50 protein-coding genes, 4 tRNA genes and 1 pseudogene are annotated in these 55,388 nt (G+C 44.0%); 34 read left to right on the top strand and 21 right to left on the bottom strand.

Annotated elements, in window-relative coordinates; genetic code table 11:
• Window positions 1–188 precede the first annotated feature (188 nt).
• Complete coding sequence (locus tag QTA56_RS10340; protein WP_004769952.1) at window positions 189–956, bottom strand: putative porin; 768 nt, start codon at window positions 954–956, stop codon at window positions 189–191.
• Between the two features lie 408 nt (window positions 957–1,364).
• Here QTA56_RS10340 and prfB point away from each other — a divergent pair.
• The 3 genes from prfB (at window position 1,365) to QTA56_RS10325 (ending at window position 4,040) form a co-directional block, all read left to right on the top strand.
• Window positions 1,365–2,460, top strand: a protein-coding gene (gene prfB / locus QTA56_RS10335) for a peptide chain release factor 2 (protein ID WP_267980866.1) whose coding sequence is annotated in 2 segments (ribosomal slippage) — window positions 1,365–1,436 and window positions 1,438–2,460 — 1,095 coding nt in all. Because the reading frame shifts where the segments join, the coding sequence is not laid out codon by codon here.
• A gap of 161 nt (window positions 2,461–2,621) precedes the next feature.
• A complete protein-coding gene (locus QTA56_RS10330) occupies window positions 2,622–2,924 on the top strand; it encodes an ArsR/SmtB family transcription factor (protein ID WP_038346460.1) in 303 nt (100 codons plus the stop codon).
• Between the two features lie 51 nt (window positions 2,925–2,975).
• The gene (locus QTA56_RS10325; protein ID WP_267980865.1) at window positions 2,976–4,040 is read left to right on the top strand and encodes an alkene reductase; all 1,065 of its coding nucleotides are present in this window, start codon (window positions 2,976–2,978) and stop codon (window positions 4,038–4,040) included.
• A gap of 100 nt (window positions 4,041–4,140) precedes the next feature.
• Here QTA56_RS10325 and QTA56_RS10320 read toward each other — a convergent pair whose 3' ends face one another.
• The gene (locus QTA56_RS10320; protein WP_267980864.1) at window positions 4,141–5,157 is read right to left on the bottom strand and encodes an SRPBCC family protein; all 1,017 of its coding nucleotides are present in this window, start codon (window positions 5,155–5,157) and stop codon (window positions 4,141–4,143) included.
• Between the two features lie 152 nt (window positions 5,158–5,309).
• Here QTA56_RS10320 and QTA56_RS10315 point away from each other — a divergent pair, with 152 nt between their 5' ends.
• Both QTA56_RS10315 and QTA56_RS10310 read left to right on the top strand, forming a co-directional pair.
• Window positions 5,310–6,626, top strand: coding sequence for a 3-deoxy-D-manno-octulosonic acid transferase (locus tag QTA56_RS10315; RefSeq protein WP_267980863.1), 1,317 nt, complete (start codon window positions 5,310–5,312; stop codon window positions 6,624–6,626).
• On the top strand, window positions 6,623–7,330 hold the full coding sequence (locus QTA56_RS10310; protein WP_267980862.1) for a 16S rRNA (uracil(1498)-N(3))-methyltransferase: 708 nt from the start codon (window positions 6,623–6,625) through the stop codon (window positions 7,328–7,330). Before QTA56_RS10315 ends, QTA56_RS10310 begins: the two co-directional genes overlap by 4 nt.
• On the opposite strand, the gene QTA56_RS10305 is transcribed toward QTA56_RS10310, so the two are convergent.
• Together QTA56_RS10305 and QTA56_RS10300 are read right to left on the bottom strand one after the other, a co-directional pair.
• Window positions 7,310–8,290 carry a mechanosensitive ion channel family protein gene (locus tag QTA56_RS10305; RefSeq protein ID WP_267980861.1) on the bottom strand — a complete coding sequence of 327 codons (981 nt, stop codon included), beginning with the start codon at window positions 8,288–8,290 and terminating at the stop codon, window positions 7,310–7,312. The two genes, QTA56_RS10310 and QTA56_RS10305, sit on opposite strands and share 21 nt — an antisense overlap.
• 117 nt (window positions 8,291–8,407) lie before the next feature.
• A complete protein-coding gene (locus QTA56_RS10300; RefSeq protein WP_267980860.1) occupies window positions 8,408–8,977 on the bottom strand; it encodes a DUF805 domain-containing protein in 570 nt (189 codons plus the stop codon).
• 274 nt (window positions 8,978–9,251) lie between these two features.
• On the opposite strand from QTA56_RS10300, the gene acs reads away from it, so the two are divergent.
• Window positions 9,252–11,195, top strand: a complete 1,944-nt coding sequence (gene acs, locus QTA56_RS10295; protein ID WP_267980859.1) for an acetate--CoA ligase — start codon at window positions 9,252–9,254, stop codon at window positions 11,193–11,195.
• 179 nt (window positions 11,196–11,374) lie between these two features.
• Here the strand turns inward: acs and msuE are convergent, their stop codons facing one another.
• The gene (gene msuE, locus QTA56_RS10290; protein ID WP_267980858.1) at window positions 11,375–12,115 is read right to left on the bottom strand and encodes an FMN reductase; all 741 of its coding nucleotides are present in this window, start codon (window positions 12,113–12,115) and stop codon (window positions 11,375–11,377) included.
• A 349-nt stretch (window positions 12,116–12,464) separates the two neighbouring features.
• On the opposite strand from msuE, the gene QTA56_RS10285 reads away from it, so the two are divergent.
• Window positions 12,465–13,115, top strand: coding sequence for a response regulator (locus QTA56_RS10285; protein WP_004678977.1), 651 nt, complete (start codon window positions 12,465–12,467; stop codon window positions 13,113–13,115).
• 119 nt (window positions 13,116–13,234) lie between these two features.
• On the opposite strand, the gene omp33-36 is transcribed toward QTA56_RS10285, so the two are convergent.
• Complete coding sequence (omp33-36, locus tag QTA56_RS10280) at window positions 13,235–14,104, bottom strand: porin Omp33-36 (protein WP_267980857.1); 870 nt, start codon at window positions 14,102–14,104, stop codon at window positions 13,235–13,237.
• Window positions 14,105–15,184: 1,080 nt separating this feature from the next.
• Between omp33-36 and QTA56_RS10275 the strand changes: the two genes are divergently transcribed.
• From QTA56_RS10275 to QTA56_RS18315, 3 genes are all read left to right on the top strand, one after another.
• Window positions 15,185–16,903 carry a GGDEF domain-containing protein gene (locus QTA56_RS10275; RefSeq protein WP_267980856.1) on the top strand — a complete coding sequence of 573 codons (1,719 nt, stop codon included), beginning with the start codon at window positions 15,185–15,187 and terminating at the stop codon, window positions 16,901–16,903.
• Window positions 16,904–17,007: 104 nt separating this feature from the next.
• Entirely contained in the window at window positions 17,008–17,376 is a 369-nt protein-coding gene (locus tag QTA56_RS18320; RefSeq protein WP_411956096.1) for a hypothetical protein, read from the top strand.
• Window positions 17,377–17,427: 51 nt separating this feature from the next.
• Window positions 17,428–17,715 carry a hypothetical protein gene (locus QTA56_RS18315; RefSeq protein WP_411956095.1) on the top strand — a complete coding sequence of 96 codons (288 nt, stop codon included), beginning with the start codon at window positions 17,428–17,430 and terminating at the stop codon, window positions 17,713–17,715.
• Here the strand turns inward: QTA56_RS18315 and uvrA are convergent.
• The gene (uvrA, locus tag QTA56_RS10265; RefSeq protein WP_267980855.1) at window positions 17,695–20,526 is read right to left on the bottom strand and encodes an excinuclease ABC subunit UvrA; all 2,832 of its coding nucleotides are present in this window, start codon (window positions 20,524–20,526) and stop codon (window positions 17,695–17,697) included. The two genes, QTA56_RS18315 and uvrA, sit on opposite strands and share 21 nt — an antisense overlap.
• Window positions 20,527–20,737: 211 nt before the next feature.
• Between uvrA and QTA56_RS10260 the strand changes: the two genes are divergently transcribed.
• Together QTA56_RS10260 and QTA56_RS10255 are read left to right on the top strand one after the other, a co-directional pair.
• Window positions 20,738–21,310: a DUF2939 domain-containing protein gene (locus tag QTA56_RS10260; RefSeq protein ID WP_267980854.1), complete on the top strand. Its 573-nt coding sequence runs from the start codon at window positions 20,738–20,740 to the stop codon at window positions 21,308–21,310.
• Window positions 21,311–21,364: 54 nt separating this feature from the next.
• Window positions 21,365–21,718 (top strand): DUF1304 domain-containing protein, encoded by a 354-nt coding sequence (locus QTA56_RS10255; RefSeq protein ID WP_267980853.1) that lies wholly within the window; start codon window positions 21,365–21,367, stop codon window positions 21,716–21,718.
• Between the two features lie 145 nt (window positions 21,719–21,863).
• Here the strand turns inward: QTA56_RS10255 and tenA are convergent, their stop codons facing one another.
• Window positions 21,864–22,538, bottom strand: a complete 675-nt coding sequence (gene tenA / locus QTA56_RS10250; protein ID WP_267980852.1) for a thiaminase II — start codon at window positions 22,536–22,538, stop codon at window positions 21,864–21,866.
• 175 nt (window positions 22,539–22,713) lie between these two features.
• On the opposite strand from tenA, the gene QTA56_RS10245 reads away from it, so the two are divergent.
• The 6 genes from QTA56_RS10245 (at window position 22,714) to QTA56_RS10220 (ending at window position 29,580) form a co-directional block, all read left to right on the top strand.
• Complete coding sequence (locus QTA56_RS10245; protein ID WP_267980851.1) at window positions 22,714–23,796, top strand: DUF475 domain-containing protein; 1,083 nt, start codon at window positions 22,714–22,716, stop codon at window positions 23,794–23,796.
• A gap of 152 nt (window positions 23,797–23,948) precedes the next feature.
• Window positions 23,949–25,310, top strand: a complete 1,362-nt coding sequence (locus tag QTA56_RS10240) for an MFS transporter (RefSeq protein ID WP_267980850.1) — start codon at window positions 23,949–23,951, stop codon at window positions 25,308–25,310.
• Window positions 25,311–25,361: 51 nt separating this feature from the next.
• A complete protein-coding gene (gene ssb / locus QTA56_RS10235) occupies window positions 25,362–25,958 on the top strand; it encodes a single-stranded DNA-binding protein (RefSeq protein ID WP_267980849.1) in 597 nt (198 codons plus the stop codon).
• Window positions 25,959–26,155: 197 nt separating this feature from the next.
• The gene (locus QTA56_RS10230) at window positions 26,156–27,022 is read left to right on the top strand and encodes a pirin family protein (RefSeq protein ID WP_267980848.1); all 867 of its coding nucleotides are present in this window, start codon (window positions 26,156–26,158) and stop codon (window positions 27,020–27,022) included.
• A gap of 429 nt (window positions 27,023–27,451) precedes the next feature.
• Entirely contained in the window at window positions 27,452–28,750 is a 1,299-nt protein-coding gene (locus QTA56_RS10225) for an FAD-dependent oxidoreductase (protein WP_267980847.1), read from the top strand.
• Between the two features lie 2 nt (window positions 28,751–28,752).
• Window positions 28,753–29,580: an SAM-dependent methyltransferase gene (locus tag QTA56_RS10220; protein ID WP_267980846.1), complete on the top strand. Its 828-nt coding sequence runs from the start codon at window positions 28,753–28,755 to the stop codon at window positions 29,578–29,580.
• Between the two features lie 51 nt (window positions 29,581–29,631).
• On the opposite strand, the gene QTA56_RS10215 is transcribed toward QTA56_RS10220, so the two are convergent.
• Window positions 29,632–29,707 (bottom strand) — tRNA-Thr (locus QTA56_RS10215).
• Window positions 29,708–29,794: 87 nt separating this feature from the next.
• Here QTA56_RS10215 and QTA56_RS10210 point away from each other — a divergent pair.
• From QTA56_RS10210 to QTA56_RS10200, 3 genes and pseudogenes are all read left to right on the top strand, one after another.
• Window positions 29,795–29,944: pseudogene (locus QTA56_RS10210) on the top strand (helix-turn-helix transcriptional regulator); the annotation flags it as partial.
• Window positions 29,945–30,034: 90 nt separating this feature from the next.
• A complete protein-coding gene (locus QTA56_RS10205) occupies window positions 30,035–33,061 on the top strand; it encodes a site-specific DNA-methyltransferase (RefSeq protein WP_267980845.1) in 3,027 nt (1,008 codons plus the stop codon).
• Window positions 33,062–33,070: 9 nt separating this feature from the next.
• On the top strand, window positions 33,071–35,947 hold the full coding sequence (locus QTA56_RS10200) for a BPTD_3080 family restriction endonuclease (RefSeq protein ID WP_267980844.1): 2,877 nt from the start codon (window positions 33,071–33,073) through the stop codon (window positions 35,945–35,947).
• Window positions 35,948–36,015: 68 nt separating this feature from the next.
• On the opposite strand, the gene QTA56_RS10195 is transcribed toward QTA56_RS10200, so the two are convergent.
• Window positions 36,016–37,188: a tyrosine-type recombinase/integrase gene (locus QTA56_RS10195; protein ID WP_267980843.1), complete on the bottom strand. Its 1,173-nt coding sequence runs from the start codon at window positions 37,186–37,188 to the stop codon at window positions 36,016–36,018.
• A 183-nt stretch (window positions 37,189–37,371) separates the two neighbouring features.
• A tRNA-Ser gene (locus QTA56_RS10190) sits at window positions 37,372–37,461 on the bottom strand.
• 120 nt (window positions 37,462–37,581) lie between these two features.
• Between QTA56_RS10190 and QTA56_RS10185 the strand changes: the two genes are divergently transcribed.
• The 3 genes from QTA56_RS10185 (at window position 37,582) to QTA56_RS10175 (ending at window position 41,008) form a co-directional block, all read left to right on the top strand.
• Window positions 37,582–39,462, top strand: coding sequence for a potassium transporter Kup (locus QTA56_RS10185; protein ID WP_267980842.1), 1,881 nt, complete (start codon window positions 37,582–37,584; stop codon window positions 39,460–39,462).
• A gap of 159 nt (window positions 39,463–39,621) precedes the next feature.
• Window positions 39,622–40,695 (top strand): DNA/RNA non-specific endonuclease, encoded by a 1,074-nt coding sequence (locus tag QTA56_RS10180; RefSeq protein WP_267980841.1) that lies wholly within the window; start codon window positions 39,622–39,624, stop codon window positions 40,693–40,695.
• 70 nt (window positions 40,696–40,765) lie between these two features.
• Complete coding sequence (locus tag QTA56_RS10175; RefSeq protein ID WP_267980840.1) at window positions 40,766–41,008, top strand: hypothetical protein; 243 nt, start codon at window positions 40,766–40,768, stop codon at window positions 41,006–41,008.
• A 39-nt stretch (window positions 41,009–41,047) separates the two neighbouring features.
• Here QTA56_RS10175 and QTA56_RS10170 read toward each other — a convergent pair whose 3' ends face one another.
• The gene (locus tag QTA56_RS10170; protein ID WP_267980839.1) at window positions 41,048–42,055 is read right to left on the bottom strand and encodes an AraC family transcriptional regulator; all 1,008 of its coding nucleotides are present in this window, start codon (window positions 42,053–42,055) and stop codon (window positions 41,048–41,050) included.
• Window positions 42,056–42,172: 117 nt separating this feature from the next.
• On the opposite strand from QTA56_RS10170, the gene QTA56_RS10165 reads away from it, so the two are divergent.
• The gene (locus QTA56_RS10165) at window positions 42,173–42,817 is read left to right on the top strand and encodes a sterol desaturase family protein (protein WP_267980838.1); all 645 of its coding nucleotides are present in this window, start codon (window positions 42,173–42,175) and stop codon (window positions 42,815–42,817) included.
• 247 nt (window positions 42,818–43,064) lie between these two features.
• Here QTA56_RS10165 and QTA56_RS10160 read toward each other — a convergent pair whose 3' ends face one another.
• Together QTA56_RS10160 and hisF are read right to left on the bottom strand one after the other, a co-directional pair.
• Window positions 43,065–43,511 (bottom strand): hypothetical protein, encoded by a 447-nt coding sequence (locus tag QTA56_RS10160; RefSeq protein ID WP_267980837.1) that lies wholly within the window; start codon window positions 43,509–43,511, stop codon window positions 43,065–43,067.
• Between the two features lie 60 nt (window positions 43,512–43,571).
• Window positions 43,572–44,330, bottom strand: a complete 759-nt coding sequence (gene hisF / locus QTA56_RS10155; RefSeq protein WP_267980836.1) for an imidazole glycerol phosphate synthase subunit HisF — start codon at window positions 44,328–44,330, stop codon at window positions 43,572–43,574.
• Between the two features lie 111 nt (window positions 44,331–44,441).
• Between hisF and QTA56_RS10150 the strand changes: the two genes are divergently transcribed.
• From QTA56_RS10150 to QTA56_RS10135, 4 genes are read left to right on the top strand one after another with little or no spacing between them, the layout of a single operon-like run.
• On the top strand, window positions 44,442–45,392 hold the full coding sequence (locus QTA56_RS10150) for a homoserine kinase (protein WP_267980835.1): 951 nt from the start codon (window positions 44,442–44,444) through the stop codon (window positions 45,390–45,392).
• Between the two features lie 9 nt (window positions 45,393–45,401).
• Window positions 45,402–46,019, top strand: a complete 618-nt coding sequence (locus QTA56_RS10145; RefSeq protein WP_267980834.1) for a DUF1294 domain-containing protein — start codon at window positions 45,402–45,404, stop codon at window positions 46,017–46,019.
• Window positions 46,020–46,043: 24 nt separating this feature from the next.
• Window positions 46,044–46,436, top strand: a complete 393-nt coding sequence (locus tag QTA56_RS10140) for a DUF4870 family protein (RefSeq protein WP_004683474.1) — start codon at window positions 46,044–46,046, stop codon at window positions 46,434–46,436.
• A gap of 13 nt (window positions 46,437–46,449) precedes the next feature.
• On the top strand, window positions 46,450–46,770 hold the full coding sequence (locus QTA56_RS10135) for an antibiotic biosynthesis monooxygenase family protein (RefSeq protein WP_267980833.1): 321 nt from the start codon (window positions 46,450–46,452) through the stop codon (window positions 46,768–46,770).
• Window positions 46,771–46,778: 8 nt separating this feature from the next.
• Here QTA56_RS10135 and QTA56_RS10130 read toward each other — a convergent pair whose 3' ends face one another.
• The 6 genes from QTA56_RS10130 to hisB all read right to left on the bottom strand — a co-directional run bounded on the left by QTA56_RS10130 (window position 46,779) and on the right by hisB (window position 51,286).
• A complete protein-coding gene (locus tag QTA56_RS10130; protein ID WP_267980832.1) occupies window positions 46,779–47,669 on the bottom strand; it encodes a DMT family transporter in 891 nt (296 codons plus the stop codon).
• A 146-nt stretch (window positions 47,670–47,815) separates the two neighbouring features.
• Complete coding sequence (hisA, locus tag QTA56_RS10125) at window positions 47,816–48,547, bottom strand: 1-(5-phosphoribosyl)-5-[(5-phosphoribosylamino)methylideneamino]imidazole-4-carboxamide isomerase (RefSeq protein ID WP_004760490.1); 732 nt, start codon at window positions 48,545–48,547, stop codon at window positions 47,816–47,818.
• A 65-nt stretch (window positions 48,548–48,612) separates the two neighbouring features.
• The gene (locus QTA56_RS10120) at window positions 48,613–49,275 is read right to left on the bottom strand and encodes a 3'-5' exonuclease (protein ID WP_411956094.1); all 663 of its coding nucleotides are present in this window, start codon (window positions 49,273–49,275) and stop codon (window positions 48,613–48,615) included.
• A 100-nt stretch (window positions 49,276–49,375) separates the two neighbouring features.
• Window positions 49,376–49,921 carry a DUF805 domain-containing protein gene (locus QTA56_RS10115; RefSeq protein WP_267980830.1) on the bottom strand — a complete coding sequence of 182 codons (546 nt, stop codon included), beginning with the start codon at window positions 49,919–49,921 and terminating at the stop codon, window positions 49,376–49,378.
• Between the two features lie 154 nt (window positions 49,922–50,075).
• Window positions 50,076–50,693, bottom strand: coding sequence for an imidazole glycerol phosphate synthase subunit HisH (gene hisH, locus QTA56_RS10110; RefSeq protein WP_267980829.1), 618 nt, complete (start codon window positions 50,691–50,693; stop codon window positions 50,076–50,078).
• Window positions 50,693–51,286 carry an imidazoleglycerol-phosphate dehydratase HisB gene (hisB, locus tag QTA56_RS10105; protein WP_267980828.1) on the bottom strand — a complete coding sequence of 198 codons (594 nt, stop codon included), beginning with the start codon at window positions 51,284–51,286 and terminating at the stop codon, window positions 50,693–50,695. Before hisB ends, hisH begins: the two co-directional genes overlap by 1 nt.
• 104 nt (window positions 51,287–51,390) lie before the next feature.
• Between hisB and QTA56_RS10100 the strand changes: the two genes are divergently transcribed.
• From QTA56_RS10100 to QTA56_RS10080, 5 genes are all read left to right on the top strand, one after another.
• Window positions 51,391–51,768, top strand: a complete 378-nt coding sequence (locus QTA56_RS10100; RefSeq protein ID WP_004760493.1) for a GNAT family N-acetyltransferase — start codon at window positions 51,391–51,393, stop codon at window positions 51,766–51,768.
• A 108-nt stretch (window positions 51,769–51,876) separates the two neighbouring features.
• A tRNA-Phe gene (locus QTA56_RS10095) sits at window positions 51,877–51,952 on the top strand.
• A gap of 138 nt (window positions 51,953–52,090) precedes the next feature.
• A tRNA-Phe gene (locus QTA56_RS10090) sits at window positions 52,091–52,166 on the top strand.
• A gap of 222 nt (window positions 52,167–52,388) precedes the next feature.
• The gene (locus tag QTA56_RS10085; RefSeq protein WP_267980827.1) at window positions 52,389–52,835 is read left to right on the top strand and encodes a hypothetical protein; all 447 of its coding nucleotides are present in this window, start codon (window positions 52,389–52,391) and stop codon (window positions 52,833–52,835) included.
• Window positions 52,836–52,892: 57 nt separating this feature from the next.
• Complete coding sequence (locus QTA56_RS10080; protein ID WP_267980826.1) at window positions 52,893–53,624, top strand: hypothetical protein; 732 nt, start codon at window positions 52,893–52,895, stop codon at window positions 53,622–53,624.
• 57 nt (window positions 53,625–53,681) lie between these two features.
• On the opposite strand, the gene scpC is transcribed toward QTA56_RS10080, so the two are convergent.
• A complete protein-coding gene (gene scpC / locus QTA56_RS10075) occupies window positions 53,682–55,202 on the bottom strand; it encodes a succinyl-CoA:acetate CoA-transferase ScpC (RefSeq protein ID WP_004760495.1) in 1,521 nt (506 codons plus the stop codon).
• Window positions 55,203–55,388: the final 186 nt, after the last annotated feature.

Genomic DNA, 55,388 nt, shown 5'->3' with positions numbered 1-55,388 from the left:
TGCTGAAAAGCTATAACCTGATAAGTAATGTTGAACAACTTTCAGTTTTAATGCTTTGCTGTATTTAGCCATTAAAAAGCACCCTTCAAATTAGACTAAGAGTGTCCAACTTTCGGGGTGCAGTTCACAGGGTGGATTCCTTAGCGTCTGTGAGAGTTCAGCAGACCCTATATTCTCTCTGGAGAGAATTAGAAGCGGTATGCACCACGGATACCATAGGTATTGTAGTCATCACCGAAGCCAATACGACCTTCAAGGCTGACCTGCTGGTTGAAGAATTTCTTCGCAGAAATACCCCACTCATCACGATCAGTTAAGTCGTTGTTGTAGTAGTCAGCGCCAACACTGAGGGTTTTGTCAAGATAGTAGTCACCCTTAACTCGGTATTCATCCAGGTCACCAAACGCACCGTAGGCTTCAAGGTTGACGTCATTGCCACCTACCTGAGTCACGTATTTGGCACGCACGGTTGGGTCTGCACCATCTTTACCGTCTTTCTCATCGTAGCCAGTCACACCCAATGCAAGCAACAAGCCTGGTGCTGGTAAATAACCCACTTCAGCGCCATAGGTCGTTACTTTTCGATCCACTGGGGTGTTGTCCACTTCAAGTTCGGTACGGCCCAAACGACCACTTAAGTAAAAGTCGCTGTTCGGTACGAAGTATTCAACCCCAGCGCCATATTCAGAGTTTTTCACACCGCTATTGCTGGCGTAGTCAATCTTTGCATTCACGTTGCTGGCACGGTTTAAGAACGCAGCCTCAGCAAGTGGTGCGTTACGGGTTTGCACAGGATTGAAATAATAAGTCCCATCCACACCAAAATTGTTTGTGCTATCAAAATCGTCCCAATCTGTATAGGTATATGAACCACCCACTTCAGCTTGATACGCATGAGCGGTTCCTGTCACTGCAAGTACAGATAAAAGTGCCGATGCAATTGCTAATTTTTTCATGGTTATGCCCCTTTTGAGATAATGAACCAAGTGAATATTGATTACACGTTTTGTTACAACTTTTAGTCTAGTGGAAAAAAAATGATCGTCAATCGCTGGAAGGTAATTTAACATTAAAAATGTAAATGACTTGTAAAATTGACATTTTATCTTTTTGATTATTATTAATAATTTTTAAATGTTTTGATTTATTAAAACTTAGGAGATATTGTGTATATTGGTGTTTTTCGTGTAATTTTTACTCATTTCTATGAAAAAAACAGATAAGCGTAAATATTAATCCATCAGAAAAAATGCTCTAAATATTTTTCATTATCAATAAAACTTGTCGAAATCAGGTGGCTGTGTCGTATAGGGCAGTTATGTTAAAATAGTAAATTGTGTGAAAAATATTGAGAGAAAAGACGCGTGGAAATTAATCCGTATCTAAACCAATTGAAAGATTTAACTGATCGTAGCCAGACACTACGGGGGTATCTTTGACTACGATCTAAAGGCTGAGCGTTTAGAAGAAGTTTTAAGAGAACTAGAAGACCCTGCAATCTGGAATGATCAAAATCGTGCCCAAGCGATTGCCAAGGAAAAGGGCAGTTTAGAAAATACTTTAGGTGTGTTTGACCGTCTTGCGGAACAGTTGGACGATGCCAAGGCCATGCTGGATCTTGCGGTTGAGGCCGATGATGAAAGTTTACTCACCGATGTGCAGGCCGAACTGGACAGTGCCGAACAGGCATTGGGAAATCTTGAATTCCGCCGTATGTTTAGCAATCCAATGGACCCAAACCCTTGCTTCCTTGAAATCCAGTCAGGTTCAGGTGGGACGGAGGCACAGGACTGGGCATCCATGTTATTGCGTATGTATCTGCGCTGGATTGAACGTCATGGCTTTAAGGCTGAATTGATGGAAGTCTCTGATGGTGATGTGGCGGGCATTAAGTCGGCAACCATCCGTGTTGATGGCGAGTTTGCCTATGGCTGGTTGCGAACTGAAAGTGGTGTACACCGTTTAGTGCGTAAGTCGCCATTTGACAGTAACAACAACCGTCATACCTCATTCTCGGCAGTGTTTGTATCGCCAGAGATTGATGACAACATCGAAATTGACATCAATCCATCCGATGTCCGTACCGATACCTACCGTGCGTCGGGTGCGGGTGGTCAGCACATTAACAAAACTGACTCCGCGGTACGTTTGACCCACGCCCCAACAGGTATTGTGGTGGCGTGCCAGAACCAGCGTTCACAGCATGCCAACCGTGACCATGCCTGGAAACAGTTACGTGCCAAACTCTATGAACTGGAAATGAGCAAACGTAATGAGGCGGCTCAGGCGCTGGAAGACTCCAAGTCGGACATTGGCTGGGGTAGCCAGATTCGTTCCTATGTTCTGGATGACTCACGGATTAAGGACTTGCGTACAGGTGTGGAGAACTCCAACACCAAGGCGGTGCTGGATGGTGATCTGGACAGGTTTATTGAAGCAAGTCTGAAACAGGGGCTATAAATTTAGTCAGCTTAAAACGGCAATCTCGTTCAGCACAGATTTGTTAATCGAAAAAATATGATATTAATATCGAAAAAAATGGATATTAATATTTAAAAAATTCGATATAATGAATTCAGGTGCTGAACAAAGCTTTGCCTGTTGAGAAACGTGGTGAGTCTATGGATATTGATGTAATCAGCAAGGCCTTAGCAAATCCATTACGTCGGCAGATTTTGCAATGGCTGAAACAGCCTGAGCAATTTTTGCCTGTGCAGGAATGTGGTGGCAGTTTTGAACGTGGCGTATGTGCAGGACACATCGAACGTTTAGGCAAGGTGGCGCAATCGACCATGTCGAATCATTTGTCTGTGTTACAGCAGGCGGGTTTGATCAAGGTTGAGAAATATGGACAATGGTCATATTTTACCCGCAATGAAGCTTTGATTCAGCAATACATCGAACATTTAAAACAAACACTTTAATACCGTGTTGCATAAGCCCAGCACGACTGAAAAAGTGAAGTTGAGGCGATCATGGCTGAACTAAATTCTACGCTGCAAGTGGGTGATTTCACGATTAAAAACCGTCTGGTTTTGGCACCCCTGACCAGAGCGCGCAGTGGTGTGGAGCGTATTCCAAATAACTTGATGGTGGAATATTACCAGCAACGTGCCAATGCAGGTTTAATCATTACGGAAGCAACGGTGATTAGCCCAAAAGCGGTGGGTTATGCCAACACACCTGGTCTGTGGTCACAGGAACAGGCGCAGGCATGGCATAAAATTGTGGATGCGGTGCATGCACAGGGTTCCAAAATTGTGGTTCAGCTCTGGCATGTGGGACGTATTTCACATCCAGACCTATTGGATGGTGATACACCTGTGGCTCCAAGTGCAATCCAGCCCGCAGGTGAGGTGAGCCTGCTTCGTCCAAAACGTCCTTTTGTCACGCCTCGTGCCTTGTCCCATGAAGAAATTCAGGATATTGTCGCGCAATATAAGAATGCTGCTGAACTTGCCAAAGCGTCTGGTTTTGACGGTGTTGAGCTACATGCGGCCAATGGCTACCTGATTGACCAGTTCCTGCAAAGTTCAACCAATATACGTGAAGATGAATACGGTGGTTCAATTGAAAACCGCGCCCGTTTACTTCTACAGGTGGTTGATGCCTTTATTGAAGTATGGGGTGCGGGTCGAGTTGGTGTGCATCTGGCACCGCGTGGTGATTCGCATGACATGGGTGATGACAATCCACTGGCTACGTTTGGTTATGTGGTTGAACAGCTTGATCAGCGCAATGTGGCCTTTATTTTCACCCGTGAATATGAGGCGAAAGATAGTCTACAGCCGCAACTTCGCCCAAAATTTAAAGGCGTGTGGATTGCCAATGAAAACTTAACTGCCGAATCAGCGAATCGTATTTTGGCTACTGGACAGGCGGATGCAGTTTCATTTGGTAAACCTTATATTGCCAATCCTGATTTATTGGAACGTCTGGAAAATGATTTGCCTTTAAATCAAATTCAGTTCGAAACTTTATATGGTGCAGGTGCAGAAGGTTATACCGATTATCCTGTTTTTGAACAACTGGAAGCATAGGCTGCGTTTTTATTCGGCATAGTTTCGATCATGCCCTGTATCATTCTCATAAAAATATGAATATCGGGTGGATAATCATCCGCCCGATATTCGTTTAATTTTAAGACTTACTTTGCTGCACTACCGCCTGTTCACTGCGATTCTTATAAAAATCCAGAATCACATTGGAAAAATCATGCACCATCAGTTGCGCAACGCGATTGGCGTAGAAATTCACTTCGGTACTGATGCGATAGTCTATTTTTAAGGTCACTCTGGTTTGTTGCGGATTGATCGGGGTCAGTTCAAAAGAAGTATATTTAAGATCAAAATATTTCCCCCCAATACTGACATGATCATCCAGCGCACCTTTGGGGATCGAATCTGGCGCAAAGCGATAGGTCCAGCTTAAATATTGGTTCGGTTTGGACTGTTGGATGATTTCATCAAAATGAATATCTTTTTGCCAGGTCGAATAACGAATCAGCCCCTCATCTGTGGTTTTGGTGATGCCTGAAACAGGATAGGGCACACCGATGGAATATAGCAGACTGGGTTTAAATTCCTCTGGTCGAATATCATGGGCATGGTTAAGCTGATACCAAATCACTTCAGCAGGTGCATCAACCACAATGCTTTTTGCCACCTGATCATAATGCAGTTGGGTTTTCTCTGGTAAGGTCAGCAGGATAAAAGGCAGCAAGGCAATGCTATAAATGGCTTTATTCGGTTTCCAGATAAAATGACACAGCCATTTCATCACGGCTGCGCCCAGCAACATGCCCACAAATAAAATTGGGGTCATGATCGCCACACAAATCGCACCCTCATGCAGCACGATGATGGCAAACAGCAGCAACACCACCAGAAAAATACAAATCACTTTAAAGGACTGCACAAAGGAAACTGCATGCTGATAGTTCTGGATATAGGCGATCAATGCCCCAATGATAAATGGAACACCGATCAGGAAACTGGCGGTCATCAGCGCTTCAAGATGACTGGCAAACAGCGCCCATAGGCAGCACAGTAGCGCCAACAACAAGAAAGGCAGCATAACTTTAATCGGGCTACGTGCTGGATAATGACTTTTTTCTGGTTGGGGTGGTCTAATCTGGTCGGACCAATCAGGCTGCATGGTTTTTCTCAAAGATATTTTTCTTGGTGTATTAGCCTATCATTTTTTGTTTCAGCCGATTGGGTCAATGGTCGTTTCCACAATTATAAATTGTCAAAACCCCATCAATTTCCGCATAATGAACGAAATCAAATTGTAAATCTTGGTCTCGGATGGCGCAGCACAACGCAGTACAGCAAACCCCGTTCTGGTATAACTTTTTACTGGTATGTCTCAAGCCGCTCTATCGCTGGAAAATAAGACAACGGGCGGAAAATGAGGTGCTGTTCCAGCAGGAATGTGTCGAGCGTTTCGGGCCTTTCCAGCCACCTAAAAATGTCAATGCAATCTGGTTTCATGTCGTGTCAGTGGGTGAGACCAATGCCGCACAGCCCTTGATTGAGCATTATTTAAAACAAGGTCATCCTGTGTTGGTGACCAATACCACAAAAACAGGACAGGCACGAGCCAAGTCATTATTTGCTGAAAAATATTCAAATTTATTTCAGGCAGTATATTTGCCAGTTGACCAGAAAACTTTGCTCAGACAATTTTTCGATCTCTACCGACCTCGACTGTTGGCCTTGGTTGAAACTGAAATCTGGCCAAATTTGATTGCGGAAGCACGGCAACGGCAGATTCCGTGTATCTTGCTGAATGCCCGACTTTCTGAAAAATCGGCCAAAGGTTATGGCAAGGTTCTCCGCCTTACCCAGCCGATGTTGCAGCAACTGACTTGGTTGTTGGCACAGGATGCAGCCACACAACAGCGTTATGTGGCTTTAGGCTTGGATCAGGCCAAAAGTCAGGTGGTGGGCAATATCAAGTTTGATATTGAAGCACCATCACACTATATCCAGCAGGCGGAACAATTGAAACAGCAGTGGCAATTGGCGGATCGTCAGGTGATCACATTGGCAAGTACCCATGCGCCTGAAGAAGAAAACCTGTTAAAAAAATTACAAGCCCATTTAAATACAAATCCGAATTTACTTTGTATCGTGGTGCCCCGCCATCCTGAACGTTTTGATGAGGTCTATAAAGTTTGCCAAAGTTTAAATTTAAATACTCAACGCCGTAGTCTTCAACAGATGATTCAGCCCGATACTCAAGTCTTTCTTGCCGATAGTATGGGCGAGATGTGGCTATGGTATAGCTTAAGTCAAGTTTGTTTTGTTGGTGGTTCACTGAATGAACCAGGCGGTGGACACAATATCTTGGAGCCGATGGTATTGAATGTCCCAACGGTGATTGGCCCTCGCTATTTTAACTTCCAAAGTATTGTCGATGAGTTTGTGGCAGAACAGGGCATCCTGATTGGGGAAAATGCCGAGCAAGTGGTACAACAGCTTTTAAGCTGTCTGGATGATTCAGCCCAGACCCAGCAACTGGTTGCTCATGCCCAGCAGGTGTTGCAGCGCAATAAGGGTTCTCTACAAAAACATATCCAGTTGCTTGACCACTATTTACAGCAAACCGCATCATCATGAATATTGTTTTACTTGAAGCTGAACAAACCCAATCCGAGTTCTGGAAAATTGAAAATCCAAGACAACTGCAACATTTAAGCCAGCATATTCAGTTAAATGCTGGAGATACCTTAAAGGTCGGTGTTCGCAATGGTCAACGCCATCTCACGGAAGTTGTAACGATTTCAGAGCAACATATTGTACTCAGGCCGATTCAGGCCGAAGCCTTACCTGCAAAGTTGCCTGTGCATTTGATTCTGGCATTGCCACGTCCCAAGGTGCTGCGCCGTGTCATCATGGACGCGGTGACGCTGGGTGTGCAACGTATCAGCCTGATTCATAGCTATCGGGTGGATAAGAGTTATTGGCAAACTCCATTTTTACAGCAACTGGATGATTATGTGACGCTGGGGCTGGAACAGGCAGGTGACACCATCGAACCAGAAATCCAGCTTTACAAAAGGTTTAAACCTTTTGTTGAGGATATATTGCCAAGCTTTATTTCAGGACAACGGCCCGCCTATGTGGCGCATCCCTATGCAGAACAGCAAATGCCTTATGCAATTAATCATGCGTGTAATTTGATTGTTGGGCCAGAAGGCGGCTTTATTCCCTATGAAGTCGATTTACTGCAAAAAAATGGTTGCCAGGCCATGAGCCTTGGCAACCGAATTTTGCGTACTGAAACAGCGGTATCATCTATTTTAGGTCGGTTGTTTGTCTGAGCGCTCGGCGTTGTCCGACTGATCGCCACGATCGACTTTTACTTCCTGTACAGGGTAGGGAATTGAGATACCCTGTTCATCAAAGGCTGCCACCACCAGTTCCTGAATCTCGCTGATTGAGGTTCCAGTTGAGGTTTCGGTGGTGTTGACCCACCAGCGTACCGTCAGGTTAATCGAGAAGTCGGCCAGTGCGGTAACATTCACTGAAAAAGCAGGCTGACTCAGCACGTTACGGTTATGGTCCAGAATCTTCAGGATAATGTCCTTGGCCTGCTGGATATTGTCTTCATAGCCAATGCCGACCATAAACTCACAACGGCGGCGCTGGTAGGCATTGTTCACTGTCACAGCACTGGTATAGACCGTCGCATTGGGAATGACGATACGGCGACCATCTGGAGAACGCAGGAATGTGGCACGAATCTGGATATCCTCAACATTGCCCTCCATGCCATTCACCACAATGTCATCACCAATGCGGAAAGGTTCCCCCAGTAAAATCAGTACGCCTGAAAGTAGATTCTGGAAGATGTCCTTAAATGCAAAACCAATGGCGACCGAACCAATCCCCAGCGCCCCAATCAGTTGGCTTGGGGTAAAGCCTGGAATGGCAATCACCAGCGCGATCAGGAAACCAAAGAACAGGATAAAGGTGCTGCCGACCCGATTCAGTACCAATACCAGGTTCTGGCGGGTGTAACTGCGATTTTCCAGTGTTTTGCGAATAAAGAACTTAAACAGCTTGGTTAGCAGCCAAAAAATGATAAACACCGCAATCGCGATGCAGATATAGGGAACCCGCTGCCAGAAACTGTCGATGATCTTGTCAATCGTGGTATAGGCATCATGGTATTTTTCAGTATGGGCCAATACAGTCTGCGTGGTTTTGGCACCTGCCTGCTGGATCAGTTCACCTGTGTCCTTGGCGACATTGGTCAGGGTTGTTTGTTCATTTGCCACAGAAAAATCTCTATTTCGCAAAGTGGGAATGGAAAGGGGGAAGCAATCATAATGAATTTATCGCAAATATGCATGTAAAGTTCAGTTGTTGTTTCACCCCACTTATGCTCTGGAAACCTAGAAGTATCCAGTGGTGTTCTGGATCATTTGTGTTGGCCCCTCCCATAAGTCTGGGCTGGCAAAGTAATAGAAAAACACGAAGATAAACAGCATCATCAAGATACTCAGGATGATCATGATCCATGCCAGCAATTTTTCCCAAGTGGTGGATGGACGGACATCGCCATAATCATTGCGATAGGGTGTACCTGGCGCAAGCAACACATAGAAAGTAAACAGCAACTGGATAAGGGGAACGAGCAGCAGCAGGCTCAGCCAGCCTGTTTTATTGAGGTCGTGTAGACGACGAATCAGGAAAACAATCTGGAAATAAACCGTTGCAAACCACAGTGCAATCATGGCGAATATCATAAGGCCTGGAAATGCGGAAAGCATTGGTGTGTCCAGATTGACATTGTGAATACTGACAATGCCAGTGAACAGCATAAGGAAGATCAAAACCGCCATGCAGGTCAGGCTGAGCAGGCCATACCAGCCCAGATAGCTGAGTCGGTTAAACCGCCCCTTGGCGGATAAGGGATGGTCATTGATGGGCTGTGTCTGGGAGGAGAGTGGGGGATTCAACATCATATTTTCCTATTTTTTGTTTATTAAATCTTTTAAGGTATGGGCAATGATCAAAATAATCACTTATTTTAAAAACAAAAAGCATAGACAAGCAGTTCAAATTTAAATTATTTTGAGTAAATTTTTGAAAATAAACTGATCGTAACATTCCTACGACCAAAGCCGCATTGTTTAGTCTTGTAAATGGTGTCCATACTGCAAGAGAGAACAAAACATACCAGAAGAATAGATGTGATCATCTAGGGTATGAAATAAAAAACCAAGGAAGTAAGCTATGAAAGACATCTACCCAGTGCCTGATAAATTCAAAGAAACGGCAAGAATCTCGGAAGCAGACTATTTCAAACGTTACCAGCATTCCATTGAGCAGCCTGAAGCATTTTGGGCGGAAGAAGCGCAAAAGATTGACTGGATTAAGCCCTTTACCCAGGTCAAGAATACCAGTTTTAGTCAGGATGACTTCAAGATTGAATGGTTTGCCGATGGTGAGCTGAATGTCTCCGCAAACTGTCTGGACCGTCATCTCAAGGATAATCCATTAAAACCTGCCATTATCTGGGAAGGTGACCATCCATCACGCCATAAAATCATCTCCTTTGCCGAGTTGCATGATGAGGTGTGCCGTTTTGCCAATGTGTTGAAGAAACAGGGTGTGGCGAAAGGTGACCGTGTGGTGCTGTACATGCCAATGGTACCTGAAGCGGCGATTGCCATGCTGGCATGTGCCCGCATTGGTGCGGTGCACTGTGTGGTGTTCGGGGGGTTCTCGCCTGATTCACTGGCCAGCCGTATTGAGGACAGTCAGGCCAAACTGGTGATTACCGCCGATGCGGGAATGCGTGGTGGCAAGCTGATCCCATTGAAGGAAAATGTTGACGCCGCCCTGGATATTCAGGGAACCGACAGTGTAGAGAACGTAATTGTGGTGCACCGTACAGGCAACCCGATTCAGTTCAATGAGGCGCGTGACATCTGGTATCACCTTGCCATTATGGAAGTGGATGAGCACTGTCCACCTGAGCCGATGAAGGCGGAAGACCCACTTTTCATCCTTTACACCTCTGGTTCAACAGGCAAGCCAAAAGGGGTGCTGCATACCACGGGTGGTTATCTGGTTTATGTCAACACTACCTTTAGGGAAGTGTTTGACCTTAAAGAGGATGATGTGTACTGGTGTACCGCAGATGTGGGCTGGATTACAGGCCATAGCTACCTGCTGTATGGCCCGCTCAGCAATGCCACCACAACGGTGATGTTTGAGGGGATTCCACAGTATCCAACATGGGCGCGTATCGGCCATGTGATTGACAAGCACAATGTCACCATCCTCTATACCGCACCAACCGCCATTCGCGCCATGATGCGTGAGGGTGATGCCTATGTGCGTGAAAGTGACCGCAGCAGTCTACGTCTGTTGGGTTCAGTTGGTGAGCCAATCAACCCAGAAGCGTGGAACTGGTACTATGAAGTCGTCGGTGAAAGCCGTTGCCCAATTGTGGATACATGGTGGCAGACTGAAACGGGTGGAATCCTGATCTCACCATTGCCAGGTGCAACCGCATTGAAACCAGGTTCGGCAACCCGACCATTCTTTGGGGTGCAGCCTGCCCTTGTTGATGGCGAGGGCAATGAATTGGAAGGTGCCAATGAGGGCAATCTGGTGATTAAAGACTCATGGCCAGGCCAGATGCGGACCATCTGGGGTGATCCAGAGCGCTTTATTGAGGCCTACTTCTCCACCTTTAAAAACTGCTATTTCACTGGCGATGGTGCGCGCCGTGATGAAGATGGCTATTACTGGATTACTGGCCGTGTGGATGATGTCCTCAACGTTTCAGGTCACCGTTTAGGCACAGCCGAAATTGAAAGTGCCCTGGTTGCACATGAGGCTGTTGCCGAGGCTGCGGTGGTTGGAATGCCGCATGACATCAAGGGACAGGGGATCTGTACTTTTGTCACCTTACAGGCTGATGTGGCCGAATCAGAGGAGTTGCGCAAGGAACTGGTCAACTGGGTGCGTAAGGTACTTGGACCAGTGGCAACGCCTGATGCCTTGCACTGGGCACCCGCCTTGCCAAAGACCCGCTCAGGCAAGATTATGCGCCGTATCCTGAGAAAGATCGCCGCCAATGAACTGGATACACTGGGTGATACCTCAACTCTTGCTGAACCAGCGGTGGTGGAGGCCCTCATTGCAACGGTTTATCCAGACAGATAAGACATATGTAAATCACAAGAGCGTTCACTTGAACGCTCTTTTTTTATGAGCAGCGTTTAATGGTCAGTAAGGAAAATAGAAACCTACCAAGAATAAAAAGCCCCAAGCCGAGTCTTGGGGCAATAATACTTGCCATTACATTATTTTTCTTCTTATCAAGGCTAAAACCGCGTTATTTTTTATGCAACGTGGTTTAGATTTTTTTGTGGTTTTGGATGGAGGCGGGATTCTGCTGCATCCAGATCAGGTACTGCCGCTGAGGGAAGCACATCCGCCTGTTCAATCTGTTTGTTAATACCGAGATTCTGGTTGGCCTGTTCGGTTTTTGCTCTGGTTGCCGCCGCACGCTGACCCTTGGCGGGTGCCCATTCCAGTATTGGCAGGGCACGTGCTACAGCTAGGGTCACACGGTCCGACAGTTGCTCACTTTTTACCGTGTATTCAGGTGTAAAGTCGCGATCGGTGGCATATACGCCAATCGGTAGGGTCTGTGCCTGAAAAAAGCTAAATAGCGGACGTAGCTGATGCTCCAGTACCAGTGCATGCCGATCACTGCCGCCTGAAGCCGCCAGCAATACAGGAACATCGACTAAAGCAGTCTGTTCAACAAAGTCGAAGAAGTGTTTAAATAAACCAGTGAATGATGCACGGTAAACGGGTGTGCCCACAATCAGGGCATCTGCCGCCTCAACTGCGGCAAGGTCATCCTGTACACGCTGTGGCAGTTGGTTACGGTAAATGGCGCCACCCAATAAAGGACCAATTTCACTGAGTTTAATGAAATGCACCTTAATGCTGATTGCTTCTGAAAGTTCATCAAGGATGGCCTGAATTAAACTTTCAGTTTTAGAGGGACTATTCAGTCCCCCTGAAACGGCAACAATGTTGAGGGGAGTGGTGATTGTCTGGTGATTTGGCATGGTTGGGCCTGGGCAGTTTTCCTGAATTGCCCCTATTTATCTACCTGAATATGCTGGCTGTAAAATAAGGAAATGCTGCAAGCTTATCTTTTTTATCGATATATCTAAAAATAACGATAGGCTTGAAGTTGGTTGATTTTAATTGCATGTTTCTATTCAATATTTCTTTAAGGGCTTTATTCTTGAATAAATAGGATATGGATTATATAAATATTCGATTTATTTTGCTGGAAAAGGAAATAAATCAGGTCTTGTGCTTGACCTGCGGTTTATTTAAAAATAGGCTAGGATAGATTGAATTTGAATAAACACAGTACATTGACGTACTTACAGATTGCGTAAAGCGCTTATGAATATTTTAATTGTAGATGATCATCCCTTATTTAGACATGCGTTGATTCAAGCGGTTCGTTATAGCCTGCCACAGGCACAGATTCAGGAAACGGCCGATGTTGACGAATTCTATGCGCGTCTGGAGCATGGGGCGGAACCCGATCTGGTGTTGCTGGACCTGAATCTACCAGGTGCCTCTGGATTTTCTGCGCTGGTATATGTACGGGCACAGTATCCAGCGATTCCAATCATTATTGTTTCTGCCCATGAGGAGGTGTCGATTATCCAGCGGGCAATTGCACATGGAGCAATGGGATACATTCCAAAATCCTCACACCCCAGCCATATTGGCGAGGCCATTAAGCAGGTGCTGGAGGGTGAGATTTGGCTGCCACCGAATTTACCGACTCATGCTGGATTTGACCCAAGGGCTGCGGATGAAACCGCACTGGCAGAGCGTTTACAGTCACTAACCCCGCAGCAGTTCCGCGTATTGATGATGGTGGCTGAGGGGTTGCTGAATAAACAGATTGCCTATGACCTGGAAGTGTCCGAGGCAACCATCAAGGCGCATGTAACCGCCATTTTCCGTAAACTTGGTGTACAAAACCGTACTCAGGCAGTGCTGGCAATCAGTGCCTTAAATATCGAAGACAAGAAGATGTAGTCGAGTGCAGGTGAGAACTGAATTACTTTTCCAATTTCTCCCTAAAATAAAAAAACCAGTTCAAAATGAACTGGTTTTTTATGATCAATCAGTGTTCTGGATAGAACTACAATTCAATCTTAGAAACGTAACTTCGCATTTACGCCAACAGTTTGCATATCTGCGTCAGAACCTACAGCATTTGCATTTACATAGCTTGCACCAACCGCAATTGCTGGAGTGATGAAGTAGTTTACATTCACACCCCAAGCTGAGTCTGGTGAACCAGCAAAGCTAGATTCAGCATAAGAAACGCCAGCACTAAGTTGTGAGTTTAGGTACAAATCAGTTTTTAACTCGTACGCAGTGTCTTGACCGTAAACGATACCTGTTTCGAAACCAATTGACATTGGAGTACCTGTGATTGCACCAACGTATTTAGTACGTGCAGTGATCGCATCCTGGTCATCGGCAATCGTTGCTGTCTCACCAACTGCTTTGGCAAAACCACTGTTTAGGATTGTGAACGTATCTAAAGATGTTTGTTCAACAACGTTGGTATAACCTACAGCCACAAGGAAATTTGGTGCGATAACAGAACCAAACTCAACTGCCCAGCGTTGACCACGGTCATCAGAAAGACCATATTTACCGTCATTGTCAGTTGCGCTGTAGCTTAAGCTTGCATATGCAGGCATATATGGAGTTGGCAGGTAAGCTTCCGCCTTAATACCCACGTTTTGGGATTTAACGTCGTCAAGGTTTGCAAAGTTATATCCAACAGCAACATTTGAAGCCTGGTTAAGGAAAGCAGCTTCTGCCAAAGGACCTTTAGATGCATCTACATTATTGAAATAGTAGGTTGCCTGTCCACCCACAGTAAAGTTGTTATAATCTCTGTTTTCATCATTTGAATCTAGGGCTTCAGACTGACCTTGAATTTCGAATTGGTAAGCGTGAGCACCGGTCATGGCTAATACTAAAGCAGTGGCTAAACCGAGTTTTTTCATACGAATTTCCAGCATTAATAAAAAAAAGATATACATCTAAAAACAGGATTCATTGTATTGTAACAAAATATGAAGTCAATGTAATAAATGGGTTACTCCGATAAACGAACAATCAAGGGCTAAGGATCGTTTAAAAAATAGACAAATGTATTTTATTTTGTCAACCTGACACGAAATATATAACTAACAATTAGATAGATGAAATTTTCATCTTTGAAATCGCTGTAATATAATGGTCATAATTCCATATTTTAATTGATTTATTCGATAGTATTGATCGTTTTTTACATTTAATGTGGGCAGAAAAATTACATAATTAAGCTTAAAAAGTGTGAATAAAATCTACTTTTCCTGTGTTTATGCGGTTTGTTTTTTATAATTTAAGCGGATTATCTGGATAAGATAGATAAAACCAGGTTAACAAAAGGCTGGATTTTTTAAAAAGGATTAACAAAAACGATGAAAAATGTAAATCTGATCTATTTAATCAACTTTACTTTTTGAGATGTGGTTCACATAATAGTGAGCAAGAGGTGTGGTATTTGCATTTTACCTCATAACATTTTCTCAAGTATTCGATGTGTCATACATCATTGTTTAGTAGCTCGGCTTTCCCCAAGGCTGAGCTTTTTTTTGCCTATTGTTTTAGTCATTCAATATGCAATTAAATGAGAGATAAAAGACAGGGATTCGAACAGGTTCATGCCCCAAGATTCTTTTTTATGATCTGGGAGAATCACGTATGGGCTGCTGAAAGAAGCATAATTTTCCCATAAAAAAAGACCCAACCTTAATTTGAAAGATTGGGTATTAGAAAAGGATGTTTCAATAGAGGGGAGAAAACATCCTTGAGGGTTTACGGATCAAAGGGATTCTCTGGAATTAGTTAAATTATTGCCTGTTTCAGCAGATATGTGAAATTGGTAATTTTCATCTTATGGATTTAGTTTCCCGATGAATTGGCATTTTACTTCCACTAAAGAAGCACCTAAATCATGACAGTACAAATTAAAATTCAGGTAGAATCATTGTCTGTTTAAAAAACATTCGAAATATTCCTGAGAAGCGTAAGGTGTATGCATGGAACGTAAGTTAAAGAATGAAAAATTACGTTCAGAGCAAATCAGCCTGCGCCTTTTTGCCTGTATGGTCGTGATTATCTTATCGATCCTCTATATTTCCATTCCGCTTATTATCCATAGTGATCAAGAATATATTAAGACCCAACAGGTACTGACTGAAATGACCAGTTTGCGTGCCTTGGTGAAAACCGCCAACAAAATTTCCAGGGAACGTGCCCCCAGCAACAAGCTGATGTCGAGCCAGCCAGATGAACTGGAAAACAACAGGAAAGAATTACAGGCATTCAGGCGGGTGGTGGATGCGCAAATCAATGAAACCATCCTCACACTACAAAAAAATGGCTTTGATTCAATCGCGCTACAATTGAGGGCGGATTTAAAACCAAAACTGGCACAGGGACGTAAAAAGGTCGATGCCTATGCCGAAATTCCACCTGATCAACGTACTTCTGCCCAGCTTGACCATGCGATTGTGTCAATGTTTAAGGTTTGGGATAGCAACCGTAAATTGCTCAATGTGTTAATGACCCAGTCGAAAACCAAAGATAGCAAGATGTCGAATTATTTTATTTCGATTCTCGTATTAACCGACATGCGTGATCAGGCAGGGCGGGTTGCTTCGAACATTATGGCACCTGTCACCTTTGGCGAGAAAATTTCTGACGAGAATCGGGCACGTTCACTACAAACCCAGCATCAGGCACAATATCTTTGGACAATGGTGGATGCCATTCAGCCACAAAATGCAAAAACCTCTGAATATCAATATTTATATCGACGTGTAAAAACTGAGTTTCTTGATCAGGGTCTGCCTCTCATCGCGAAACTGCTGGATGAAAGCAAGAATAATGAAGCCTACTTCTTAACGGGAACGCAACTGACGGAACGTATTGTTGATAAATTCATCACGGTGATGGACTTGCAAAATTATATTCTGGACTACAGCATTGAAGTTGCCACTGAACAGCATAAAAGGGCCAGACATCAACTGATCTTTACCCTGTGTATTTCCAGTCTTTGCCTGTTGATCGCGATTTTCACCATGATTTATGCAAGGCAAAGGGTTTTCAGCCCACTGATCAGGGCCAGAGACATGATTCTAGGCTTATCAAATATGCCTGATGAGCAGCAGCCGAGCAAACCTCAGCAAGAGTTTGTTTCCCTGTTTGAGGCGATAGGTAAGTTAAGAGATATGCTGCAACAGCGTGACATGATGGAATTGCAGCTTAAACAGATTGCGAATTCCGATGTTTTAACAGGTGTGTCCAACCGTTTGGCCCTGGATGAATATATTGGTGTCTTGGAATCACAGCCTGAGACTTTGTCGCAAACCTGTGTGATTGTGGTGGATATTGATAATTTTAAATTCGTAAATGACCAGTATGGACATATTGTCGGTGATCAGGTGATTGTCATGATTGCGGATCAGTTAAAGCAGCATGTACGTTCATCTGACCTGATTGTGCGTTATGGGGGTGATGAGTTTTTGGTGGTGATTGAAAATATCCAAATGGATGTGGCAAAGGCGATTGCTGAGAGTATTCGTTTGGGTATTTCAAAAGAGGGTATCGTAATTTCGAGTGTGGATGAGCTGATTTATGTTTCGGTCAGTATTGGCGTGGCGATTGGAGCAGGGAGTTGGCTGGAGCTTTTGGAAAAAGCCGATCAGTCGATGTTAAGGGCCAAAGCCAAAGGAAAAAATGTGGTGGAGGGGTAAAGTGGGTTTAATAATATGATTTTTATCGTTATTCTAAATAAGTCAGCGAATTTAAATCTGCTGTTGTTAGCATGCAAGATAATTAAAAAAATTGAGTTTTGCCTGTGCTGCCGAAAGACCAAGAAAAATTGTGTAAGATAATTTATTCACCCGACCATCATAAAGATTGGCAGAAGATAGCTCGATCCTCTAAACAATATGATGCTAATGATATTGCCCAAAATGCTTTTCTATTTGTTATAGACAAGTGGATGGATGAATTTGATTTATGCAATCCTAAACATTGGGTTGAACTAAAACAAAAGATGTGGAGTCTTTATGGTCATGGCGTTGATCGTGTGCTGAAAAAAGCATTGAGTATGGATCAAACTTCTCGAAATGATCCAGACGAGGCAATTAATCCAATTCTTTTGGGTATATCATCTCCAACATCAACTGAGTCATTACAGGGTATGATTGATGTCGAGGAATAGCAAATATTACGAAAGAAGCAAGTAAAGCAGATTCAAGAAAATAGTTTTTCGATGGCTTTAGCCTATGTTCAGCTATTTGAAAGTCTAAAACCTAAATTACTCAAATATACCTATTTAAATATCGCTGATTATATGAAAATGTCTTATTCATGGTTAAGGCAATGTTTAAAGCGTGCTGAGAAACTCCAGCAAACTCAGCATTCCTTGTTTGATAATATTGAGTATGCACCAGCTCAACATTTAGGGAGTTGGCGTAAATTCAAGCTAGAGAGACAAAATCAACCTAAATTTACGCCAGTATTTAAGAACCAGTTAAATTTATTTCAACATCGGCTTTAAGAAACGTCCAGTATGTGAAATCTCAACCTCAGCAACTTGCTCAGGTGTACCCTCGGCAATGATCTGACCACCACCAGAACCCCCTTCAGGGCCAAGGTCAATCACCCAGTCAGCTGTCTTGATCACATCCAGATTATGCTCAATCACCACAATCGTATTGCCCTTGTTGCGAAGCTCATGCAGGATATCCAGCAACTTGGCAATATCATGGAAATGCAGGCCTGTGGTCGGTTCATCCAGAATATACAGGGTTTTACCTGTATCCCGTTTTGCCAGTTCACGTGCCAGCTTCACCCGTTGCGCTTCACCCCCTGAAAGTGTGGTCGCTGCCTGACCCAGACGGATATAACCCAGACCTACCTGCATCAGGGTTTCCAGACGACGGTGAATCACGGGAATCGCGCTAAAGAATTCGGCTGCATCTTCCACTGTCATTTCCAAAACATCGGAAATGTTTTTGCCTTTATAACCCACTTCCAGCGTTTCGCGGTTGTAACGCTTGCCATGACAGGCATCACACGGCACATACATATCAGGCAGAAAGTGCATCGCCACCTTGATCATGCCATCGCCCTCACAGGCCTCGCAACGCCCACCTTTCACATTAAATGAGAAACGACCTGCGCTATAACCACGTGCCTTGGCTTCAGGGGTTTGCGCAAACAATTCACGGATTGGGGTGAATAAACCTGTATAGGTCGCAGGATTCGAACGTGGCGTACGTCCGATCGGGCTTTGGTCAATATCCACCACTTTATCGAGATGCTGTAAGCCGTCGATTGAATCAAATTTTTCCGCAGTGAGTGTGGTTGCGCCATTAAGCTGGGTGGCTGCCAAAGGCAACAGAGTACGGTTAATCAGGGTCGATTTACCAGAACCTGACACGCCCGTTACACAGGTCATAATACCCAATGGAATGGTTAGATCGACATTTTGCAGGTTATGTCCACTCGCACCAGACAGCTTGATCACTTCATTTGGACGAGGCGACTGGGTACGTTGTTTTGGCACTTCAATTTTTAACTTACCTGAGAGGTATTGACCTGTGAGTGAGTCGGCGTGATTGGCCAGTTCCTCATAGGTTCCTTCGGCAATGATGGCACCGCCATGAATCCCTGCACCTGGGCCAATATCAATAATATGGTCAGCAGCCCGAATGGCATCTTCATCGTGCTCGACCACCAGTACGGTATTGCCCAGATCACGCAGGCGAATCAGGGTTTGCAATAGGCGATCATTATCACGTTGATGCAAACCAATGGACGGTTCGTCCAGTACATACATCACGCCCATTAGACCTGCACCAATCTGTGAGGCTAGACGAATACGCTGCGCCTCACCACCTGACAGGGTTTCAGCCGAACGTGCGAGACTTAAGTAATTCAGGCCAACACTGACCAAGAAGTGTAAACGCTCACGAATCTCCTTAAAGATTTTATCAGCGATTTCACCTTTGGCACCCTCAAGATTCAGGTCCTGATAGTAGTTTTCTGCATCGCCAATCGACATCTTGGTGATTTGTGCAATGGTTTTATCCTTGACTCGAACATGGCGTGAAATTTCATTCAGACGTGAACCACCACAGGCGTCACAGGCGGCATTGGAAAGATATTGCGCCAGATCATCACGAACGTAGTTTGACTCAGTTTCACGGTAACGACGTTCCAGATGTGGCAGGATTCCTTCAAACGGTTGCACACGGGTGTGCTTACGACCACGTTCATCAATATAACTCAGGTCGATTTTCTCTTTGCCTGTGCCTTGCAGGAATTTTTTCTGGGTGTCCTTATCCAGCTTATTCCACTGCTCATCCAGACTAATGCCAAAGTGATCAGCGACTTTTTGCAGCATGGTGTAGTAATAAGGACGCTGACGATCCCAACCACGAATTGCACCCTGACTGATGGAAAGCTCAGTGTTTGGAATCAGCTTTTCTGCACTGAAATGGCTACGGGTACCTAGGCCATCACAGACAGGGCAGGCACCAAATGGATTGTTGAATGAGAACAAACGTGGTTCAAGTTCAGCCACCGCACGGTCACACTCAGGACAGGAGTGCTTTGCAGAGAAAACCCGTTCAGGATGTTCGCCATTCATCCACGATAAAACCGCAATATCACCGCCTAAACGTAGAGCGGTTTCAAAAGATTCTGCAATACGGTTGCCAAGGTCATCCCGTACCTTAAAGCGGTCCACCACCACTTCAATGCTATGTTTTTTCTTTTTGTCCAGTTCAGGCGGGGTATCAATATCAATGATTTCACCATCAACACGGGCACGGACAAAGCCCTGACCCTGTAACTGTTCAAACAGGTTGCTGTATTCACCCTTGCGCTCACGCACCACAGGTGCAAGCAGCATCAGTGCGGTGCCTTCGGGCAGTACCTTGACGGCATCGACCATTTCAGAAATGGTCTGCGCTACCATCGGCAGGTCATGTTCAGGACAATACGGAGTACCGACACGTGCGTACAGCAAGCGTAAATAGTCATAGATTTCGGTAATGGTTCCCACCGTCGAACGTGGGTTGTGGCTGGTCGACTTTTGCTCAATTGCAATCGCAGGGGATAAGCCCTCAATTGAATCGACCTCGGGTTTTTCCATTTGCGAAAGGAACTGGCGTGCATAGGCCGAAAGTGACTCGACATAGCGGCGCTGGCCTTCGGCATACAGGGTATCAAAGGCGAGCGATGATTTACCTGAGCCAGAAAGTCCCGTAATCACCACAAATTTGTCACGTGGTATATCGAGTGACACATTCTTTAAGTTATGGGTACGTGCGCCTCGAATACGGATATGACTTTGACTCATAAATACATCTCGAAATTGTGCGAATAAAACGTGTATATAATAGCGATTTAAAATTGTTCAAGCTGTAACAAAACGATTTTAAACGTCAGATTGTGTCGGATTAATGATTTCAAATATGTTTTTAACATGAAATTCTAATGTGACCCAAAGACTTATCCCTGAGATTTACAGACCATCCATTCAAAAATAAATTCCTAAAACCGAGGGCATCATGTCAAAAAAACTGCAAGTTTCGATTGTTGCGATTATTCTGCTGGCTTTCGTTTATGTGTATGCATCTCCCTATCTGGTGATTGACCAAATCCGTCAGGCATTGAAGAATGAGGACAGTGCAGCATTGGCAGCTTATGTTGATTTTCCCAGTGTTCGACAGGGAATCAAGGATCAGTTGAATACTGAACTCGTAAAGAAATTTCCAGAACATGCACAGGCATCCGAGGGTGGCTTTGCCGCTTTCGGTGCGCTGCTGGCTTCTTCGATGATTGATAAAATGGTGGATGTGATGGTCAGTCCCCAAGGCGTTGCCATGCTTTTACAGGGAAAAAAGCTAAAAGAAAGTTTGCCATTTCAAGCCCAGCTTGAACAGTCCGAACAACAGCAAACACAGGCAGGAGAGCAGGCAAAGGAAAAGCTGTCTTATCATGGTAAATATCAGTCATTCAATCGTTTTGTGGTAGAAATCCGTCATCCACAAAAGCAGCCTCCAATTAATGTCATTTTGCAAAGACAAGGCTTGAGCTGGAAAGTCACACAAATCGTATTGCCAATTGAGCAATTGAAATAGATCAGTGCTACATTAAAATCAATTGTGTAAAGTGCAAAACAAGGAACAAATAAAATGTTGGGAACAATTTTAATTGCGTTGATTGCTATATTGCATGTTTATATTTTAGTGCTGGAAATGTTTTTATGGGATAAACCCTATGGTTTAAGGGCTTTCGGCAATACACCAGAGAAAGCTCAACTGACCAAGGTTCTGGCACAAAATCAGGGCCTGTATAATGGCTTTCTGGCAGCAGGTTTGTTCTGGTCGTTATTGGCACCCGCAGGCTTTGCGGTTGCAATTGCCAATTTCTTTTTAGGCTGTGTGTTGGTTGCAGGCATCTATGGTGGACTGACCGCCAGTAAAAAAATTATTTATATTCAGGCTGTACCTGCATTGATCACCTTAATTGTTATCAATCTTTTTTGATAATGCTCAACAATAAAAGTATTTATTCAACTTTATTTATGCTTTAATGCGCTCAGTTTGAGATGAGCCTCATACAGTATATCGGACAATACGATATACGACTAAGCCCCTGAATAGGGGCTTTTTTATGTCTGTATCAATTGTTTTAGGCGTGGTCCAACCCCAACCACTCTCTTTGCTGATAGGCACTGTCCCAGAAGAGCCATTCCAGTTTTGCACCCATGCTATAGGCTGCATGCATTTTTGCCAAAGTATCCGCATCACAGCGTGCGGCCACTTTATCAACCGTTGCAATCACGTTGCGTACCGCGGTATGAAATTCCTCACCTGAATAGGTATCCACCCATGCCTGATAGGGATTATTTTCCACAGACTGGCTGACAATATCGTTGCCAACCTCTGCATAAATCCAGAAACACGGTAACAGGGCGGCTAAAACCACAGGGTAGCTTTCCGACCAGGCCATTGCGGTCAGGAACGATGTGTAATGATGACAGGCAAGGGTTAAGGGCGTGCTTTCAAACTCGGTTTTAGTAATACCAAACGCCTGCATGAAATCCTTATGTAGACTTCGCTCCACAATAATCGCAATTTTGGCGGCCTCAGAAAACTGGATCACGTCATCTGCGTCAAAGGCCTTTGCTGCCGCAACAGCCAGTGCGCGGCCATAAGCCAGTAAGTAATGTGCATCCTGAATGACATAATGGCAAAATGCCTTACTGTCTAGTGTGCCAGCGGCAAGCTCCTGATTAAAAGGTAGGGCCAATATTTTTTGATATAAATCGAGATTACGTTGCCAAACATCTTGAGAAAACGTCATAAACTGAACCTGTAAACTTGTTATTCCATCAATAATGGCAAAACTATAGCAGAGTCTGGTTTTCGCCAATGCATTTCCCAAAAATAAGTGCAACAATCTTCACAATTTTTAGCTCAAAATTCGCCTACAATAGGCACATTTTTAAATCCTGACGATTTCGTATAAAAGGCTGCTCATGAAGCATTTTCGTTTCTCAATTTTCTTTACGGTAGTGTGTCTGGCACTATCCGCCTACTGGGGTTATACGCATGGTCCCGAAGCAGGTGTGGCAACCATGTTCAAGGCGCTTACCATTAGTGCAATCCTGGCGGTGATGGAAGTCTCCCTATCGTTTGACAACGCGGTTGTGAACGCGTCGGTATTACGTGGTTGGGATCATTTCTGGAAAATGATTTTCTTGACGGTAGGTATCCTGATCGCGGTATTTGGGATGCGTCTGGTTTTCCCTGTGGTGATTGTGGCCGTGACTGCCGATATGGGCATGGTCGAAGTGGCTAAACTGGCACTGAATGATCCAAAAACCTATTCAGAACGCTTAATGGCGCATCATGCCGAGATTTCTGCCTTTGGCGGGACTTTCCTGTTGATGGTGTTCCTGAATTTCTTCTTTGATGATGGCAAGGAAACCCACTGGTTCAGGTGGCTGGAGGCTAGGTTGGCGCATCTGGCCAGTGTGCCTGCAATGTCGGTTTTCCTGGCACTCATCGCAATGCTGATCATGGCGGCGAATGTGGATGAGGCTGCGCGTCTGGCGGTGACGATGGCGGGTATCTGGGGCATTGTGGTGTATATTGGCGTGCAGGTGCTGAGCCATTTACTGGGCGGTGAACCTGAAATTGATGAGAATGGCAATGCGGTGACGCATGATTCAAGTGGGGCGGCTTCAGGTATGGTTAAGGCGGGTTTCGGTGGATTCCTGTACCTTGAGGTGCTGGATGCATCGTTTAGCTTTGATGGTGTGATTGGGGCGTTTGCCATCACCAGTGATGTGGTGATCATCATGCTGGGTCTTGCGATTGGTGCAATCTTTGTCCGTTCGATGACAATCTATCTGGTGGAGAAAGGAACGCTGGATGCCTATATCTTCCTTGAACATGGCGCACACTACGCGATTGGCGCACTGGCATTTATCATGATTGCCAGCGGTACAGGGTTGCATGTACCAGAAGTGGTTACAGGCCTGATCGGGGTCGCCTTTATTGTTTGGGCGGTACTTGCCTCGATCCAGTACAGTAAGCGGGAACAGCAGGCCTCTTAAGCTCATTTTCAGCTTGATCATGTATTTTATAAGGGAGCAGCATTTGCTCCCTTATTTTTTCTCCCAAAGATTATGTTTTTCATAATCTATTTATAACCTTTGTAGGCGAATGGCTTATAATTCGCTGAGCCAGTTACAGTGTCTTATCAACAATGAATGCTTTAGAACGCCGTTCAACCTTTGCCTTAAGTAGCATTTTTGCCTTACGCATGTTGGGCCTGTTCATGATTATTCCTGTGTTTTCGGTTGCAGGGCAGTCCTACCAGTATGCAACGCCAGCCCTGATTGGTTTGGCTGTCGGGGTGTATGGCCTAACCCAGGCAATCCTGCAAATCCCATTCAGCCTGTTGGCAGACCGCTTTAGCCGAAAACCCCTGGTTGTTTTGGGCCTGTTGCTGTTTGCATTGGGCGGGGCAATTGCTGGTCTGTCGGACACGATTTATGGGGTGATTATTGGACGGGCGATTGCGGGCGCGGGTGCAGTGTCAGCGGTGGTGATGGCATTGCTGGCCGATGTCACCCGTGAGGAGCAGCGAACCAAGGCAATGGCTGTGATGGGCATGAGCATTGGTTTGTCCTTTGTGGTGGCATTCAGTTTGGGACCTTGGCTGACCAGTATTGTAGGTATTTCAGGATTGTTTTTCGTCACCACACTGATGGGGCTGGCGGCAATCCTGATGTTGTTACTGGTTCCGAAAGTGACCCGACATCATCGAAACTTCCAGCAGGGCTATCTGAATCAGCTGAAACAGGTGATGCAGATGGGAGACCTGAACCGTTTGCATGTATCGGTTTTTGCCCTGCACCTGTTGCTAACAGCCATGTTTATCTATGTGCCATCACAGTTGATTGAATATGCGCAGATTCCACTTGCCAAACATGGTCTGGTTTATTTGCCACTATTGGTGATTAGCCTGTTTTTTGCCTTTCCAAGCATCATCATTGCGGAAAAATACCGCAAGATGCGGGGCATTTTCCTGTCTGCAATTGCGGGGATTATTGGTGGTTTGCTGATCCTGATCTTCGGTTATGAATCCAAATATGTACTGCTGGCTGGGCTGGGCATTTTCTTTATTGCGTTCAACGTGATGGAGGCCTTGCTGCCATCCTGGTTGTCCAAGGCCGCGCCCCTCCAGTCCAAAGCCACCGCAATGGGAGTAAACGCCAGTAGCCAGTTTTTGGGCGCATTCTTTGGCGGTACGCTGGGTGGACAGCTTTTGATGTTACAGAATACTGCGCTCGGGTGGAGTGTGCTGGCGGGGATTGCTATACTATGGTTGCTGATTAGTTTTGGGCTGGCGCAGCCAAGATATTTATCCTCGATTGTATTGCCCCTGCCTCAGGCGGTACAAACAGATGAATGGACTTCAAAACTATTGGCAATTCGTGGTATTGAAGAAGTGGTGGTGATGCCCGAACAGCAGGTTGCCTATATTAAGGTCGATAAGCAGTGTATTGATGATGCTGGGCGACAAGATTTAACGCACTTGTTGGGCAAAGAGGTAGCCATTTAAGCATAACTCTTATAAAGTAAAACATAGAAATACATAGGATGAATACAGCTAATGCGTGGTGTGAATAAAGTTATTTTAGTCGGTACTTTAGGTAAAGATCCAGAAACTAAAACCTTTCCAAATGGTGGATCATTAACCCAGTTTTCGATTGCAACAAGCGAGTCGTGGGTAGATAAGAATACGGGTGAACGTAAGGAACAAACGGAATGGCATCGTATTGTGTTGCACAACCGTCTGGGTGAAATTGCACAACAATACCTGCGTAAAGGTTCAAAAGTCTATATTGAAGGTTCATTGCGTACACGCCAGTGGACAGACCAGAATGGTCAGGAACGCTACAGCACCGAAATCCGTGGTGACCAAATGCAGATGCTTGATTCACGCCAGCAAGGTGAACAGGGCTTTGCAGGTGGCAATGACTTCAATCAGCCACGATTTAACAACAATAACAATCAGGGTGGCGGTTACCAGAATACGGGCTTTAACAATAACCAGAATGGTTATGGTCAAGGCGGTGGCTTTTCTGGTGGAAATCAGGGCAATTATGCAGGCAGTCCACAGGCAGGCAATGGTTTTAATACACCAAAAGCAGCACCACAACCTGCGGCGGCTGCTCCTGCGGATTTAGATGATGATTTACCGTTTTGACACCTACTAGAGACCATGTTTTGTAAAGTTTATAAAATTATTCTTTATTAGCAGTTAGTTACAAAAGAAATTTACAGATACTAGAAATGGTTCTGTACATAGGATCATGTGTTGTATTTCCATAGCTATAAGCCCGATCTTGCAAGGCGTAAAATCAATACCAAGACCAGAACTTCTAAACGAATAGGAGTACACAGATGAAAAAGATTGTTGGTATCTATGAAAATAAGCACATGCATTGGGTGGGTGATGGCTTCCCAGTCTACAACCTGTTTTCCTATGATCGCCTAGGGCAAAGCATCAGCCCTTTCCTATTGCTGGATTATGCGGCGCCTTACCGTTTTGACCCAACAACTGAGCAATATGGTGTTGGTTCACACCCGCATCGTGGCTTTGAGACAGTAACGATTGCCTATCAGGGTGAGGTCACGCATAAAGACTCCAGTGGCGGCGGTGGAACCATTAAGGCAGGTGATGTGCAGTGGATGACGGCAGGTGCAGGTGTGTTGCATCAGGAATTCCATTCTCCTGAATTTGCCGAACATGGTGGTTTGTTTGAGATGGTTCAGTTGTGGGTGAATCTGCCCGCACATTCGAAAATGACCCCAGCAAAATATCAGGCCATTGAGGCCGACCAGATTCAAAGTATTGCACTGGATGATGCAGGCAGTAGCTTGCGGGTGATTGCAGGGCAGTATCAGGATGTTGCAGGGGCTGCAAGTACATTCAGCCCAGTTAATGTCTGGGATGGCATTGTAGTTGCGGGGCAGGCACATGACTTTTACGTGACTGAGGGCCACACCACACTGTTTGTACTGCTGTCTGGAAAAGTACTGTTTAATGACACCCAAACGGTTGAGGGGCCAAGTATCGTGGTACTAAGCCGTGATGGAATTGGCTTTAACATTCAGGCACAGCAGGACAGCAAGTTCCTGATTCTGACAGGCCAGCCACTGAATGAACCCATCGAGGGCTATGGACCATTTGTAATGAACAGCAAGGCTGAAATAGTCGAGGCGGTTCGTGATTTTAACAGTGGTCGCTTCGGTATTATGGAAAGTTAACTCATCAAAATCAGGTGATTATATAAGAAAGCCCATCACTCCATTCGAGTGATGGGCTTTCGCTATAAGGTTCTCTATTGATTTTTTTAATATTGGGTCACTTATTCTTGTACAGTTTATTATGTGACTCTGTTCTCATTATTGTTTAATCAGAATAGCGCTAAATTTATACTTTGCAAAGCCCCTAAAGTGCAAAAAATGGATAAATAAAGAACGATCTGTATGTTTTTGTGGATTTTGATCTAATAAAGTTTTATTTTTCATTTATTTAGCGTGTAAAATCAATTTGTGTCAAAATGTAAGCATAACTGACAAACAATTGGTCGACAAAATTCTGGCTGAAATGCTGAATCTGGTATTTTTTAATACGGCGTTTGAGCCGATGATCAGTCATAATCAAGAAAAATCATCAACTGATGGGACATAATTTTGGATATTGCAATTATTGGCAGTGGAATGGCAGGACTTGCTGCCGCCAGAATCCTACAGGATGCTGGACATCAGGTGACTATCTTTGAGGCCCTCTCTGGTCGGGGTATGGATAGTCACAGTATCGATTTTGATGGAGGCCTGATTGACGCGCCATTACGGGTGATGAATCCGAAACTTTGGAAAAACACGCTCAGTCTGGCAACCTATTTAGGCATAGAAACCTTTCCAGTACGAACCTTTATGGCCTGTAGCTGGCTGTTTGAAGATAAAACCGATACATGGTTGACCACCTCGCGTAGCCGTATTGGCAATTTTCCGATTATCAATAACCGCAAGGGTATCCAGCAGTATGGCTGGCGTCTGGTCAAGGGCATGCTGCAACTCAAGACAGCCATCACCCAGTTCTTCAAGTCGGACAATCAGGACATCACCCTGGCCGAGTTCATGAATCAGTACCATATTGAGGAAGTGTTCTGGCATGGTACGGTAATGCCCGTGCTTTATACAATTTGCACCTGTCATCCCAAAACCATTGGTGAATGGCCTGCCAAACCTTTACTAGAGTTTATTCGCCAGCTCACTGAGGGTGAGGCGCTGTTGCGTATGAAAGGGGGCACACCTGCATTGGTGGATCGCCTAATTGCGGGAATCAGCATTTATAGTGGTTCAGCTGTTCATAAAGTTGAAGAGCAGGGAGACAAGGTACGGGTTGAAAACACGCTTGGCGAAAGCCAGTCATTTGATCGTGTGGTGATTGCCACCCCAACGCCTGCCATTGAGGGTTTCCTCAAGCAGCCACAATTTGCTGAAGACATTGCCCTGTTAAAACAGTTTAGGTTTGAACAGGGTGATTTGGTGATTCACACTGACCCGATTGTCATGCCCCAGCGCCGTAAGGATTGGGCAGTACTCAGTTATATGATGGACCGAAAGTTTACACGCCAGCAATTTACGGTATGGATTAATTCCATTGAACCAAGTCTGGTTGGTAAAAATGCGGTTTTCCAGACATGGTGTCCTGTGATTGAAATTGATCCTAAGAAAATTATTTCCAAAGTCAAACTGACCCGCGCGGTGGTGGATTCTGAAACTGTGGCATTGAACAAAAAAATTCAGCAACGTCACCTACAGTTGAACCGTAAGGTGTTTTACTGTGGCTCATGGTCATGTGATGGCCTGCCAATTTTAGAGTCCGCCGTGACCTCTGCCATGCATATTGCCGAAATCCTGGGTGCGCCATTACCTTTTGTTGGGCTTAAACCCAAAGTCAAGGTGGCACCTGAACTCGGCTATTAAATATGGCGACTTTCAGACAAGCATTGATCAAAAAAGTCATTGGGCATAAATATGCGATTGATGCCAAACGGCTGGGTGATGATTCATTGCTTGCCTGGAGCAATCTGGGGTATTGGCAAAGCCAACAGCATAACTATCCACTGGCATGTCAAAGCTTGGCTGATCAGATCGCGGCATCTGTTCAGCTCAAGTCAACAGATCGTGTTTTAGACCTGGGTTGTGGGCAAGGTGCCAGTTTATTGCACTGGCTTAATCATTATCATATTGAACAATTGAGTGCAGTTGAATTACAGAAAGATTGCATTCAACGAATTCAAAAGGAATTGCCACAGGTGGAAAGCATCTGTGGTTCTTTTTTGAATTTAAGGTCGCTGCATTTTTTAAATTCATTTGATGTGGTCGTATGTGTTGATGCTGCGTATCACAGTGAATTGAATTTATTTCTGGATTCAGTTTCTTTTGTTTTGAATTCAAAAGGGCGAATTGCCTTTCATTATTTGATGTGGTCGGATGATTGGCAACATTGTTCCTATCTACACAAGCAGCAATATCGCTATCTGTTAAAAGGTGCTGATGTGAGGTGGCAGCATTTGATGGATGAACAACAGCTTTCTCAAACACTGGTAAAGCATGGTTTTAAGGATATTGTCATTCAGGATTTTTCAGAGCCTGTTTTGAAAGGTTTTGCCCAATATATTGAGAGGCGACCAGCAAGGACTAGGACTTTTGATTTTGCCCAACTCAAAATAGCGATGACGGCCAAGCTGTGTCGAAAACTCTATCAAGATGGTCTGGTACGTTATGTTCAGGTGAGTGCAGTTAAAAACTAGGTAATAAAAAAAGGCTTAAACCTTAAAAGTTTAAGCCTTTTTTGAATTTGATGGTGCCGGCACACGGATTCGAACTGTGGACCTACTGATTACAAGTCAGTTGCTCTACCAACTGAGCTATGCCGGCAACGTGGCGTGAATTTTACAGATTCTGTTGAAAAAAACAAGTGAAAAAATAAACAAATGAATTTGGCGATTTAATGGCTTTTAATCGGCCAAAACCTATAGGATGAACAATAAGGAGTCAAAGTATTATGATCCTACATTTCCTCAACCAATACGACTAAGTGAATCGCGTATTGGTTGGTCAGCTTGGGAAATCCATCAGTGGATTGAGAGTAAGCTTGAAAGTCGAGAAGAATAATAGTGGGAGCTTTTGCTCCCTTATTTTTTTGTTTTTGGTTAGACTACGATTAGTCATTATAAATTTTTGAAATTAAGAGAAAGGGTATTTATGAGTAGTGATAGCTTTGAGTTAGTAGAACCTGCACTTCCTGAAGGTGAAAAAAAAACTCGTAAGAAAAGTATGCCAAAACCACAGCAAAATAAAAATGCGGAATTGGGCGTAGAAATCCTTTCATATCGCCATTTAGATAGGCGAGTCAATAATCCAGAAGTGGGTATGGTGACGCCATTTACAGACCCAGATGCAGGGAAAACTCGTTGGAAATACGATCCTCACATTGATCCATCTTTACAATTCGATTCGCAACGTGCGTGGACTGAAAATTTAATTGATGATGCTTTAGCTTCTAACGATCTCGAACAAATGAAGCAAGCTTTAGAAGCACTCAAAAAAGCACAATCACCCTATCTAAATTGGGCTGGAAAAGCAGAACACACTAGTTTTGAGATCGATACTGTAAGTTTGCATGTGCATGAACGTGTAGACCCTGCCAGTATTTTAGCTGCTGTGCGTAGGCGCATGGGTAAAGATGAAGTAAGTAAAGGAAAAATTAGAGCATTACAGCCAGGGCTTTTCGATGCACCTTTTGAGAATTTACCACTACGTGATGCTTTAGATTTTTATAAGCATGAAAAAGGATGGTCAAACCGTTTAATTGCAGGTGATAGCTTACTTGTAATGAATAGTCTTCTACAAAAGGAGAGCATGGCAGGTAAGGTTCAGATGGTATATTTTGATCCACCGTATGGCATTAAGTACGGTTCTAACTTTCAGCCATTTGTAAATAAAAAAGATGTGAAAGATAAAAGTGACAATGACCTAACTCAAGAACCAGAGATGCTGAAAGCATTTCGAGATACTTGGGAATTAGGTATTCATTCGTATCTCACATATATGAGAGATAGACTATTATTGGCTAAAGATTTACTCAATGACACGGGTAGTATATTTGTACAGATTTCAGATGAGAATATCCATCATTTAAGAGAAATATTGGATGATGTATTTGGAATAGAAAATTTCATTATTCAAATAGCATATGCAACTACAAGTGGTTTCGAAACAAATAGTCTTTCTCGAGCAGGTGATTATATTGTTTGGTATGCAAAAGATAAGAAAAAAATGAAGTTTAAAAATTTATATAAGGAAAAAATTTTCGGAGGGGAAGGCAGTTCTGCATATAAAAATATTAAGATTGATAAAGATGAACCTATCTCGATAGCACAGTGGGAAAAAATTAGTAAAACTAAATTTGACTACAAAACTAATACCTTTCCAATTTTTGCAATAGGAGATTTAACAAGTCAGAACCCTGCTAAAGAAGATCAAACATTTGAAGTCCATGGTATAAAATTTAAACCAGGGGTTAGTAATCATTGGAAAGCTAACTATCCTATTGGAATGAATAGATTGTTAAAAGCTAATCGAATAGGAAAAACTAAATCAAGTATTGGTTATATAAGATATTTTAATGATTTTCCTGTTCAGCCATTAAATAATTTTTGGTTTGATACTTTGGGACAGAATCAATTAGGTGGAAGTAAAGTCTACGTTGTACAAACAGCCTTAACTGTTATTCAACGTTGTTTACTTATGACTACAGATCCAGGAGATCTTGTTTTGGATCCTACATGTGGTTCTGGATCAACTGCGGTAGTAGCGGAAAAATGGGGACGTCGTTGGATTACATGTGATACGTCACGTATTGCGATTACTTTAGCAAAGCAGCGTTTAATGACATCGAGCTTTGACTACTATGAGCTTAAATACTCTAATGAGGGTTTAAAAGGTGGTTTCTTTTATGAAACTGTTCCTCACATTACTTTAAAATCTATCGCTAATAACCCAGATATCGATCAAATCTATGACCGATTACATCCAAAAATTGAAGAAGCTTTAACACAGCTAAATAAAGAGTTGATTGCTCAACCGCCTGCATCTTTTAAAATAACTGAAGGTGGTCGTAAAGGTGAATCTTTAGACTTTTCTAAAAAAGGTGAATTCTTGGAATGGGAAGTGCCTTTTGATGCACCTGATGATTGGAATGATGCGCAAGTCAAAGCGTTAGAAGCATTCCATGAGGCTCGTATCGCTATGCAAAAGCAAATGGATGAAGCGATTGCAGCACATGCTGACCAAGAAATTTTATATGACAAACCGATCATCAATAAAAATCGGCTAAGAATTAGCGGACCATTTACCGTAGAAGCAGTGCCTTTCCCTTCTGTAAAATCTTTAGATGAAGCTGAAGCTTTAGATGAAGCAGATGCAAGTATTGCTCGTACAGGTGAGTCAGGTCGTAAACACGATTGGATGGCGGAACTAGCAAAAACAGGCATTCGTGGTCCAAGTGGTCAGATGATTAATTTCACTGACTTGGAGCTAATTCCTTACGATAAAGATATGCAGAATATCCATACGATTGGTCATATAGAAAATGGTGATCGCGTCGTGGTAAGTTTTGGTCCTGAACATGCAGCCTTAGAACAAAGACAAGTTGCAAATGCTATGAATGAAGCGGGTAATCTGTTCCCATTACCTAAGATGATCGTATTTTGTGCATTTACATTTGACCCAGAAGCCGCAAAAGATATTGATGCGATTAAGGGGATTACTGCACTTAAAGCACAAATGAATACGGACTTACTCACCGAGGACTTAAAGAAAGCACGTTCAAGCAACCAAAGTTTCTGGTTGATGGGGCAGCCTGATGTCGAAGTTCATAAACTTAAAGATGGTAAGTATCAGGTTGAAGTACTTGGATTTGATTACTTTGATACGGTCAAGGGTGAATTAATTTCTGGTGGTAAATCCAAGATTGCGATGTGGAGTTTGGATACCGACTATGATGAGCGTAGTTTATTCCCACATCAAGTTTTCTTCCCAATAGCAGGTAAAGGCGAAGGGTGGGAAAAGCTGAAGAAAAATATTCGTGCTGAATTGGATGAGACTCAATTAGATAAATTCCACGGAACTAAAAGCTTGCCTTTTGAAGCAGGTGACAATAAAAAGATTGCGGTCAAAATTATTGATGACCGAGGCATTGAATCACTCAAAGTCATGAACTTGGATTAAGGTGGCAAGATGTCTCAAAACTCATTAATTATTAGTTCACCTTTTGAATGCCCAACCCATCACTGGCAACGTAATCCTCAGAACAGTCAACTCGTTTTGCAGGAAGGACGTCGTTCGGCAAGCTATGAAATTTTTGATACACGAAGTAATACACTTCAAACAAAGGAACTAGATTTAGTAAATCGCATACGCCAACGAGTCAATGAATGGCGTGAAGCTGATTATCCTGGTGTCACTGCGATTACTCGTCAATTGTTAACTCATTGGTACGATAAGGAAACTGCAAGGCCGTATGAGTTTTACTTCTGTCAAATAGAAGCCATTGAAACGCTGATTTGGTATGTAGAGGCAACTCCTGAGTTTAAACAAGGTATCGCTATTCCTAGTGATGGCGGGGCTTGGGAACGGCTGTGTAATAAAATGGCCACAGGCTCAGGTAAGACCACTGTAATGTCGATGATTATTACATGGCAGGTCCTTAATGCGATTACATATCCTAAACGGCATAAAGACTTTTCTAAGGCGATTTTTATTGTTGCGCCTGGTTTAACAGTCAAAGAGCGTTTGCAGATTTTGATGCCTGGTCATCCACAGAATTACTATGATGACTTTTCTTTATGTCCAAATGAAGTGCTTCGCCAAAAGTTAAATCAGGCTGAGATTCTGATTGAGAATTGGCATTCACTGATGCCACAAAAAGAACCTGAGAGATCTGTTGTTAAGAAGGGTAAGGAAAGTGATAAAGCCTATGTTAGACGTGTTTTAGGCTCATTATCAAATCACAAAAACATTGTCATCATTAATGACGAGGCACACCATGCTTATCGTAAGCCTGCTGAAGTAAAAATCAGTAAAAAAGATGCTGAAGAATTTGGGATTGATTTAGATGAAGCAACACGTTGGGTTGAAGGTCTAGATCGTATTCACAAAGTAAAGGGCATCATTCGTTGTTTTGATTTATCTGCAACTCCATTTGCGCCAACAGGTAAGAAAACAACAGAAGGTGCTTTATTCGAATGGGTGATTTCTGACTTTGGATTATACGATGCAATTGAAGCTGGATTGGTAAAAACTCCGCGTATTGTCGTGCGTGACAGTGCCTTACCAAGTACAAAAGACCTGAAACCGAAGCTTTACCATTTATACCGTGAAGATGAAGTCAGAGAAGACTTAAATCGTAAAGCTGATCCTCATGAAGCATTACCACAAATTGTTCAGCAGGCATATACGCTTCTAGGAGCAGATTGGCGAGAAGCAATGAAAGCTTGGGAACAAGCAGGAATGACTTCTCCACCAGTCATGCTCACTGTATGTAATAGAACGGAGACAGCGGCACGTATTGAATATTACTTTAATAAAGGTGATGCACTTTGGGGCGAGTTACAGGCTCCAGAGCGCACTTTACGTGTGGATTCCAAAGTATTGGATAAAGCTGAAAAAGGAGAAAAGGGAGACTCTGATGTAGCTTATGAAGCACGCCTTAAAGATATCGTTGAGTCAATAAAGTTACCTCAAGACAAAAAGCACGAATTACTTGCACTTAAAAAAGAAGACCTATTACGAGCAATTGTAGACAATGTGGGTAAACGAGGAACAGCAGGTCAGAACCTCCAAAATGTAATTTCTGTCGCAATGCTGTCAGAAGGATGGGATGCAAAAAATGTCACTCATATTATGGGGTTACGTGCTTTCTCAAGTCAGTTGCTGTGTGAGCAGGTGATTGGACGTGGTCTCCGACGTGTGGGTTATGATACTCAACCCGTTGAATGCCCAGATGGTGTTGTACGTGAGCTATTTGCACCTGAATATGTGAATATTTTTGGTGTACCTCTATCGATTTTCCAAGATGTCGGTGAAGGTGGAACTAATCCTCAGCCTCCTAAGCCAACAACCCAGATTTCAACAATTGCTGAACGCTCTTCATTTGAAATATCTTGGGCAAATGTACTTAGAGTTGAAAGTGTTTTAAAAGAGAAACTTGTTGTGGATTGGGACAAAGTCCCTAGCATTAAACTAGATCCAAGTGAAATACATGTTTCGGCAGACTTAGCACCAGCCTTGGGGGGGGCTACAGATTTATCTAAGGCAGTAGGCATTGATCTGGAATTATTGCCCGAAGAATTTCGTATGCAAAAACTTTTGTTCATTGCCGCACGTAAGGCATTCGAAACTGTTGAACAAGGGTATACAGGCAGTAAGGAAATCTTAATTCAGCAATTAATTCGCTTATCTGAGGAGTTTTTAAAATCAGTTAAGATTGATATCCCTTCTTTGTTTCATCAAGAACCTCTCAAAAAGCGGATTTTAATTGCACTCTCTATGGACAAGGTTGTACAGCATTTAGTGACGTACGTTCATCAGGCAAACGTCACTGTTTTAGAGCCAATTTTTGATATAGATAAACCAATTGGTTCTACTACTGAAATGAGAACTTGGTATACAACAAGATTGTGTCAGCCTACGGAATACTCCCAAATCAGTCATGTTGTAGCCGATGGGTCATGGGAAGCTTATGCTGCTAATGTTTTGGAAAAGTTTGGCAGGGACAAAGTCATTTCATCTTACGCAAAGAATGATCATTTAGGTTTCAATATCTATTACATGTGGAATGGTAGTAAAAGAAAATACGTTCCAGATTTTTTGATTCGATTAGCAAATGGAAAATCATTAGTGCTTGAAATTAAAGGGCAGGATAGCGATCAAAATAAGGCTAAACGTATTGCTTTAGATATGTGGGTTAAGGCGGTGAATCAAAAAGGAGGGTTTGGAACTTGGTGCTGGGATGTAGTGAAAGAGGAACCTTCATACATGCATGATGTAATTGTGGCACATGCAAAATCTACTCACTATTCCAAGCCAATTGGTGAGCTATCTTTAGATTTGTAAAATTAGAAAGGGAGGTTTTACCTCCCTTTCTATTCAAGGTTTGATCAGATAGTTCTTTGATTAGGAAATCAAAGAACTTTGTTCCGTAAACTATCAATAAAATCAGACCATTCCTGCATCATCCTTATACGGTAGTCTAGGTGTTGGGCATGGTTATAAGCCTGAGAAACTGCATTGCCTACCCGATGAGCTAGCTGAATCTCAATGGCATCGTGCATATAGCCTTGCTCATGTAAGGTTGTAGAAGCAAGTCCACGGAAACCATGACCCGTCATTTTACCGTTATAACCCATTGTACGGATAACACAGAGCAGAGCATTGCTACTCATAGGTTTGGCTATACTGTGATTATAAAAAACATATTGTTTGTTGCCTGTGAGAGGTCGTAGTTTCTCAATTAGCTCAAGTGCCTGTCTAGACAATGGAACGATGTGGGGTTGTGCCATTTTCATTTTTTCGGCAGGAATGCGCCATAATTTTGTTTCAAAATTAATTTCATCCCATTCCATCATTCTAAGTTCAGCAGTTCGTACAAAAGTTAAGGTCATCAGCTGAATGGCTGTTTTAATCATTGGATTACCATGATAGCGGTCCATTCGCTCAAGAAATGGCGGAAATTCGGAAATGTCCAAACGTGCCATATGCTTTACCTTACGAGGTTTCAAAGCTTCTTGTAAGTGAGGCGTTGGGTCATTTTCTATGAGGCCTTTACGAATCGCAAAGCGGAAAATTCTGCCAGCTAGAGGTATTGAACGTTTCGCCATTTCCTGTGCACCACGCTCTTCAATTTTTTTTGCACAGGCAAGCACATCTTTACCCTTGATTTGATCAATAGGCATATCACCTAAAGCAGGAAAAAGGTCTTTTTCAAATACAGATAAATCACGTAGGTAAGTAGTTTCTTTAATAACGGCTTTCCGATCCTCCATCCATTCCATAGCAAGTGATTTGAAAAGAGTACTTTCATCCATTTGCTGTAGGCGTTGGTTCTTTACGGCATTGGGATCGATATTATTGTAAAGCTGAATACGTGCTTCATCACGAGCACGGCGAGCTTGAGCAAGCGATATTTCTGGATAGCTTCCAATGGTTAAAGTGCTTTCACGACCATTGTACCGATATTTTAAACGCCAGAATCTTCCACCCGATGGAGTGACCTCTAAATACAGTCCTTTTTCATCTGAATAACGTTTTTTCTTATCAAGTGGCTTTATCTTTCTAACTTGAGCATCCGTCAGCATTTTGAGCGATATCCGTACAGATTGGGGGACGATTATTTACATCTAATTTTTGTCCCCCAATTATCCCCCACAATAAGGGGGATTGCAACGGATGGGGTGGGATTGTGTGAAGCAATAAAAAAGGCTTAAACTATTGCAGTTTAAGCCTTTTTGGATTTTGCGGAACATCACAGGAATGTATCTTGGCGGTGAGAGAGGGATTCGAACCCTCGATACGCGCAAACGTATACACACTTTCCAGGCGTGCTCCTTCAGCCACTCGGACACCTCACCAAGGTGTGCGATAGTAACCAAAAAAAAGCGAGCTGCCAAGTTGTTACAGCATAGATTTGCAGAAAAACTTTTTGGCTAGTGATAATATTGCGCTATAACGCTCTATATTGAAGACAATATATGCAAAGTACTGCAAAAAAAGCCGCATTGCCTGCGATGACGCTGGCAGCCTTAGGGGTCGTATTTGGAGATATTGGAACGAGTCCGCTTTATGCAATACGGCAATGTTTTGTTACAGGGCATGTTGCGATTAATGAATCCACCATTCTGGGAATCCTCTCCCTGATTTTCTGGTGCATGAACCTCACCATTAGCTTCAAGTATGTATCGATGATTATGCGTGCGGACAACAATGGTGAGGGCGGGATCATGTCGCTTCTGGCACTGAATCTCCGCTCTACTGTGTTTACCGATAAAAATAAGATATTTCTGATTGCACTCGGCTTTATTGGCGCATCACTGTTTTTTGGGGATGGCATTATCACCCCAGCAATTTCTGTCCTGTCTGCTATTGAAGGCCTAAGTTTGGTCACGCCAGCTTTGGACCAATGGCTGGTGCCAATTGCACTGGGAATTTTAACCACCTTGTTTCTGGTTCAGCGTCACGGAACTGCCACCATGGGCAAGTTCTTCGGGCCTATCACCCTGTTGTGGTTTATTTCCATTGGCCTGATTGGATTATGGAGCATCATCCAGACCCCTTATGTGCTGATGATGGTCAATCCCTATTGGGCGATTCATTTCGTGGTTGACCAGCCTGTGATTGCGTTCATTACCATGGGTGCGGTGATTCTGACCATGACAGGTGGTGAGGCACTGTATGCCGATATGGGGCATTTTGGACGCCTGCCGATTAAACTGGCGTGGTTTATTGTGGTGTTGCCTTGCTTATTGCTCAATTATGCAGGACAGGGTGCTTTGCTGTTGCGCGACATCAAGGCCATTGAAAACCCATTTTATTTACTGGTGCCTGAATGGGCGTTGTTCCCGATGATTGGGCTGGCAACTGCGGCAGCGGTCATTGCTTCACAGGCGGTGATTACAGGCGTATTTTCCATGGCGAATCAGGCAATGCAATTACGTTATTTACCCCGTTTGGCGGTTTACCATACTTCGGATGTAGAGCAAGGACAGATTTATTTACCTTTTATTAATTGGGTTCTTTATATTTCAGTGGTGATTTTGATTTTACTGTTTGAAAGCAGTGCGGAACTGGCCAGTGCCTACGGTGTTGCAGTGACCATGACCATGCTGTGCGGTACTATCCTGATCTCCACCCTAGCCTATGGTGTATGGCGTTGGCCGTTGTGGAAAGTGGCGATATTCGCAGTGCCTTTCCTGATCATTGACCTGGTTTTTGTGGGTTCGACCTCATTAAAAATTCTCTCAGGTGGATGGGTGCCAATCCTGATCGGTGTAGTGGTGTACACTATATTGATGACCTGGAAACGTGGACGGGAAATTGTATACACCCGTATGGAAACCAATGCTTTGCCAATTGAGTTATTCATTAAGAGTATTGGCATGAGCAAGGAAACCCATTTTGTGCCAGGTGAGGCGATTTTCCTGACAGGCACACCGAATATTGTTCCCCATGCCATGCTGCATAACATCAAGCACAACAAGGTGCTGCATGAACGTAATGTGATGGTGACAGTATATACTCAGGACATTCCCTATGTGGCGGCAGAGGATCGTTTAAAGGTTGAAAAACTGGATGACCATTTCTATCGCATCTTTATGTATTACGGTTTCAAGGACCAGCCAAATATTCCGAATGCACTGGAACAGGCTTATCAGCAACTTGGCTTTGAGTTTGATATGATGCAGATGAGCTTCTTTATTTCACGCGACCGCATTGTGCATACCGTGGGTGATGGCATGTCGCCGTGGCGTGAGAAGCTATTTATTTCAATGCAGCGTAATACCAGTCCTGTGAGTGACTTCTACCAGATTCCAACCAACCGTGTGGTGGAGTTGGGGAGTCAAATCGAGATCTAGTGAAAATACAAATAAAATGGCACTTTCGAGTGCCTTTTTTATTGCCTGCTGATCAAGTGAACAGTTTTGCGACATAAAGTGTCGTTCTAAGCGGTAACGCAATATACAGCATGCTCCTGAATTGTTAAGCTTCGCGTTCATGTTGATCTTGATGTGGTTATGGCAAAGAAAACAACCAAAAAGGCTAAAACTCAAGCTAATTTTTTAAGCCAAAATATTGGAAAGATTCTGCTCGCCCTAGTTGCAACGGGAAGTTTTGCAATCGCATTTGGTAGTGAAAAAATTGCCAAACTTCTTCCTATCTCAAGCGGCAACAGTGGATGCCTAAAACAGTTCTACCGTGATGTGCCACCTATACTCAACAGGGAAAGTCTGAAAAAAGACAGTTATGCGCTGTGCTTTAATGACTTTAACGTGATGTATTCGGGGGTCTCTAAAACCCCGTTGTGGTCAGCCGAGTATCTGACACCTGAGCGTTTAAGCATCAAGATCAAGCGTGAAGACAATTTTCATGAGGAAACACGGCTACAGCAGGCGCATCGTGCATTGCTGACAGACTACCGTGGTTCAGGCTATGACCGTGGACACATGGCGCCAAATGGCGATATGGGCAATACGGCTGCCCAGTTTGACAGTTTCTCCCTGGCAAATATTGTGCCGCAGGCACCCAAGAACAATCAGGAAGTCTGGCGCAAGCTGGAGGAAGCCGTGCGCGCGATTGTGACCAAACAACATAGGGATGCCTATATTGTCACGGGACCTGTGTTTGAGGGAAAACGACTCAAAACCATTGGACAGGGCGTGATTGTGCCGACAGCCGTGTATAAGGCAGTGTATCTGCCCAAACAGGGCATTAGCGGTGCCTATTATGCGCCCAATAATGATTCTCAGCAGGTTAAGGTCGTCAGTATCTGTTATGTGGAAGAGAAGCTAGGCATTAATTTATTCCCGCAACTGACCGAGCAGCAGAAGCGTAACATCTATCAATTGCCAGTATCGGCACAACAGGTCAAGGCCAACAAGGACATCAGCTATTCACACTGGGATGGGCAAAGTCAGTGTGCGGAAGAGGTGGACACTGCCAGCATTCAGGCTCAACAGAAGCAGTTTGCTTCAGGGCAAACCCAGGCCGCTGAAAGTAAGTTTCCACAAATTGATGAGGAAACCAAGCAGGCCCTGATCAAGCAGTTGGTGGACATGCTGGTGCAGTATTTTTTACAATTGTTGAGATAATGTAGAGCATCTTGCAAATTATCTATGTTTAGCTCAGTGTGATGAAAAGAGAATAATAATGGGGAAAAAGATGTTTAAGCCTTTTGTGGATGGAAATGAGTCTTCGGCAATTTATGACCTGACCCTGGAAAATCAGGTTGATTGTGTGAGTCTATATGGCAACCTACAGATCACCAAAGATCAAGAGGGATTAAAAACAGCCAAGGCCCTGCAAGACTTTATTAATGCGGTGGTGGTAGCCTTGGAACAGGAAAATCTCCCTGAGAAAATTCAGCGCCAACCTGAACAGGAAATCGAAAATCCATTTCTATAAAAAATGCTTTAAGAAACCATTGTTTCCTTATCAACTTGATTAAGAACTATAAATGGTATTGTTCTTCCGCCACTGTTGTGGGGTTAAACCAGTCCAAAGCTTAAATGCCCGCTGAAAAGCGCTTTGTTCTGAATAGCAAAGCAGCAGGGCAATCTCCTGTAAACTCAGGTGTGGGTCTTTTAGATATTCAGTTGCCAGCATAAAGCGAACTTCCTGTACCCGTTCCTGAAAAGTGGCATTTTGCTGTTGCAGGTGGCGTTGAAGCTGCCGAACCGAAACTCCCAGTTTCTCTGCAATAAAGTCGATCTGGTATTGGTTCTTTTGCAGGCCTGTCAAAATGGCGTGCTGCAAGCGTTGGTCGAGTTGGGTCGAGTTGGGTAACTTGTCCAGAAGTGCCTGTGCCTGCTGTAAGAGTAGTTGCTGTAAGGTGTGGTCTCCAGTCCTCAGTGGCTTAAATGCCTCAGCCACAGGTAAAATCAGTTGGGTTCTCGGCTGGTCAAAGCGCACACGGCACTGAAAATATTGCTCATAAACCGAAATATTCTTTGGTGCGGAATTTAAAAAATGGACTTCATGCAGGTTGATGCCCTCACCCGACATAAACAGTTTAAGAAACTGTATCATCAAGGCAATTGCAATTTCATCGGTCAGCTGGGTTGGATTTGGTTCGGGTGCTTCCCAGCGAATGGAGACATAAGGGTGGTTAAATTCGACCAATAGTGGGCTGCCATCATAAATAAGACGGTGAAAGTCCTGATAGCGTGCCATGGCCTCACCCAGGTTTTCACAGGACAGAGCTAGGTAGGCGATAATTCCCAAATGCTTGGGCTGGACATATGCGGCAATTTCCAGTCCCAAACCTGTCCTTGGATGGAGACGGTTTAAGTCTTCAAGCAGGTCGCGCCAGATCACGTAGTCAAAGCGTTCCAGGTTTTGAACCTGTTGTAATTGTTCAGGAATCGCGAGGCCCTTTGCCTCACAGTATGCCTTTAACAGGTGCCCTAAACCACCATAAACCGAGCCAGTGTAGTTTTTGAGTTGAGACATCCTGTCTGTTCCTCATCTTGTCGTGTTTTGTCAATACAAATATAGCGTATCGTCAATACTTCGCCTACAAAAATTTATATCTTTAATAAAAATAAGGAAACATTAGGAGACAGCTCCATGTTAAAAGGTTTTGTTGCAGGTTTGGTTATTGCAAATGGTTTTGAATGGTTTGCCCATAAATATCTATTACATGGGGTTCACCGTAAAGGCAAGCCACGTTTTAGCCCAACGCCAAAACAGATGGAATCCCACTGGGCACACCATCGTGAAGTGCGCAAGCAGGGATTTTCTGATGACTGTTATGTTGAGGGCTTGGACAACTGGCGTACACGCAACGAATTGATGGCATTGGCCGCGGTTGCAACCGTGTCCAGCGCGGCGGCCTATCCATTTTCAAAGGGTTTGGCATTGTCATTCTGGTATAGTGCGGGCAACTATTTCTACGTACATCGCCGTTCTCATTTAGAGCCAGAATGGGCAAAGAAACGTATTCCTTGGCATTATGACCATCACATGAACTCAAACCAGGATGCCAACTGGGGGGTTACACGTCCGTGGTTTGACTACATCATGGGAACTCGTGTGGTGTCATCGGCGGACTTAAAGGAGGCCAATCCACTTGGTCTGCCATTGCCAGAGTCTATTTCCAAGGTTTTAGGTAACGCAATTGAATCTGTTTTTCCAGCAAAATGGGTGGAGCATAAGCCAAAGCTGGTGCAGCCTGTGGTTGCTGAAGAAGAGCAAAAAGAATCGGTGGCTTAACACCAGATTGACAACTGCTAAAGAGACGTTGCCATTTTGACATTTATAACTACAGGACAGGAGGGCTTGTCGTGAATTGTCAATAAAATTTGGTTTTAATGTCAATATTTTTATGTGCTATCCCGTTATCTTAGCTCAGGCATTGAAAGTGCTCGGAATTTATTCAAAATAGCTATATTTTCTTTTACCCTCTAGCGTTGAATAAACGCATTTTTCCATACCTTGCTTAGGCAAGGTATTTTTTTGTCTATTGATTTTGTAGCTTTAGATCAGTGAGTACATAATACCCATCGCTATCTTTAAACTTAGGTGAATATTGAAAACAGATTTTCTGTTGTGGCTGTAAAGATCTAATCTGAGGCAAACGTCGTGCTAAATGACGGTTATAGGCAAAAGCAAAGATCTCTCCTGTTTCTGTTTTAAATTCATAAAGGGATTGTTTGTAACTTCCTGATTTTGCATGATGCTCTATGAAATTTTCTTGCGAAAAAATCCCACATTTATGCTGTTGAATAGAAGAATTTACCGCTAAATAATCATTTATTCTGTAAATAGATAAATGTGAAATTAAAACTATAGGGAGTAAAAACAAACAAACCAGTGTTTTTATCACATTTGATTGTTGCCGCTTTGCCCAAAAGAACATCAAAGCTGCAATACTAAATAAAATAACCCAAACGAAAGTTTCATTCATATTTTTATTCTTTTAAAAATTAAGGCGTAACCGAAAAACCAGCTACGCCTGTGATGTGGCTTATAACCGCATTTCAATGCCTTGTTCAGCCAGATATTGTTTGGCTTCTGGAATGGTGTGCTGACCAAAATGAAAAATAGATGCTGCTAATACGGCATCCGCACCACCTTTTAAAATTCCATCCGCTAAATGCTGTAGGTTTCCCACACCACCTGAAGCAATGGTTGGAATGCTGACACGGTCGTTGATCTGACGCATCAGGGCAATGTCATAACCTGCTTTGGTGCCATCGGCATCCATACTGGTTACCAACAGTTCACCAGCGCCGAAGTCCGCCATTTTGACAGCCCATTCAATCGCATCAATCCCAGTCGGTTTACGTCCACCGTGGGTAAAGATTTCCCACTTATTCTCACCTGTTTTCTTGGCATCAATCGCAACCACGATACATTGCGCACCAAAACGCTGTGAAGCCTCCTGCACAAATTCAGGGGTAAACACCGCAGCCGAGTTGATGCTGACCTTGTCCGCACCTGCATTCAGCAATAAACGGATGTCTTCAACCTTACGCACGCCACCGCCCACAGTTAAAGGCACGAAAACGCTTTCCGCCATACGCTCCACCGTACGGTAGGTGGTGTCCCGTCCATGATGGGTGGCGGTAATATCTAAAAAGGTAATTTCATCGGCGCCCTGTTCGTTGTAGCGACGCGCAACCTCAACAGGGTCGCCTGCGTCACGAATATCAAGGAATTGAACGCCTTTAACGACTCGGCCATTATCAACATCCAAACAAGGGATAATACGTTTTGCGAGCATAAAATTTTCCAAAAAATCGCCAAGAGAGAAAGGAGACCGACTCTGGTGCTACACCTTCATGGAGGGAACGGGTATTCTATCAAAATCAGAGTGATATTTTGCAGGTTTTCCATGTCGGTTTATACCCCGTTGAGTTTAGAAGACGTTCAGGCATTTGCCGAGCCTTATGGTTTGGCGGTGATTGACCTGATTCCAATCCAGGGTGGTATTCAAAACACCAACTTTTTTTTGGTGGATCAAGCACAGCAGCAATATGTTTTGACGGTTTTTGAGGAACTGGATGCTGAGGGTGCGGGGGAACTGGTGCCCGTGCTGGACTGTTTGGGGCAGGCAGGCGTACCTGTCGCAGTGCCATTGAAACATCATGGTCAGGCCATCCATAGCATTGCAGGTAAGCCCGCCCAGATTGCACCGCGCTTAATGGGGGCGCATCCAGAGCAGGCCAGCATTGAGCAGGTGCGGGCGATTGCACAGGCACAGGCTAAACTACATTTGGCGTTGCAGGACTTTCCCCTACAGCGTGATTTTAACCGTAACCATCAGTATTGGTCTGATGTGGCTGAGCAGCTAAAGCCAAAAATGAATGTGGAAGATCAGGATGTGTTGGCGCAGGTTTTTCAACAATTTGCACAGATCACACAACAGCATCCAGATCGTCCATCAGGCTTTATCCATTCAGACTTGTTTCGGGATAACACCCTGTTTGAGGGCAGTCAACTCAACGGTATCCTCGATTTCTATGAACTCAATCAGGATGAATGGCTGTTTGATATCGCCATTAGCATCAATGATTTCTGTACCAGTTATCCGCAGGTACATCTTAATCAGGACAAGGTTGATGCCTTTCTGGCTGCCTATCAAACCATTCGGATGCTGACCAGCGATGAGCAGGCCTGTCTGGACATTTTCCTGGCAATGGCGGCCTGCCGTTTCTGGAGTATGCGTTTACAGGTGGCCCAGAAAAATGCCGAACAGGGGCGCACAGGGGAGGATATTTTGCAAAAAGACCCACTGGAAATGCGCATGATGTTACAAGACCGTTTACAACGAATCAAAGCTTAGGGAACAGTCATGCGAGATCAAGGTCGTTTGGTGGAATGGTTTGATGACAGGGGCTATGGCTTTATTCAACCCAATGATGCACATAGGGAGCGTGTGTTCCTGCACATTAAGGACTTTGCCCGTACAGGGCCACGCCCGATTGTCGGCTGTGCGCTGGAATATACAGTGATTCTGGATGAGCGTGGTCGCTATCGTGCCCAGCAGGTGACCTACCTGAAAGTGTCACAGGTGCTTGAGCATCGGGCTGAACCAGCTCAACCAAAACAGTCTAAGGCGTGGTCACCCATGCAGATTGGCATTGTGGTTTATATCCTGTTTATGTTGGTCGCCAGTTTTAGCAGGCTGCTGCCACCCTATACGCTACTGTTCGTCAGCCTGATGAATGTCCTGAGCTATTGGCTATATGCACAGGACAAAGAGGCGGCCCAGTTGGGGAACCGCCGTATTCCAGAACAGACCTTGCATATCGTGGATTCCTTGGGGGGATGGTGCGCGGGTTGGCTTGCACAACAAAAATTGCGACATAAAACACAAAAACAACCATTTCGTAAGATTTATTTCTGTACCATAGCCTTTCATATACTGTTGATATGCTGGTTAATTTCGCCGCTCAATGTCTTTTATTGATGGCGTGTCTGGAGATAAATAAAAATGAATTATTCCGTTGATCAAGACCCGAACCGTACTCTAACGCTGGTTCTTTATGTGCTTTATATTATTGCAATTTTTTCTGGTGGCTTATTGGCGGTCATTGCGCTCATTATTAACTATGTCAAGCGTGGTGATGTGCGCGGCTCAATCTTTGAAAGCCACTTTACCTGGCAGATCCGTACATTCTGGTGGTATCTGGCTTGGAACATCATCGCCTTTATTCCATTCTTCTTCCTATTCTTTACAGGGGACAATGCCAATGCATTTGCTGGCGTTGCGCTCTCTGGTACGGTATTTTGTGTACTGGTGATTTTTGCCGCGTGGGTCTGGATTGTTTATCGGGCAATTCGTGGTTTAATCGCACTAAATGATAATAAACCCATGTACCAATAAAATAGGATAAAGCATGATTATTGAGCATGTGCATTTAAATATTAAGCCTGATCAAAGTGAGGCTTTTGAACAGGCTTTCCAGCAAGCCAAAGAGATTATCTATCCCATGCACGGCCTAAATGCCGTGCAACTGATTAAGCATATGCGGCAGCAGGATTGTTATATACTGATGATTTTCTGGGACCAGCTTGAAAACCATACCGAGGGTTTTAGGAAGTCCAGCGCCTATCAGGAGTGGAAAGCGTTGCTGCATCCATTTTATGAGCCCATGCCTACGGTGGAATATTACCAACCGTGTATGTTAATCAAAAAGAAAGAGTCATCAGCAGCATAGAGTGCTTTTTAGCGCTCTTTTTGTTTAGGCTTGTTCCATTTTAACTCACTGAACAACACCCCTAGAACCACCATTAAACCTCCCAGCAAGGCCAGTAAAGGCAGTCGCTCACCCGCAATCCGCCCAAATAAGCCTGCCCAGACAGGTTCACCAGCATAGATGATTGCGGCACGGCTTGGGTCAACCATACGCTGTGCCCAGTTCATCACGAACTGAATCAGGGCACTGGCTAAACCTAGGGCCACAGCAATCAGCAGCAGTGCCCATGAAAATTCAGGAATCTTGTGTTCACCCACCATCGGCATACTGGCAAAAGAGAGGAGTGAGGCAACGGCAAGCTGAACCACCGTAACCCGCCTGAGATTGACCTTTCCAGCAAAATAACCAATCAAGATAATTTCCAGGGCAATCACAAAGGCACAGATCAGGGTCAGCACCTGCCCGTAATTGAGCTGAATACCTGAGAAACCATTTCCTGTTAAAAGTACCAGACCTGTAAATGCCAGTGCTGTGCCCACCCAGGTCATTAAACTGGGGCATTTCTGGAAAATAACCCACATCAGGATTGGTACGAGTGGAACGTACAGGGCAGTCAGAAAGGCTGATTCACTGCTGAGGATGGTCTGTAGGCCAATGGTCTGTGTGCCATAACCAATTGCAATCACTACACCAATTGCGGTGCCTGCCAGTGTTTCCTTTAGGGTTAACCCGCGAATAGAATTGATTGAGATCAGTAGGATGGCCAAGGCTGCGACAGCAAAACGACAGCCGACAAAAAACATGGGGCTACTAAAATTCAGGGCGTATTGCACCGCCAGAAATGTGCTGCCCCAGATCATGGTAATAAAAATAAGCGCAAACTGGGCGGCTCTGGGAGAGGAGGCGAGATGGGTTGGCATGTTGTAAAAACAGTAAAAATCAACTTTATATTGTGTATAAACTGATAGCGTCTATGCAAGAGAAATTATCTGCTCCAGCGTGGATCAGGCAATTTATTCAAGTCACAAAAAAAAAGAGCCTGACGGCTCTTCTTTCAGTGCTTTGTTTAGAGGCGATCTTCATCCAGTAATAACTGAGCCTCACGAAGGTTCAGTGTACCCTCATAAATCGCACGGCCTGTAATCGCACCTAAAATACCTTTCTGGCCTTTCAGGTTGCGGACATCATCAAGGTTGGTGACACCGCCTGAAGCAATCACAGGTAAGCCTGAGTATTCCGCCAAACTCACGGTTTGCTCAACGTTGACACCTTGCATCATACCATCGCGTGCAATGTCGGTATACACGATGCTGGAAACACCTGCATCCGCGAAACGCTTGGCTAGATCAGTTGCCTTGACATCAGTCACATTGGCCCAGCCATCGGTTGCGACCATACCGTTGATGGCATCAATCCCCACGATGATGTGGCCTGCAAAGCGTTTGCATGCCTCTTCCACAAACTCAGGCTCTTTCACCGCTTTGGTGCCAATAATCACAAATGACACGCCAGCCTCTAAATAATGCTCGATGGTTTCCAAGGAGCGGATACCACCACCGATCTGGATTGGAAGCTCAGGCTGTGCGCGGGCAATCGCCTCAACCACAGGTTTATGAATTGGCGTACCTGCGAAAGCACCATTCAAATCCACTAAATGTAAACGACGTGCGCCTTCATCCACCCAGTGTTGTGCTGTTGCTACAGGATCATCAGAGAAAACAGTGTCATCTTCCATGCGTCCTTGCTTTAAACGGACACATTTACCATCTTTCAGGTCAATTGCAGGGATGATTAGCATGCTTTCGCTCCTTGCATCATCTAAAGTTTAAATTGGCTACATATTAGCAAAGTATTGGACGATCTCTAAGTCCTGGATACTGAATCATCCAGTATTCTGCTGATTTGTTGCTGGAGTTGTGGGGTGAGTAACTGCTGTGTATAAAGATGGTCAAAGATCAGCAGGGCTGCATAGGCATCTGCCGCCGCATAGGCGATTTGTTTGGAACTCAGGTTTTTGACCGCCCAGTTTGAGGTGCTTATTTTTTTACTCTTGGCAAAATAACGCTGAAAAAGTAGGGCCACCGCTGTTTGTACACCGACCTGTGAGGTATAGCCAAAGCTGGAAAAGCTTTTAGACAGCTCAATCAGGGATTTTGGCTCAATTCCCTGGCGACGGAATCCACTGGTATCATTCTTGAGGCCAAAACCTACCTTAAGTTGCCGCTCATTTTCCAGAATCGGTTTTAAAAAACCCAGAATCTCTGTGCTGACCTGAAAAAGGTAGGCCTTGTCATGGCTTGCCAACTGAATGAGGTGGGGGCCTGTGGATTTTTCGCCCACCTTGAATGTTGGTTTGGATTCGGTGTCAAAACCAAGGATTTTAACCTGATTCAGTTCATCCTGAATTTCCCGACACTGTTCGAGGGTACGAATGACCAGAATATTTTCAGGATGTAGATTCTGGAATGCGGGTAACGCTCGTATTTGCTCTTTGCTTAATGCAACGGTTTGTTCTTGCATTTCCATCTTCATTGAAACATAACTGATGGGTGGAGCTTAAACGCTTTTGCACAAATGAAAAAGCCAAGTGAGAAAACTTGGCTTTAGAATAACTTCGAGCCAGGATTTATTCAGTATTGTGATTATATTGTTGCTGTGTCTGTTGGGCTCTTTGCACATAGTCCTGATAAGCAGGGATTGCAATTGCAGCGACCACCCCTAAAACAAAGGCAATTGGGATAAGGATAATATAAATCCAACCCAAGACTTTTTCCCAACCCTGAGTGATTCGTGCTGGACCAAAATTATTTTCACCCACTGTACCCTTGGCACAGAATAGGTAAATCAGGAAAATCAGATTTACAAGAGGGACGATGATCAATAACGACAACCATCCGTTTTGATTACGGTCATGTAAACGACGAATGGTAAAAACAAAAGAAAAATATATGAGAGCAATATAAACGATGATAAACAGGACAATTGCAAGGATTGGAAAATCTTGTCCTTGCTCAAGATTGTCTCCAGTTAATAGTGCAGCGCCAAATGCCAAAATGAAAATGGCAATACACGCAACAAGACCACTTAATAAAGACCATGCGGCGTAGGATAATCGGCCAAAACGACCTTTGGGGCTGAGTGGATGATCCACAGTTTGAGTCAATGAGTTCATTGTTATGCCTATCTAAGTGTTTTTATGGGATTGTAAAAATTAAGAAATTGTATGCATTAGAATAATAAAGAAAAATCTTCAGAATAAAAGCTTAAAATATTTTATGAGTTGCAGATCAAGTTATAACAAGAAACTTGATCTGCATGGAACGGACTTAAATCTTCCATTCCACAAAGTTTTTTAACAACTGCAAACCAGCGGTATGACTTTTCTCTGGATGAAACTGGGTCGCGAACAGGTTGTCCTTGTGAATGGCGGTACAGAAGTTCACGCCATAATCACAGGTTGCCGCAGTAATGGCCGAATCTTTTGGTTCCACATAATAACTATGCACAAAATAGAAACGTGCGTCCTGCTCAATGTTATTCCACATAGGATGATCTGGATCAAGCTGGTGAACCTGATTCCAGCCCATGTGTGGTACTTTTAAATGTGGAATTTCAGGGAAGTGTTTCACCATTCCATCAAAAATACCGAGTGCATCCACGCCACCATTTTCTTCCGAACTTTGCAGTAGGGCTTGCATGCCAACACAAATCGCAAGAACAGGTTTATTGAAAGCTGCCTGACGCACCACCTCATCAATGCCTGCCTCATGCATACCCTGCATACAGTCACGCATTGCGCCAACACCTGGGAAAACAATCTTGTCCGCCTTGGCAATCAGCTTTGGATCATTGGTGACATCAACCGTTGCACCCACATGCTCTAGCGCTTTCGCCGCAGAGTGCAGGTTGCCCATACCATAGTCAAGTAATGCAATACGAGTCATTACAGACTCCCTTTGGTAGATGCAATGGTATTTTCGGCACGTGGATCGATTTCACAGGCCATACGCAGGGCACGAGCCAGCGCCTTAAACACACTCTCAATCTGGTGGTGGCTGTTTTTGCCTTTCAGGTTGTCAATATGCAGCGTCATCAGTGCATGGTTGACAAATCCCTGAAAAAATTCCGAGAATAGATCAACGTCAAAGCTTCCGATACGGGCACGGGTGAATGGAATATCCATAAACAGGCCTGGACGACCAGACAGGTCAACCACAACACGAGACAGTGCTTCATCGAGTGGCGCATAAAAATGTCCATAACGACGCAAGCCCTTTTTATCACCTAAAGCTTGCGCAAAGGCTTGTCCCAGCGTGATTCCACAGTCTTCCACCGTGTGGTGATCATCAATTTCAAGGTCACCATCGCAATGAATGTCGATATCAAATAGACCATGGCGCTTGATTTGATCAATCATATGGTCTAAAAATGGAACTCCAGTGTTGAGGGTGCCTTGACCAGTACCATCGAGATTGAGACGAACTCGAATTTTGGTTTCGTTGGTATTTCTTACCACTTCACTGATACGTTGCGTCATGGACACGTTCCTCAAAAAACGTCAAAAATGATTGAATTAAAAACCGATAGTTTCGCTGTGACGAAAAAGTGACAGCATCATAGTTTGCTCAGGAGGGTTAATCAATGCCTATTACCGTACATGCTTACCGTTCTCTAGATAATCTAGGGATTCGTACCCAGCTAGAGCGACTTTATGACACCAGCCCAGAGTTTGGTGATGGGCAAGATGCAATGCAGCAACTTGAACAAGATCTGCAACAATATACCACAGTTTACACCGCTGAATTTAACACCAAAATTATAGGTGCAATTTGGTCAACAGGACAAGGTGAAAGCCGTGTGTTGGAATATATTGTGGTTCACCCTGCCAATCGTGGACGGGGCGTGGCAGAGCGTCTGGTTGAGGAGGTTTGCCGCATTGAAGAGGAGCAGGGCGTGAAGCAGTTTGAGCCAGGTTGTGGCGCGATTCACCGCTGCCTGTCGCATCTGGGCAAGATCTAGCTGAAAATAGATTCTTATTTAGTATTGTAGCAAAATTAAACAGTTAATAGGAAAATCCACAAATTGACTTGACGGATTTTGACAAACATTGTTTAATACGCCCACTTTGGCGCGATAGCTCAGTCGGTAGAGCAACGGATTGAAAATCCGTGTGTCCCCAGTTCGATCCTGGGTCCCGCCACCATAAATTTGAAATTTCAATCCCTGATCCCATTAGGGATTTTTTTTGCCTGATGTTTTTGTGTGAAAAATCGGCATTTAAAACAAAAGCTCAGGATAGTTGTTGACTATTTGCCTGAGATACGGCTTAATACACGCCATTGGCGCGATAGCTCAGTCGGTAGAGCAACGGATTGAAAATCCGTGTGTCCCCAGTTCGATCCTGGGTCCCGCCACCATATTCAAAAAGTCCCAAACGAAAGTTTGGGGCTTTTTTTATTGTTTGATAAATTTATTTGATTCATTGACCAACCATGCGCTAAGCTTTCAAGAATTGCATGAAAAATGTGATTGCAAAAATAATAGGCGAATGGCGCCATGATATGCGTCTTTTAAATACTTGGGTAGAATAACTCAGACGATCTAAAAAATTTAAATACAATGATATAAAAGGTATTTCTATGTTCAATACAATTAAATTAAGTACAGCCGCATTTTTATGCATATTTTTAACTGCTTGCGGGGGAGGTGGCGGTGGTTCAGCAAGTACGGACTCTTCCTATTCTAAAAAAATTACCAAAGGTGATGTGACCTATACTTGTAAATCACAATCTGCGGCGGATGCCTGTGAAAGTCAGAATAACTGTTCCGCCTGCGAATCATCAGATAATTCAAGCCCAAGTACGACCATTACCGCACAGTGCGCAACGGGAACCAATACGGTTACGGCGACACAAAATGGTTGTGTTGCATCGATTGGACAGGTCCAGCAAACCAGCGTATGTGTGGGCACATCACTCAGAATGCTTACAGGTACAGGCTTTATCAAACAGTATGTTATTGATAATGGCACATCATTTAGCAGTGGAGTGACCTTGAACGGAACAAAAGTCAGCTGTGCTTCATAGTTAAGCCGTAAGTCATGTTTTAAAGGTGGTGTATCCACCTTTAATTTTGGAATACCTATGGAAAAATGGCTTTATTTGTTATGTTTAAGTGTTGGATTTGGCTTGGGGTATCTGGTCGCGGATTTTCGGCATTTGCCAACAATGCCGTCAAAACCAGTACAGACTACAGCAAAATCTGATCAACATTCTCCTGAGATCACAGATGTTGATGATCTTACGGATTTTACCGTACGGCAGTTGGTCAATAATAAAGCACAACCATTAAGTACACTTTCTGGGCAGCAGCAACAGCAAATTTCGCAAATTCTTGCCAGCACACCCGAACAGCAAGTCTCTGACTATCTCAAAAAGGCATTTCCCCGACAGGATTTCTCCATGATTCGGGATAAAAAGGTTTTTGCCCAACGTGCCCTGGAAGAACTTGGTTCACAAAATGATGATCAGGTGTTGGCAGGTCGGTTGGTGCTGGCACTTACGCCAGTCATGCCACAATCTTCAGAGGATTTACATCAGGTCCATCATTTCCAAAATATATTTGCTCATTTTGATACGCTAGGGAAGTTTCCTGCGGATCAGCAGGTTTTTATCCGCTGGTTAAATCGGGATACAGGTGAGATTCTGGTATTTACACCAAGAAATATTAGTCAGGATTCATCACAAAACTGGATCAGTACTGTACCCACAAATGGCTGGCAGACAGGGAATTATGATGTCAAGGTCTACCAGATGTCTGATCAACTCACCCCGATTGCACAGGCAAGTTATCATATTGCGGAAGTGCTAAACTGATGCAGATAAAAAAGCCAGTTCAACAAGACTGGCTTTTTTATCTCATAGCTTAGGAAATTAAGCCGATTTAGCAACCTCAATATTGCTAACCAGCATATGGCCTGTTTCTTCAAAGTTTGCATGCCAGGACAGCGCTTCACGAAGCAGGTGAGGTGTATGTCCACCACGTTCACAGGCACGCTCAAAATAGTCCTGAAGAGCGTTACGGTAAAGAGGATGTACACAGTTCTCAATGATCACCTTGGCACGTTCACGAGGTGCCAGGCCACGTAAATCCGCTAATCCAATTTCAGTCACCAAAATATCAACATCATGCTCATTGTGGTCAACATGGCTGACCATTGGCACGATAGATGAAATATCACCGCCCTTGGCAATCGATTTGGTTACGAAGATGGCTAGGTGCGCATTACGGGCAAAGTCACCTGAACCGCCGATCCCATTCATCATTTTGGTGCCGCAAACGTGTGTTGAGTTCACATTGCCGTAGATATCAAACTCAAGCGCGGTATTGATGCCAATGATGCCTAAACGGCGTACCAGCTCTGGGTGGTTGGACATTTCCTGTGTACGCAACACCAGCTTGTCACGATAGGCCTCAATATTGCCAAACACCTTTTCGCCATATTTCTGTGATAGGGTGATAGAGCAGCCTGATGCAAATTTCATTTTTCCAGCATCAATCAATTCAAAAGTACAGTCCTGCAATACTTCTGAATACATCACCAGATCTTCAAAAGGAGAATCTTTTAAGCCCGTCAGTACTGCATTGGCAATCGAACCAATACCTGCCTGTAAAGGTCCCAGATTTTTCGGTAAACGGCCCTCAGCCACTTCCTTTTCAAAAAAGGCAATCAGGTGATTGGCAATACCCTGGGTTTCGTCATCTGGCGGGGTGACGGTTGATGGTGAGTCAAGCAGGGTGTCATTGAATACAATACCGACAATTTTGGCAGGGTCGATATTGATGGCTGTACTTCCCATACGCTCATCCACCTTGGTCAATGGAATTGGCTGGCGTGTTGGGCGATAGGTCGGAATGTAGATGTCATGCAGGCCTTCAAAGGCGGTACTGGTGTTGGTATTGATTTCAACAATAACTTTTTCAGCAAAAATCGCAAAGCTGGCTGAGTTGCCCACCGATGTGGTTGGAATGATGCCACCGTCTTCAGTAATCGCCACAGCCTCAATCACCGCAATATCTGGTTTTTTCAGTTGCAGGTTACGCATGTGCTCTACAGTTTCGGACAGGTGCTGGTCAACAAACATTACTTCGCCGTTGTTGATGGCGCGGCGCAGGGTGTTGTCCACCTGGAATGGCATGCGACGTGCCAATACACCTGCCTCAGTGAGCTGTTTATCGAGGTCGTTACCTAGACTTGCACCTGTAATTAACGTGATTTTTAACGGATTTTTCTTGGCACGTTCAGCAAGTGCCTGAGGAACGGCTTTCGCTTCGCCTGCACGGGTAAAACCACTCATACCCACCGTCATGTCATTTTCAATAAAGCTGGCAGCCTGCTCAGCACTCATCACTTTGTCATGCAGTGAGGCAAGGCGAATACGATCTAGAGACATCATCCATTCTCAATTTTGATTTTCATTGGATATGGATTTTAGCGCTAAAACGTGAAAAGTGAATTGAACTAAGGCTAAGGTCTAATAGGGTGAAAAAAATAGGACGAGGGGTTAGTTGAAACTTACTTAAATTCAGTATATCCACTTCTTTAATATCTATGGATTTTAGTGGTAATTTAGCTAAGA

It is taken from the genome of Acinetobacter thutiue (assembly GCF_030385805.1).
GTDB classification, from domain to species: domain Bacteria; phylum Pseudomonadota; class Gammaproteobacteria; order Pseudomonadales; family Moraxellaceae; genus Acinetobacter; species Acinetobacter corruptisaponis.
Note: the sequence above shows the minus strand (reverse complement) of the source record. Positions and strands in the feature narration are given on the sequence as shown.

Bases quoted from the DNA above. Each gene is read 5' to 3' on its own strand.
- QTA56_RS18315 (WP_411956095.1), top strand. From the start codon at position 17,428: ATGGCTTTAGCCTATGTTCAGCTATTTGAAAGTCTAAAACCTAAATTA.
- QTA56_RS10115 (WP_267980830.1), bottom strand. From the start codon at position 49,921: ATGAACTCATTGACTCAAACTGTGGATCATCCACTCAGCCCCAAAGGT.
- acs (WP_267980859.1), top strand. From the start codon at position 9,252: ATGAAAGACATCTACCCAGTGCCTGATAAATTCAAAGAAACGGCAAGA.
- QTA56_RS10325 (WP_267980865.1), top strand. From the start codon at position 2,976: ATGGCTGAACTAAATTCTACGCTGCAAGTGGGTGATTTCACGATTAAA.
- QTA56_RS10310 (WP_267980862.1), top strand. From the start codon at position 6,623: ATGAATATTGTTTTACTTGAAGCTGAACAAACCCAATCCGAGTTCTGG.
- QTA56_RS10330 (WP_038346460.1), top strand. From the start codon at position 2,622: ATGGATATTGATGTAATCAGCAAGGCCTTAGCAAATCCATTACGTCGG.
- uvrA (WP_267980855.1), bottom strand. From the start codon at position 20,526: ATGAGTCAAAGTCATATCCGTATTCGAGGCGCACGTACCCATAACTTA.
- QTA56_RS10160 (WP_267980837.1), bottom strand. From the start codon at position 43,511: ATGAATGAAACTTTCGTTTGGGTTATTTTATTTAGTATTGCAGCTTTG.
- QTA56_RS10300 (WP_267980860.1), bottom strand. From the start codon at position 8,977: ATGTTGAATCCCCCACTCTCCTCCCAGACACAGCCCATCAATGACCAT.
- QTA56_RS10195 (WP_267980843.1), bottom strand. From the start codon at position 37,188: ATGCTGACGGATGCTCAAGTTAGAAAGATAAAGCCACTTGATAAGAAA.
- QTA56_RS10150 (WP_267980835.1), top strand. From the start codon at position 44,442: ATGTCGGTTTATACCCCGTTGAGTTTAGAAGACGTTCAGGCATTTGCC.
- QTA56_RS10220 (WP_267980846.1), top strand. From the start codon at position 28,753: ATGGCGACTTTCAGACAAGCATTGATCAAAAAAGTCATTGGGCATAAA.
- hisB (WP_267980828.1), bottom strand. From the start codon at position 51,286: ATGACGCAACGTATCAGTGAAGTGGTAAGAAATACCAACGAAACCAAA.
- hisF (WP_267980836.1), bottom strand. From the start codon at position 44,330: ATGCTCGCAAAACGTATTATCCCTTGTTTGGATGTTGATAATGGCCGA.
- hisA (WP_004760490.1), bottom strand. From the start codon at position 48,547: ATGCTAATCATCCCTGCAATTGACCTGAAAGATGGTAAATGTGTCCGT.
- QTA56_RS10130 (WP_267980832.1), bottom strand. From the start codon at position 47,669: ATGCCAACCCATCTCGCCTCCTCTCCCAGAGCCGCCCAGTTTGCGCTT.
- tenA (WP_267980852.1), bottom strand. From the start codon at position 22,538: ATGACGTTTTCTCAAGATGTTTGGCAACGTAATCTCGATTTATATCAA.
- omp33-36 (WP_267980857.1), bottom strand. From the start codon at position 14,104: ATGAAAAAACTCGGTTTAGCCACTGCTTTAGTATTAGCCATGACCGGT.
- QTA56_RS10080 (WP_267980826.1), top strand. From the start codon at position 52,893: ATGGAAAAATGGCTTTATTTGTTATGTTTAAGTGTTGGATTTGGCTTG.
- QTA56_RS10245 (WP_267980851.1), top strand. From the start codon at position 22,714: ATGAAGCATTTTCGTTTCTCAATTTTCTTTACGGTAGTGTGTCTGGCA.
- hisH (WP_267980829.1), bottom strand. From the start codon at position 50,693: ATGACTCGTATTGCATTACTTGACTATGGTATGGGCAACCTGCACTCT.
- QTA56_RS10145 (WP_267980834.1), top strand. From the start codon at position 45,402: ATGCGAGATCAAGGTCGTTTGGTGGAATGGTTTGATGACAGGGGCTAT.
- scpC (WP_004760495.1), bottom strand. From the start codon at position 55,202: ATGTCTCTAGATCGTATTCGCCTTGCCTCACTGCATGACAAAGTGATG.
- QTA56_RS10170 (WP_267980839.1), bottom strand. From the start codon at position 42,055: ATGTCTCAACTCAAAAACTACACTGGCTCGGTTTATGGTGGTTTAGGG.
- QTA56_RS10180 (WP_267980841.1), top strand. From the start codon at position 39,622: ATGGCAAAGAAAACAACCAAAAAGGCTAAAACTCAAGCTAATTTTTTA.
- QTA56_RS10275 (WP_267980856.1), top strand. From the start codon at position 15,185: ATGGAACGTAAGTTAAAGAATGAAAAATTACGTTCAGAGCAAATCAGC.
- QTA56_RS10175 (WP_267980840.1), top strand. From the start codon at position 40,766: ATGTTTAAGCCTTTTGTGGATGGAAATGAGTCTTCGGCAATTTATGAC.
- QTA56_RS10100 (WP_004760493.1), top strand. From the start codon at position 51,391: ATGCCTATTACCGTACATGCTTACCGTTCTCTAGATAATCTAGGGATT.
- QTA56_RS10240 (WP_267980850.1), top strand. From the start codon at position 23,949: ATGAATGCTTTAGAACGCCGTTCAACCTTTGCCTTAAGTAGCATTTTT.
- QTA56_RS10165 (WP_267980838.1), top strand. From the start codon at position 42,173: ATGTTAAAAGGTTTTGTTGCAGGTTTGGTTATTGCAAATGGTTTTGAA.
- QTA56_RS10340 (WP_004769952.1), bottom strand. From the start codon at position 956: ATGAAAAAATTAGCAATTGCATCGGCACTTTTATCTGTACTTGCAGTG.
- QTA56_RS10255 (WP_267980853.1), top strand. From the start codon at position 21,365: ATGTTGGGAACAATTTTAATTGCGTTGATTGCTATATTGCATGTTTAT.
- QTA56_RS10320 (WP_267980864.1), bottom strand. From the start codon at position 5,157: ATGCAGCCTGATTGGTCCGACCAGATTAGACCACCCCAACCAGAAAAA.
- QTA56_RS10285 (WP_004678977.1), top strand. From the start codon at position 12,465: ATGAATATTTTAATTGTAGATGATCATCCCTTATTTAGACATGCGTTG.
- QTA56_RS10140 (WP_004683474.1), top strand. From the start codon at position 46,044: ATGAATTATTCCGTTGATCAAGACCCGAACCGTACTCTAACGCTGGTT.
- QTA56_RS10205 (WP_267980845.1), top strand. From the start codon at position 30,035: ATGAGTAGTGATAGCTTTGAGTTAGTAGAACCTGCACTTCCTGAAGGT.
- QTA56_RS10185 (WP_267980842.1), top strand. From the start codon at position 37,582: ATGCAAAGTACTGCAAAAAAAGCCGCATTGCCTGCGATGACGCTGGCA.
- QTA56_RS10315 (WP_267980863.1), top strand. From the start codon at position 5,310: ATGGCGCAGCACAACGCAGTACAGCAAACCCCGTTCTGGTATAACTTT.
- QTA56_RS10085 (WP_267980827.1), top strand. From the start codon at position 52,389: ATGTTCAATACAATTAAATTAAGTACAGCCGCATTTTTATGCATATTT.
- QTA56_RS10135 (WP_267980833.1), top strand. From the start codon at position 46,450: ATGATTATTGAGCATGTGCATTTAAATATTAAGCCTGATCAAAGTGAG.
- QTA56_RS10200 (WP_267980844.1), top strand. From the start codon at position 33,071: ATGTCTCAAAACTCATTAATTATTAGTTCACCTTTTGAATGCCCAACC.
- QTA56_RS10260 (WP_267980854.1), top strand. From the start codon at position 20,738: ATGTCAAAAAAACTGCAAGTTTCGATTGTTGCGATTATTCTGCTGGCT.
- ssb (WP_267980849.1), top strand. From the start codon at position 25,362: ATGCGTGGTGTGAATAAAGTTATTTTAGTCGGTACTTTAGGTAAAGAT.
- msuE (WP_267980858.1), bottom strand. From the start codon at position 12,115: ATGCCAAATCACCAGACAATCACCACTCCCCTCAACATTGTTGCCGTT.
- QTA56_RS10230 (WP_267980848.1), top strand. From the start codon at position 26,156: ATGAAAAAGATTGTTGGTATCTATGAAAATAAGCACATGCATTGGGTG.
- QTA56_RS10120 (WP_411956094.1), bottom strand. From the start codon at position 49,275: ATGGAAATGCAAGAACAAACCGTTGCATTAAGCAAAGAGCAAATACGA.